At 63.6% G+C, this 53,614-nt stretch carries 43 protein-coding genes and 1 tRNA gene (1 of these 44 running past the window's edge); 38 read left to right on the top strand and 6 right to left on the bottom strand.

Annotation, left to right across the window (positions count from 1 at the left end; all coding sequences use genetic code 11):
- Positions 1-127: 127 nt before the first annotated feature.
- On the bottom strand, positions 128-763 hold the full coding sequence (locus HMPREF1316_RS13855) for a putative toxin-antitoxin system toxin component, PIN family (RefSeq protein WP_084620950.1): 636 nt from the start codon (positions 761-763) through the stop codon (positions 128-130).
- Positions 760-1,026, bottom strand: a complete 267-nt coding sequence (locus HMPREF1316_RS10160) for an AbrB/MazE/SpoVT family DNA-binding domain-containing protein (protein ID WP_040652132.1) — start codon at positions 1,024-1,026, stop codon at positions 760-762. The genes HMPREF1316_RS13855 and HMPREF1316_RS10160 overlap by 4 nt, the downstream gene beginning before the upstream one ends.
- 376 nt (positions 1,027-1,402) lie before the next feature.
- Between HMPREF1316_RS10160 and HMPREF1316_RS10155 the strand changes: the two genes are divergently transcribed.
- The 6 genes from HMPREF1316_RS10155 to HMPREF1316_RS10130 all read left to right on the top strand — a co-directional run bounded on the left by HMPREF1316_RS10155 (position 1,403) and on the right by HMPREF1316_RS10130 (position 11,343).
- The gene (locus HMPREF1316_RS10155) at positions 1,403-2,248 is read left to right on the top strand and encodes a hypothetical protein (RefSeq protein WP_156901054.1); all 846 of its coding nucleotides are present in this window, start codon (positions 1,403-1,405) and stop codon (positions 2,246-2,248) included.
- A gap of 500 nt (positions 2,249-2,748) precedes the next feature.
- Complete coding sequence (yidC, locus tag HMPREF1316_RS10150) at positions 2,749-4,680, top strand: membrane protein insertase YidC (RefSeq protein ID WP_021726909.1); 1,932 nt, start codon at positions 2,749-2,751, stop codon at positions 4,678-4,680.
- Positions 4,670-6,751, top strand: a complete 2,082-nt coding sequence (locus HMPREF1316_RS10145; RefSeq protein WP_040652127.1) for a sulfatase-like hydrolase/transferase — start codon at positions 4,670-4,672, stop codon at positions 6,749-6,751. The genes yidC and HMPREF1316_RS10145 overlap by 11 nt, the downstream gene beginning before the upstream one ends.
- Positions 6,752-6,915: 164 nt before the next feature.
- Positions 6,916-8,607: an NTP transferase domain-containing protein gene (locus HMPREF1316_RS10140; protein ID WP_021726843.1), complete on the top strand. Its 1,692-nt coding sequence runs from the start codon at positions 6,916-6,918 to the stop codon at positions 8,605-8,607.
- Positions 8,604-9,545 (top strand): DMT family transporter, encoded by a 942-nt coding sequence (locus HMPREF1316_RS10135; RefSeq protein ID WP_021726890.1) that lies wholly within the window; start codon positions 8,604-8,606, stop codon positions 9,543-9,545. The genes HMPREF1316_RS10140 and HMPREF1316_RS10135 overlap by 4 nt, the downstream gene beginning before the upstream one ends.
- Position 9,546: 1 nt before the next feature.
- Complete coding sequence (locus tag HMPREF1316_RS10130; RefSeq protein WP_021726884.1) at positions 9,547-11,343, top strand: phosphotransferase; 1,797 nt, start codon at positions 9,547-9,549, stop codon at positions 11,341-11,343.
- 28 nt (positions 11,344-11,371) lie between these two features.
- Here the strand turns inward: HMPREF1316_RS10130 and HMPREF1316_RS10125 are convergent, their stop codons facing one another.
- Positions 11,372-11,734 (bottom strand): DUF2304 domain-containing protein, encoded by a 363-nt coding sequence (locus tag HMPREF1316_RS10125; RefSeq protein WP_021726839.1) that lies wholly within the window; start codon positions 11,732-11,734, stop codon positions 11,372-11,374.
- Positions 11,735-11,744: 10 nt separating this feature from the next.
- On the bottom strand, positions 11,745-12,422 hold the full coding sequence (locus HMPREF1316_RS10120; RefSeq protein WP_021726832.1) for a glycosyltransferase family 2 protein: 678 nt from the start codon (positions 12,420-12,422) through the stop codon (positions 11,745-11,747).
- Positions 12,423-12,891: 469 nt separating this feature from the next.
- Here HMPREF1316_RS10120 and tyrS point away from each other — a divergent pair, with 469 nt between their 5' ends.
- From tyrS to HMPREF1316_RS14140, 29 genes are all read left to right on the top strand, one after another.
- Entirely contained in the window at positions 12,892-14,106 is a 1,215-nt protein-coding gene (gene tyrS / locus HMPREF1316_RS10115) for a tyrosine--tRNA ligase (RefSeq protein WP_021726805.1), read from the top strand.
- A 691-nt stretch (positions 14,107-14,797) separates the two neighbouring features.
- Entirely contained in the window at positions 14,798-15,925 is a 1,128-nt protein-coding gene (locus HMPREF1316_RS14145) for a hypothetical protein (protein ID WP_198009654.1), read from the top strand.
- Between the two features lie 324 nt (positions 15,926-16,249).
- The gene (locus tag HMPREF1316_RS10105; protein WP_021726792.1) at positions 16,250-17,596 is read left to right on the top strand and encodes an N-acetylmuramoyl-L-alanine amidase family protein; all 1,347 of its coding nucleotides are present in this window, start codon (positions 16,250-16,252) and stop codon (positions 17,594-17,596) included.
- Between the two features lie 61 nt (positions 17,597-17,657).
- On the top strand, positions 17,658-18,635 hold the full coding sequence (locus HMPREF1316_RS10100; RefSeq protein ID WP_051332994.1) for a glucosaminidase domain-containing protein: 978 nt from the start codon (positions 17,658-17,660) through the stop codon (positions 18,633-18,635).
- A gap of 167 nt (positions 18,636-18,802) precedes the next feature.
- Positions 18,803-21,337: a U32 family peptidase gene (locus tag HMPREF1316_RS10095; RefSeq protein WP_021726794.1), complete on the top strand. Its 2,535-nt coding sequence runs from the start codon at positions 18,803-18,805 to the stop codon at positions 21,335-21,337.
- 136 nt (positions 21,338-21,473) lie between these two features.
- The gene (locus HMPREF1316_RS10090) at positions 21,474-21,761 is read left to right on the top strand and encodes a NifU family protein (protein WP_021726919.1); all 288 of its coding nucleotides are present in this window, start codon (positions 21,474-21,476) and stop codon (positions 21,759-21,761) included.
- 96 nt (positions 21,762-21,857) lie between these two features.
- Positions 21,858-22,685 carry a prolipoprotein diacylglyceryl transferase gene (gene lgt, locus HMPREF1316_RS10085; RefSeq protein WP_040652233.1) on the top strand — a complete coding sequence of 276 codons (828 nt, stop codon included), beginning with the start codon at positions 21,858-21,860 and terminating at the stop codon, positions 22,683-22,685.
- A 141-nt stretch (positions 22,686-22,826) separates the two neighbouring features.
- Entirely contained in the window at positions 22,827-24,923 is a 2,097-nt protein-coding gene (locus HMPREF1316_RS10080; protein WP_021726872.1) for a hypothetical protein, read from the top strand.
- Between the two features lie 5 nt (positions 24,924-24,928).
- Complete coding sequence (locus HMPREF1316_RS10075) at positions 24,929-25,675, top strand: hypothetical protein (RefSeq protein WP_021726841.1); 747 nt, start codon at positions 24,929-24,931, stop codon at positions 25,673-25,675.
- Between the two features lie 96 nt (positions 25,676-25,771).
- Positions 25,772-26,638, top strand: coding sequence for an SGNH/GDSL hydrolase family protein (locus HMPREF1316_RS10070; RefSeq protein WP_021726800.1), 867 nt, complete (start codon positions 25,772-25,774; stop codon positions 26,636-26,638).
- A gap of 71 nt (positions 26,639-26,709) precedes the next feature.
- A complete protein-coding gene (rapZ, locus tag HMPREF1316_RS10065) occupies positions 26,710-27,630 on the top strand; it encodes an RNase adapter RapZ (protein WP_021726823.1) in 921 nt (306 codons plus the stop codon).
- 1 nt (position 27,631) lies between these two features.
- Entirely contained in the window at positions 27,632-28,573 is a 942-nt protein-coding gene (gene whiA, locus HMPREF1316_RS10060) for a DNA-binding protein WhiA (protein ID WP_021726870.1), read from the top strand.
- A 211-nt stretch (positions 28,574-28,784) separates the two neighbouring features.
- Positions 28,785-29,810, top strand: coding sequence for a type I glyceraldehyde-3-phosphate dehydrogenase (gene gap, locus HMPREF1316_RS10055; protein WP_021726801.1), 1,026 nt, complete (start codon positions 28,785-28,787; stop codon positions 29,808-29,810).
- A gap of 99 nt (positions 29,811-29,909) precedes the next feature.
- A complete protein-coding gene (locus HMPREF1316_RS10050) occupies positions 29,910-31,100 on the top strand; it encodes a phosphoglycerate kinase (RefSeq protein ID WP_021726824.1) in 1,191 nt (396 codons plus the stop codon).
- Entirely contained in the window at positions 31,093-31,857 is a 765-nt protein-coding gene (gene tpiA / locus HMPREF1316_RS10045; RefSeq protein ID WP_021726915.1) for a triose-phosphate isomerase, read from the top strand. Before HMPREF1316_RS10050 ends, tpiA begins: the two co-directional genes overlap by 8 nt.
- A 247-nt stretch (positions 31,858-32,104) precedes the next feature.
- Entirely contained in the window at positions 32,105-32,362 is a 258-nt protein-coding gene (gene secG, locus HMPREF1316_RS10040; protein WP_021726907.1) for a preprotein translocase subunit SecG, read from the top strand.
- Positions 32,363-32,463: 101 nt separating this feature from the next.
- Positions 32,464-33,456 (top strand): ABC transporter permease, encoded by a 993-nt coding sequence (locus HMPREF1316_RS10035; protein WP_021726810.1) that lies wholly within the window; start codon positions 32,464-32,466, stop codon positions 33,454-33,456.
- A gap of 75 nt (positions 33,457-33,531) precedes the next feature.
- Positions 33,532-34,533 carry an ABC transporter permease gene (locus tag HMPREF1316_RS10030; RefSeq protein ID WP_021726905.1) on the top strand — a complete coding sequence of 334 codons (1,002 nt, stop codon included), beginning with the start codon at positions 33,532-33,534 and terminating at the stop codon, positions 34,531-34,533.
- Between the two features lie 82 nt (positions 34,534-34,615).
- Positions 34,616-36,667 (top strand): dipeptide ABC transporter ATP-binding protein, encoded by a 2,052-nt coding sequence (locus HMPREF1316_RS10025; RefSeq protein WP_021726785.1) that lies wholly within the window; start codon positions 34,616-34,618, stop codon positions 36,665-36,667.
- 129 nt (positions 36,668-36,796) lie between these two features.
- On the top strand, positions 36,797-38,617 hold the full coding sequence (gene pepF, locus HMPREF1316_RS10020; protein WP_021726793.1) for an oligoendopeptidase F: 1,821 nt from the start codon (positions 36,797-36,799) through the stop codon (positions 38,615-38,617).
- Positions 38,618-38,693: 76 nt separating this feature from the next.
- Positions 38,694-40,466, top strand: a complete 1,773-nt coding sequence (locus HMPREF1316_RS10015; RefSeq protein WP_021726809.1) for an ABC transporter family substrate-binding protein — start codon at positions 38,694-38,696, stop codon at positions 40,464-40,466.
- 687 nt (positions 40,467-41,153) lie between these two features.
- The gene (locus HMPREF1316_RS10010; RefSeq protein WP_021726795.1) at positions 41,154-42,779 is read left to right on the top strand and encodes a peptide ABC transporter substrate-binding protein; all 1,626 of its coding nucleotides are present in this window, start codon (positions 41,154-41,156) and stop codon (positions 42,777-42,779) included.
- Positions 42,780-42,924: 145 nt separating this feature from the next.
- Entirely contained in the window at positions 42,925-43,965 is a 1,041-nt protein-coding gene (locus HMPREF1316_RS10005; protein WP_021726879.1) for an ABC transporter permease, read from the top strand.
- A gap of 9 nt (positions 43,966-43,974) precedes the next feature.
- The gene (locus tag HMPREF1316_RS10000; protein WP_040652218.1) at positions 43,975-44,940 is read left to right on the top strand and encodes an ABC transporter permease; all 966 of its coding nucleotides are present in this window, start codon (positions 43,975-43,977) and stop codon (positions 44,938-44,940) included.
- Complete coding sequence (locus tag HMPREF1316_RS09995; RefSeq protein ID WP_040652124.1) at positions 44,937-46,073, top strand: ABC transporter ATP-binding protein; 1,137 nt, start codon at positions 44,937-44,939, stop codon at positions 46,071-46,073. The genes HMPREF1316_RS10000 and HMPREF1316_RS09995 overlap by 4 nt, the downstream gene beginning before the upstream one ends.
- Position 46,074: 1 nt before the next feature.
- Positions 46,075-47,127 (top strand): ABC transporter ATP-binding protein, encoded by a 1,053-nt coding sequence (locus HMPREF1316_RS09990; RefSeq protein WP_021726844.1) that lies wholly within the window; start codon positions 46,075-46,077, stop codon positions 47,125-47,127.
- Between the two features lie 115 nt (positions 47,128-47,242).
- A tRNA-Leu gene (locus HMPREF1316_RS09985) sits at positions 47,243-47,333 on the top strand.
- Positions 47,334-47,478: 145 nt separating this feature from the next.
- The gene (locus HMPREF1316_RS09980; protein ID WP_021726913.1) at positions 47,479-49,293 is read left to right on the top strand and encodes an ABC transporter ATP-binding protein; all 1,815 of its coding nucleotides are present in this window, start codon (positions 47,479-47,481) and stop codon (positions 49,291-49,293) included.
- Positions 49,294-49,715: 422 nt separating this feature from the next.
- Positions 49,716-49,964, top strand: coding sequence for a hypothetical protein (locus HMPREF1316_RS14140; RefSeq protein WP_198009653.1), 249 nt, complete (start codon positions 49,716-49,718; stop codon positions 49,962-49,964).
- An 8-nt stretch (positions 49,965-49,972) separates the two neighbouring features.
- Here HMPREF1316_RS14140 and HMPREF1316_RS14135 read toward each other — a convergent pair whose 3' ends face one another.
- Positions 49,973-50,173: a hypothetical protein gene (locus tag HMPREF1316_RS14135; protein WP_156901051.1), complete on the bottom strand. Its 201-nt coding sequence runs from the start codon at positions 50,171-50,173 to the stop codon at positions 49,973-49,975.
- A gap of 399 nt (positions 50,174-50,572) precedes the next feature.
- Entirely contained in the window at positions 50,573-50,719 is a 147-nt protein-coding gene (locus tag HMPREF1316_RS14130) for a hypothetical protein (RefSeq protein ID WP_021726912.1), read from the bottom strand.
- Between the two features lie 180 nt (positions 50,720-50,899).
- Here HMPREF1316_RS14130 and HMPREF1316_RS09965 point away from each other — a divergent pair, with 180 nt between their 5' ends.
- The 3 genes from HMPREF1316_RS09965 to HMPREF1316_RS09955 all read left to right on the top strand — a co-directional run.
- Positions 50,900-51,604, top strand: coding sequence for an aspartate/glutamate racemase family protein (locus HMPREF1316_RS09965; protein WP_021726923.1), 705 nt, complete (start codon positions 50,900-50,902; stop codon positions 51,602-51,604).
- A gap of 343 nt (positions 51,605-51,947) precedes the next feature.
- A complete protein-coding gene (locus tag HMPREF1316_RS09960) occupies positions 51,948-53,438 on the top strand; it encodes an aminotransferase class I/II-fold pyridoxal phosphate-dependent enzyme (RefSeq protein ID WP_021726771.1) in 1,491 nt (496 codons plus the stop codon).
- Between the two features lie 21 nt (positions 53,439-53,459).
- Positions 53,460-53,614, top strand: partial view of a hypothetical protein gene (locus HMPREF1316_RS09955; protein ID WP_021726788.1) — the start only. 226 nt of this gene lie beyond the right edge of the window; 155 of the gene's 381 nt are visible here — the first part of the coding sequence; its start codon is at positions 53,460-53,462; its stop codon lies off the right edge, out of view.

The following is a 53,614-nucleotide window of genomic DNA, read 5'->3' as shown; positions in this document are numbered from 1 at the left end:
TTTGACTAAACACATGCGAGCGCGTCCACCCACCCGGCAGGCGTCGCGCTTGGCTTGGAACGCCCCAGGGCCCGTCTGGCCCTCGATGGGCCCCGGCCGCGTTCTAGGCAGTGGGCGACGGCCTCGCTCATCCGCCGGGCGATGGACGTAGGCGCCCCCTTCTCGTGGATGGGCAGCCGCCCCGTCCTCCCGCATTCTCTCCACCAGGCCCGTGGCGCCATGCGAGACGGATGCCCAAGCCCTGCGATCGTGTCGGCATAGCTGTGACCGAACCTGGTGAACGTCTCCATGGCGGCTCTCTTCTGCCTGTCACCGCACACGAGGACCCTCCTGAACCTATCTGGCCCAAGATCACCACCGCATGCCCAAGGTAGCGATCACAAAACTCTGCGGCAGTGATGATTTCCACGTCGTCGAATTGTTCTAGGTCAAGCAGATCCTTATCGCCGCTAACGATGTAGAGCGCACGAGATGAAACTGCGCATTCCAGGAACTTGTTGTCATCGGGATCCCTGCAGAGGTTAACTGTGCATTCAGGCTGCACCAAATGCAGGGCTGCTTCGAAGGGCGCCAGAACGTCTCTTTGCAGCTTGCCCTGCTTTCGAGCGATCATCTCGTCGACGATTCCTTGGTACTCATCCACAATGTCAGGAGTTGCAAACGCGGCGATTTTTCCCTCAACCACCGCTTCAAGGACTTTCCTCGGGTTACCGCCAAAGAAGGTTCCTGAGATGACCACGTTGGTGTCAATCACTATTCTCACGCGTGCCTCTTTGCTCTGACGGACTTGATGACGTCGTCTACGTCAGACTCCTGGTAGCCGACCGACTTGGCCCATGCCTGCGCCTCGTCCAGCCTGACGTGGAATTCCTCGGCGGTTGGCATCTGAATCCTCTTGAGCATGATGACATCACCAGAGGTGTATACGGCAAGTTTGTCGCCACTCTGAATCGAGAGCTCCTTGCGCAGCTTTGCGGGTAGCACAACCTGTCCTTTGGAAGAAACAGTAAGAACATTCGCGCTCATGATGACTCCTTAAGTAAGAAATTCTTACGTGTAGTATACCCATCGCAGGACTGTCCAGTTATGAACGTAGAATTGTGAGCAGAAATGAGCCGAGCACGTCCTGTTCTACGCCGCTGACGAGAGGTTGGACCAGACATGCCGATCGGCCGCTGACTTTAGGCCCCTGCCATCGCGGCGGTCGAGGCGGCGCTCAAGCAGGCGGCTGCTTGTTGATACCGCTACCATAATTTTCGACAGCCGAGCTACCGTGTCACGCCAATCGCGCCACTGCAGTTTCGATACCGGCGCCACCACCCTCTCGCCAATCAGACCACCGGCAACATGCCTGCTCCCGACTGGGCAGCCGTCGGGAGGGGCTCGATCGGGGAGGAGCGTGATGGGGGAGCCAAGCACGTGCCGGCAGCCCGGCGTGAGGCCCCACCTCGCGCAGATAGGAAGGAAGTGTGGGCCGCACGGGCGGACGGTGGCAGGGCGCCGGAGCCGGGGAGAGGGGACCGAGGACCGCAGGCGAGGCGAGGAGAGTGCGTTCGACGGGTTCAGGGGCGTGATGGAGCAGGAGGCGGCGCTCCCGGGGATCACGGAGAGGGCGATCCACGAGTTCCTGCCCGACCGTCACCCGGAGGCGAGCCTGCCGGAGTGCGGGCCGTTCACGAAGTGCTGCCGCTCGCACGGCATAGGGCGCGCTGGCGCGCCCGAGCCGGAAGCGCGCCCGAGGTTCGGGACGCCGCCGGAGCGCCAGATGCAGTTCGACTGGAAGGAGAGCCTGCGGATGGTCGACGTCAACGGCGAGGTCTTCGAGTTCAGCGTGTTCTCCGCCGCGCTCGGCCACTCGCGCGACCACCGCCTCATCTGCTCGCGCACGCGTACGGAAGATGACCTGCTGGCATGCCTCCTGGCGACGCTCGTGCGCTTCGGCGGCATGCCCGGGGAGGCCATCACCGACGACATGGGGGCGCTCGTCACCTTCGTCGGCGGCAGGCGCGTCAAGTCCGAGCGCGCGTGGCGGCTCGCCAGGGAGGCGGGGTTCGGGCTGGGGCCCTGCGAGGTGTCGACACCCCGGACGAAGGGCAAGGGCGAGAGCGCCAACCGCCTCGCGAGCAGGCCCGGGGCCTGCGATCACGGCCTCGAGGGCGAACGGGGGCCACCCGACGCCACCGCGCGCATCGAGGCGCGCCCGAACGCCGGGCCCAGCGAGACGACGGCGCGGGCGGCCGCCGTGTAGCCCATGCCCGCGAGCACGAGCTCGGCGTAGTGACGCCTCCTGGCGGCCAGCATCTCGCCCTGCCTCCCATGGGCGACTCCCGCGTATCCGTACCCCACCAAGGACTCCTTCCGAAATCCATGGTGTTGCGACGACCGTTAGAATCCGCCCGATGGGCTTTCCCGGTCTCGAATCCGTCCCTCTCATGTCGCCCAGAAGCTTCATGGTGCGAGCGAGCCGGGTGGCAAGCGGGCACCTGACCTCATGGACCTGCAAGTCATAGTCACCCATGCGGAGGTCGATAGGCTTCTGGCAAAGAAGACGTGCGAGAGACTGTTTGCCTACAGGCAGCTGCAGCCGTGGTCACCGACGACCAAGAAGGGGATCGATTGGTGAGCATTCATGGCTTTTCCATAAATCTGTTCCCTCCGTATATCAGTGACGTAACATAGCAACTTGAGTGCTTGCCTAGGGGCCACAACGACAGGGGCGCCCTCCGGACAAAAAGGGACATCTCGCATATGCTTCAACCGCTTACCGACCTCTTCCTGGTCATCGTGGACTGGGCCCATGGCCTCACGGGGAGCTACTGGGTGGCCATCTTCGTGTTCACCCTGGTGTCCAAGGTCGTCCTCATGCCGCTCTCACTGTGGTGCCAGAAGAACTCCATCGTCATGGTGCAGGTGATGCCCGACCTGTTCCGCCTCAAGGAGCGCTACTTTGGCGACCGCGAGGCCATCGACGAGAACCAGAACCGCCTCTACAAGGAGCACCACTACCACCCGCTGCTCTCCCTGGTGCCCCTGGCCATCCAGGTCATCATCCTGTTCGCGCTCGTGGACGTCATCCACGCCATCACCGACAGCGGCGCTCCCGGCACGGAGTTTTTGGGCCTGGTGCCCAGCCAGGACGGTGGCGCCTCCCTCGTGATGGTGCTTCTGGCCACGCTGTCCGCCGTGGCCATGGGCGTCGCCTCCAACCACATCAACCCGCTGCAGCGCGAGCAGTCGCGCGCGGAGAAGAACACTACCAACGGCCTCTCCATCGCGCTCTCCATGTTCCTCGCGTTCTTCGTGGCATGTGGCATGGCCTTCTACTGGGTGTGCTCCAACCTGCTCTCCATCCTGGTGCAGGTGGTGTGCAATCTCATCATCAGGCCATCCAGGTACATCGACTACGACGAGCTCAACGAGACGCGCGACTCCTACGATGCCATGGTCGAGGCCACCAGGAGCGAGCACAGGTGGTGGCAGCGCGACCCACACGCCCGCCGCGAGAAGGCCGACTACAAGCGCTTCTTCAAGGTGGATGGCAAGCACCTGGTGTTCTACTCGGAGGGGTCGGGCTTCTACAAGTACTTCCAGGGTGCCATCGAGTGGCTGCTCGCAAACTCCGACGTGCGCATCCACTACGTCACGAGCGACCCTAACGACCAGGTGTTCGAGCTGGCCCTCTCTGAGCCGCGCATCCAACCCTACTATCTGGGGCAGCGCCGGCTCATCACCCTCATGATGAAGATGGACGCCGACGTGGTGGTGACCTCCCTCGGCGACCTGGACAACTTCTACATCAAGCGCTCCTACGTGGACAAGGACACCGAGTATGTGTACGCGCCCCACCACATGACCTCGATGACCGTCACCTCCACGCGCGGCGAGTACGCCAACTACGACGCCGTGATGTGCGTGGGCCAGCACCAGGTGGATGACGCCCGCGCGGTTGAGGAGTTCTACGGCACGCGCCACAAGAAGCTGCCACTGGTGGGCTACGATCTCCTAGACCGCGAGATCGCGGACTACGCGGCCATGGAGAAGGTGCGCCACGAGCGCCCCGAGGTGCTCATCGCCCCCACGTGGAACTATGACAACATCCTGGACTCCTGCATCGACGGCATGCTGGCGCAGCTCCTGGGCCATGGCTACCACATCACGGTACGCCCGCATCCCGAGTACATCAAGCGCTACCGTGCCAAGCTCGATGCCCTCATGGCGCGCTACAGCGAGGTGGGTGAGGACGAGCTCACCTTCGAGTGCGACTTCTCGGGCCATTCCTCCATCTTGGAGGCCGACGTGCTGGCCACCGACTGGTCGTCCATCGCCGAGGAGTTCTCCCTCACCACGCTCAAGCCCTGCCTCTTCGTGGACACCACCATGAAGGAGCTCAACCCCGACTGGCCCAAGATCACGGGCTGGACGCCCCTGGACATCTCCATCCGCAGCGAGATCGGCGTCTCCGTGGACCCCAAGGACCTCTCCGGCCTGCGCGCTGCCGTGGACGACATGGTGGCCGATTCCGGGCGCTGGGCGGAGCGGATTCGCACCGTGCGCGAGCGCATGATCGCCAACCTGGGCCACGGCGGTGCGGCGGCGGGCGAGTTCCTGCTGGGCGAGGTCCTGGCCAAGCAGGTTGCCAAGGGTTCCCAGGACGAGGAGGAGGCCACCGATGAGGACTAGGATGCCGAGACGTGCCCTCGTGGCGTGCGACGTCGCCTTTGCCTGTGCGCTGGCCTGCGTGTGGGCAAACGCCCTGGCCACCCCAGCCCTTGCGTACGTGGACCCCTCGGTGATGACCTACACCATCCAGGCCCTCGCCGGCGTGGCCGTGGCCCTCTCGGCCGTGCTGGGCGTGGCATGGCGCCGTCTGCGTCGCGTGCTCCTGAGACTCCTGGGCGCGCACGAGGCACGCGTGCGGGAGGGTGAGGTGCATCGGGTCGACCCCTCGGACGCCGCCGCGCATGAGCGCGCCCGCGAGCAGGCGCATCACGCATCGCTTGTCGTGGACGCCCCGGCTCAGGAACGTCTGCCCTGGCATGTGCGCCTCGTCCTCGCGCTCGTCGTGTGCCTGGTGGCGGTGTTCACGATCTTCGTGGAGCCGGCGCTCGAGATGGTGGCGGCCAGCACGGACAGCCTCTTCTTCACCATCGTCACCATCTGGAAGCCGGTGGTCGTGGTGGGACTTGCGGTCGCCGTCGCACTGGCGCTCGTCATCTCCCTTGCCAGGGGCAAGGCGTTCAACGTCCTGCTGGCGCTGGTGAGCGCTCTGGCGCTTGCGGCCTTCCTGCAGGTGCTCCTGCTCAACGTCGGGCTGCCCGCGGCAGATGGCTCCCCGGTTCCGTGGGACTCGTTCCAGGGGATCACGGTGATCTCGGCGCTCGTGTGGGTTGTCGTCATCGCGGGTGCCGTGGCGTTCGCCCTCAGGCGGCCCCTGCCCTTCAAGGGCGTGGCCGTGCTCCTCGCCGTGCTCCTCGCCGTGTCGCAGGGCATCGGGCTGGGCCTCACCACGCGGCGCCCCACGGCCGACGGTACCCCCGTGAGTGCCGAGAAGCCGCAGGTGACCATGGAGGGCCTCATGGACGTCTCGGACAGGGGCAACGTGATCGTGTTCGTGCTGGACACCTTTGACGTGAGCTTCCTCGACCAGACGCTGGCGCAGTATCCCGACGCGCTGGACGAGATGACGGGCTTCACCAACTACCACAACACCGTGGGCAACATGATCCCCACGCGCTACGCGTTGGCCACGCTCACCACGGGGCGCACGCTCAGGCAGGACGACCCGGCCTTCTCCAACACGCTGGTGCGCGGCTGGTACGGCGGCGACAACCTGGTGGATGCCGTCAACCGCTCCGGCTACTCCACCAGCATCTACTCGGGGGACATCTACAACGGACTGTCGCAGCTCAACGGCAGGGTCACCAACCTGCACCCCATCCCACCCCAGCCGAACAGCTTCCTGTCCACGATCTCCATCCTGGCAAGGGCGGCCTTCTACCGCGACCTGCCATGGGCGCTCAAGCCGGGGATGTGGTTCAACACCGATGACCTCAACAACGCGGTGCTGCGGACCAACGACCCATCCGATCCCAGCGTCGACCTCGACAACGAGCCCTACGTCTACGACGACGTGTCCTACCACCACATGCTCCAGAGACGTGGCCTCTCGGTGGAGCCGGACTCCGGCAAGGGGTCGTATCGTCTCATCCACCTGCTGGGCTCGCACCCACCTTTCACCATGGACGAGCATGGCGAGTACGCCCAGGGCGAGGTGACGCAGGTCCAGCAGTCGCGCGGCTCGCTGGAGATCGTGAGCGAGTACCTGAGGCAGCTCAAGAGGCTGGGCAAGTACGATGATGCGACCATCATCATCACGGCCGACCATGGGCACTGGTACCTCACGGACGAGATCAGCGAACCCTCGTCGCCCATCTTCCTGGTGAAGCCCTCCGTGGAGTTCGGCGGCGACTCCAGCCAGCCGTGCAGGACGTCCAACGTGCCCACAGGCCACATGGACCTGCCGGCAACCATCCTCGCCGCCACGGGTGGGGAGCCATGGCCCACGGGCATGCCCGCGTGGGAGGTGCCCGACGTCCCCCGGCCACGCTACTATGGCGCGACGGCCGCCGTCAACGAGAATGGCACCTGGAGGCGCACCTACATCCGCCAGTGGCGCATCGACGGCGACTCATGCGACTTTGGAAACTGGACGGAGACGGGCACCATCTGGCCCATCGTCGAGTCCGACTAGGACAGTCCTCCCATCCATGGACATGGGCACGGGAAATGAGCACAGGAACGTTCAATCTATGGATTATTGCTCCATAGATTGAACGTTCATTTCTTTGCAAGTACACTAAAGCGGTTGAACATTACATCCCTCCACCGTGGGCAGGGGAGAAACACGAGACCTTCATGGCGATAGCGCAGGACGAATTCGAACGGCTCCGGCAGCGTGCCCTCGCAGGGGACGCCGCGGCCCAGGCGACGCTCGCACCCTACCAGGTGGACAATGCCATCATCATGGCGGCGGGCCTCTCGTCGCGCTTCGTGCCCATCTCGTACAAGACGCCCAAGGGCCTCATCACGGTGAGGGGGGAGGTACTCATCGAGCGCCAGATCCGCCAGCTCAGGGAGGCTGGCATCACCGACATCACCGTGGTGGTGGGCTACCGGAAGGAGCGCTTTGCCTACCTGGCGGATGCCTTCGGCGTGGACCTCGTGGTCAACGACCGCTATGCGGAGCGCAACAACAACTACACGCTCTGGCTCGTGCGCGACCGCCTGGCCAACACCTTCGTGTGCTCGTCGGACGACTACTTCGAGCGGAACCCCTTCGAGCGCTACGTGCGTGGTGCCTACTACGCGGCGGAGTACGTGGCTGGTCCCACCGACGAGTGGTGCCTGCGGACGGACGGCGACGGGCGCATCGTCGACGTCGAGGTGGGCGGCGCGGACGCCTGGGTCATGCTGGGCCACGCCTACTTCGACCGCCCCTTCTCCCGGCGGTTCGTGCGGCTCCTGGGCGCGGAGGTCGAGGATCCCACCACGGCGGACCGCCTGTGGGAGGCCATCTACGCCGACCACCTGGACGAGCTCGCCCTGATCATGCGTCGCTACGACGAGGGGGTCATCCGCGAGTTCGACAGCCTCGACGAGCTTGTCGCCTATGATCCTGCCTTCATCGAGTCCGTGGACTGTGCGGTGCTTGACAACATCACGACCACGTTGCGCTGCTCCCGCAGGGACCTCGGCGACTTCCGTCCCGTGGGGCAGGGCCTCACCAACCTCTCCTTCCACTTTTCCGTGGGGGAGGGCGAGCGCAGGTGGGAGTACGTATACCGCCATCCCGGCGTGGGGACCGACAAGTTCATCAACCGCCGGGCAGAGACGGACGCCGAGGCGGTCGCCGCGCGCATGGGCATCGACGGGACCTTCGTCCACGAGGACCCCACGAGCGGGTGGAAGATCTCCCACTTCGTGCGCAACGCCCGCACCATCGACCCCACGGATCCCGCCGACGTGCGTCGTGCCATGGAGTGCGCGCGACGCCTCCACGAGTCGGGGGCGCGCATCCCCGCCACGTTCGACTTCTTTGCCGATGGCGTAGGCTACGAGACCCTGCTCGAGGAGCATGGCGACATCACCGTGCCTGGCTACCGTGAGCTGCGCGACAAGGTGGTGCGCGTCAACGGGCATGCCCAGGCGGACGACTACGAGGCGGTCTTCAGCCACAACGACTACCTGCCACTCAACCTTCTCGTGGGCGAGGACGACGAGCTCTTTGTCATTGACTGGGAGTTTGCCGGCATGGGCGACCCCGGCAACGACACGGCCACCTTCATCATCTGCAGCGACGCCGACCGCGCACGAGGCGATGCCGCCATCGACGCCTACTTTGGTCGCCCGGCGACCTTCGAGGAGCGCAGGCACTTCTGGGCCCGTGTGGTCCTGGGCGGATGGTGCTGGTACGTCTGGGCGCTCGAGAAGGAGGCGGAGGGTGCCGGCGTGGGCTCGTGGCTGGACATCTACCGCAGCTACTGCGCCGACTACATCGACATGGTCCTCGCCTGGTATGAGGACGGGACGAAAGGGGCTCACTCATGATCTGGGGCTTTGGGGCGGCGCTCACCTGGGCGCTCGATACGGTCATCCTCTCGGTGGCGCTCGCGAAGGGCGTCTTCGTCTCCACGCCGCAGGCCATCGCGCTCGCGGCGTTCGTGAGCACGTTCCTGCATGACGCGGGCTCGGCCGTGACGGCGTTCGTCTACATGGCGCTGCGTCGCAAGCTCAAGGACACGCTGGCCATCCTCAAGACGCGGGCCGGCCTCGTGATCATGGGGGCAGCGCTCATCGGTGGCCCCCTCGGCATGACGGGCTACGTCATCTCGGTCAATAACATCGGGGCGTCCTATGCCGCCGCCATCTCCGCCTTCTTCCCGGCATGGGGGGCCTTCCTGGCGGCCATCGCGCTCAAGGAGCGCATGCACTGGTTTCAGTGGCTGGGTCTCATCGCGTGCCTTGCCGCGGTGGCCGTGCTGGGCTACACGCCTGCCGAGGGCATTCCCGGCAACTGGACCGTGGGTATCATCGGTGCGCTCGCCTGCGTGTTGGGCTGGGGCACCGAGGCGGTCGTCGTCGACTGGGGCCTCAGGAACACCGCCGTGGACAACGAGGTGGCCATGCAGATCAGGCAGACCACCTCGGCGCTTGCCTATGCCGCCATCATCCTGCCGGTGTTGGGCGGCTGGGGCTTTGCGACGGACGTGCTTGGCAGCGATGCCATGCCCTTCGTCGCGCTCGCGGGCGCCTCGGGCACGGTGTCCTACCTCTGCTACTACCGTGCCATCGACCTCATCGGCGCGTCACGCGCCATGGCGGTCAACATCACCTACTCGGCGTGGGCCATACCCATCTCACTCATCATTCTGGGGTCCATCCCCGACCTCAAGGGCGTCGTCTGCGCCATCGTGATCATCCTGGGCGCCATCTGCGCGGCGACGGACGTTCGTTCGATGCTTGGCGCCACGTCACAGGAGGCCTAGCATGACCCTCTCCAAGAGCGAGTTCAATCTGCTCAAGACCATCGCGGCCCAGGAGGGCCCCGTGAGCCAGCGCGAGCTTGCCGCCGAGAGTGGCCTCTCGCTGGGCACCGTCAACTCGTCGCTGCGCGTGTGCGAGGATGCGGGGTACGTGCAGGATGGGCGCATCACGCAGGCGGGCATGGAGGCGCTCGAGCCCTATGCGGTGGACAATGCCGTCATCATGGCGGCGGGCCTCTCGTCGCGCTTTGCCCCCATCTCGTATGAGCTGCCCAAGGGCCTGCTCAAGGCCCATGGCGAGGTGCTCATCGAGCGTCAGATCCGCCAGCTCATGGATGCCGGCGTCACCGACATCACCGTGGTCGTGGGCTACAAGAAGGAGTACTTCTTCTACCTGCGCAGCAAGTATGGCGTCACCATCGTGGTCAACCCCACCTACGCCACGCGCAACAACAACGGTACCCTGTGGCTCGTGCGCGACCGCCTGGCCAACACCTACGTGTGCTCGTCGGACGACTACTTCACGCAGAACCCCTTCGAACGCTACGTGTACGGCGCCTACTATGCCTGCGAGCGCGTGGAGGGCCACACGGACGAGTGGTGCGTCTCCACGGGCGCCGCCGGGCGCATCACGGGCATCAGCGTGGGTGGCACCAATGCGCTGGTCATGCTGGGACACGCCTACTTCGACCAGGCGTTCTCCGAGGGGTTCGTGAGGGCGCTGGAGCAGGACTACAACCGCCCCGAGACCGCTGACAAGCTCTGGGAGGGCATCTATGCCGATCACCTGCGCGAACTCTCGATGGTGGCGCGTGAGTACCCGGCGGGCGTGATCAACGAGTTTGACTCCCTGGATCAGCTGCGCAGCTTCGACCCACGCTTCATGGAGAACGTGGACTCCAGGATCTTTGACAACATCGTATCCATCCTGCACTGCGACAAGGATGACATTCACGAGTTCTGGCCGCTCAAGCAGGGGCTCACCAACCTCTCCTGCCACTTCTCCGTGGGGGAGGGCACGGACAAGCAGGAGTACGTCTACCGCCATCCTGGCGTGGGCACGGAGAAGCTCGTGAGCCGTGCGAGCGAGGCGGCCGGCCTGCGCCTTGCCAAGGAGCTGGGGCTGGACAGCACCTTCATCTACGAGGACGAGGAGCATGGCTGGAAGCTCTCACGCTTCGTGACGAACGCCAAGAACCTGGACTCCGGCAACGACGACCAGTTGCGTCGTGCCATGGAGATGGGCCGCAAGCTGCACGAGAGCGGCGCTAGGCTCGATCGCCGCTTTGACTTCGTGCTGCAGGGTCTGGAGTACGAGCGGCTCCTGCTGGAGGGCGGCCCCATCGAGGTGCCTGGCTATCAGGAGCTCAAGGACAAGGTCATGCGCCTCAAGGAGCATGCGGACGCGGATGGGTACCCCATCTGCGTCTCACACAACGACTTCTTCGAGCTCAACTTCCTGGTGGACGAGAACGACGCCATGAGCCTCATCGACTGGGAGTATGCGGGCATGTCGGACGTGGCCAGCGACTACGGCACGTTCGTGGTGTGCTGCCAGCTCTCCGACGAGCGTGCCGAGCGGGCGCTCGAGTACTACTTCGGTCGGCCCGCCACGGCGGCAGAGCACCGTCACTTCTGGAGCTATGTGGTGTTCGCCGGCTGGTGCTGGTACCTGTGGTCGCTCGAGAAGGAGTCCGAGGGCGACAACGTGGGCGAGTGGCTGTTCGTCTACTACCGCTACGCCGCGGACAACGTGGACAAGGTGCTCTCCTGGTACGAGGAGGCGACTCAGGCGGACTAGGCCTCATGTCGCGAGGCACATGGCGAGCCTATTGTTTTGAGGGCTTGGCGGCGTCGTGCCCCCGCTCGTGCCGGTCGAGCGCAAGCTCCTGCGAGAGCACCTCGACCTTGTGGGTGAGCACCGAGATGTCGCAGGCCTGGTCAAACAGCTTGAGCAGCATGAGGGCGATGAGCACCACGAACACGAAGTTGCTGGGCGAGAGGAAGCCGGTAAGCCGGGAGAAGAAGAACGCAATCTGCGGGAAGACGGCTAGGACGAGCAGCACGACGGCGGCCACCACCCAATAGACCGACTCCGAGACGCGAATCTTGCGCTTGCGGATGCGTCGCACCACCACGCCCAGGGCGATGATGGTGACGAGGATCAGAAGGACGCGAAGTACCGGGCTCATGGGGCACCCCTTACCTAAACCATTGGAAGAGCAGCAGCGACAGGCACGTGCGCAGCATGTAGCGGATGGAGCTCATGAAGCGGAGGTAGCTGGTGCCGCCCTGACGCTCGCGCATCCGGGCGGGCACCTCCACCACGCGGGCGCCCTTGCGGATGAGCAGGGCCACGGTGTCCGGCTCGGGCGTGATGTCGAAGCCGTTGGCGAAGACCTCCATCATGGCGCGATCGTACATGCGCATGCCCGAGGTGGGGTCTTGGATGGTCTGATGTGTGGTGTGGCGAATGAGCCAGGTGATGAGCTTGGCGCCGGCGCCGCGCACACCAACGGCCCCACTCCCGGCGGCCCCACGCGATGCGATGACGATGTCTGCGCCGTGTTCGATGGCCTGTGCCATCGACGCGAGGTAGATGGGCATGTGCTGCCCGTCCGCATCATACTGCACGGCAGCGTCGTAGCCGTTGCGCAGCGCATGCTTCATGCCCGCCTGCACGCCGGCGGAGAGTCCGCAGTTGACGGGAAGGTCGATGTGATTGAAGCCCCGCCGGTCGAGGATCTGTGGCGTGTCGTCTGCCGAGCCGTCGTTCACGACGAGGTAGTCCACCTGTGGGCAGGTGCGTACCAGCTCATCCACGGTGTCCTCGATGCATTCCTGCTCGTTGTAGGCGGGTATGATGGCAAGCACCCTCACGAGGCGGCTCCCTGTGCATAGCGGATTGACAAACCCTGACCAGTGTATGCGATTCTGTGGGGCGGCTGGGAACATTCATGGGATACGCCCGCACTGCGGGCACCGCGGCCGTGGCGCGTGGGCATGCTGGCCTTTCCTGACGAATCCACGTTGACGCTCTCAAGCCGGGCCATCATGGATGGCCCGCATCGAACACGCCCGGCTACCTGCGTGCGCTCTCACCCCAGATCGCGCCTCAGACGGGGAGGTTCTGTCGCCTGCCCGAGGATACCTATGAGACCCTCAACCAGCTGGAGCCCCGCTACCATCCCGCAGACGTCATGACCGCCTCGGGCCACGCCCTCGACGGAAGTGGCCGGTGACGCGCATAACGATGCGGGCCCTGACGCTGTCGCATGGAAGGGCGCCGGCAACGGGCCGTTGCGCTATGCTACTTGTCTGTGGCATCACTACCCTTGGAGGAAGCCCCGTGCTCTCTGTCGACGAACAGCTCAAGATCATTACATCGGGCACCATGCAGATCGTGCCCATGGGAGAGCTCAGGAGGAAGCTCGAGAAGGGCACGCCCCTCAACATCAAGCTGGGTGTGGATCCCACCTCGCCTGACCTGCACCTGGGCCATGCCGTCCCCCTGCGCAAGATGCGCCAGTTCCAGGACATCGGCCACGACGTGACCCTCATCATCGGCAATGGCACCGCGCTCATCGGCGACCCCTCCGGTCGTGACTCCACCCGTCCGCCTCTCACGGAGGGGCAGGTGGAGGCCAATGCGCAGACCTATGTTGCCCAGGCCATGAAGGTGCTTGACCCCCAGAGGACCAAGATCGTCCACAATGGCGACTGGCTCAAGCCCCTCGACCTGGCCAAGATGCTCGAACTCATGAGCAAGTTCAATGTGGCCCGCATCCTCGAGCGCGAGGACTTCCACACTCGCTATGCCAATGGGCAGTCCATCGCCCTGCATGAGTTCATCTATCCCGTGCTCCAAGCCTACGATTCCGTGGTCATCAAGGCGGATGTGGAGATGGGCGGCAACGACCAGATATTCAACCTGCTCGCGGGACGCGACCTCATGCGTGCCATGGGCATGGAGCCGCAGGTGGCCCTTACGATGCCGCTTTTGGTGGGGACCGATGGCATCAGGAAGATGTCCAAGAGCTACGGCAACTACGTGGGGCTCACCGACGAGCCGACCGACATGTTCGGCGAGGTCATGAGCATCACGGACGAGCTGGTGCCCATGTACTTCCGTCTGTGCTCCACCGTCCCCGTGGATGAGGTGGACGCCATCGATGCTGCCTATGCGAACAAGACGGCCGACCCCTACCATCTCAAGCGCCAGCTTGCCGCCAACATCGTGGATCTCTACCATGGCGCTGGCGCAGGGGCCCAGGCCGAGGCGGCCTTTGATGGCCTCTTCAAGAAGCACGAGATTCCCGAGGACGTGCCGGAGTTCAAGGCCGACCTCACCCTCAATGACGACGGAAGGGTCTACCTGGCAAAGGTACTGGCAGATGCTGGCCTGGTGAGGTCTGCCGGCGAGGCTCGCCGCATGATTGACCAGGGCTCTGTCAAGATTGATGGCAGGAGGCTGGCTGCCAAGAGCTACAACGTGGAGCCATCCCTGCTGTCTGCCAAAACGGTGCTGCAGGTTGGCAAGCGCAAGTTCGTGCGGCTGGCATAGACGAATGACGATGCAGGAGCGCATCCCGCTCGTCGCGCATGCCTGCATGCGGATTGACCGCTGGTTGCAAACCAGACGGCACGTGCTTGTGGTGTCATTCGCTCTCGCGGCGCTTGTCCTGGCGCCTGCTCTGGCAGTCTTTCATGATGACCCACGTGGAGTGGATGATGACTGGAGCATCTCCCTGATGCTTTCCGGTCGTGTTGGGGCAACTACTCCCTGTCTGTTCGTAAATGCCGTCGTGAGCTACATCTCCTTGGGGATCAATGCCCTCCTCCCGTCCGTCAACGGGTTCTATGCGCTCGAGTTCGTCCTGTCGCTGCTTTCGATGGCTTGCCTCCTGGCATGGGCACTTTTTTGGCGCCATCGCCTCGGACCATCCATCGTTGCCTCAGGGACGATCTTCCTGACACTCGCAGGGGTAACGATTGGATCAAACTTCACCTATGTTGCGGCACTCTGCTTTATCGCCGGTTGTGCGACGCTCATAAGCAATGCCGCCTCTGCTCGGAGTGTCGCGCCCTATCCTCTTGGAGTCATCCTTGTGATGATGGGGTGCGCCCTACGCTGGGAGATAGCTCTTCTTCTTGTGCCGGCGTGCGCCGTCGCCCTTGTGTTCGTGTCGAGGGGAGTGCTGAGTTCCAGCGACCATGAGACGCATGCCATGGGCTCTCGCCTCCGTCCGATTGCCATGGCGCTTATCGGCTGCCTTGCCCTTGCTGCGTTTGATCTCGCCATCTGGCAGCAGCCGGAAAACAGGGAGTGGTCTCTGTATAGTTCCGCCCGTAGCAGTGCTGTCGACTACACGCTGCGGCAGTATGACGACGTGCGCCATGAGCTGGAGCCACGGGGAATCTCGGAGACTGACTATGGGCTGGTGCAGTCATGGGTGTTTGCCGACCCAGAGGTGTTCGACCGTGATGTGCTGCAGGTGATAGGCGCTCAACGTGCCGTGCAGACTCCCAGTGTGGGGAGAACCATCCTGAACGCAGGTGCCCATCTTATCGAAAGCTGCCGCAAGCTTCTGATGGTGATGCTGGTCACCTGCGCTGCCTATGTGCTTGATGAGAGACGGCGTGGAAGGGCAACGAAGGCCATCCTACTTTCCATGCTCTGCTTTGCGGTGCTGTGCTGCGCCGAATATGCATACGTCTATTCGGATGGGAGGGTTCCCGACAGGGTAGTGACGCCCCTCTTCCTCTGTGCCGCGCTTGGCATGACCCTTTCGGGCCTGTGCGAGAGGGACGTTCGCCAGGATGCGAGGCATAGCAGGAACGATGGGGCTCCCCGCGCCGCGATGGGCATGGCGGCGCTATCCGTGACCTGCATTCTTGTGACATGCCTATGGGGAGGCACGCTTCTCCTGCCGCATGCCTCGTTGCAAAAGCTGGGCCATAACCTCAACCAGCGAAGCTACGTGCCACAGAGCGCCATTCTCTCATATGAGCGCAATCATCCAGATGAGGTGTTTGCCTGGGACGCTACCGGATATGCCTGGGGATTTGAGGGCGCCTATGGTCTCGACATCATCCCGGACGACGACATGCTATTGCGGAATTTCACCTTGGGCGGCTGGGCTGAGGGGTCCCCTGCACTCAAGGCGCGCAGAAGGCGATATGGCATCGACAACCTGCTAAAAGGTCTGGTTGACAATCCAAAGGTCCGACTCGTGACATATGACACCTCCACTGCGGACAAGCTCGTGGCCTACCTCGACGAGCACTATGCCGCAGATGCACGCTACGAGGTCGTCGATGCCATCGCTGGGCAGACGGATGACGCAACTGCCTACATCATTCGTTTCTACGAGAGCGGCTGACTATGGCTACCAGCTCTGGCTGCCCAGCGCAGGGGCCGATACATCTGGAATTGACTTCTTGCCCCACAGAGGTGATGCCTACCCGCTCGTAGGGGAAGCGACCATCGCATTCAGGTGGTGAGGCGCTCGGTTCGCATGAGGCGTATTGAGAACAGGAAAGGCGAGGCCATCCTTGTCAAGGAGCGCCATGGGTCCGTCACCGCACGGCCATCCATCCCTTGCCCTCCCCACACGCAGAATGTATGAGGAAAGGTGGGACAGGCGCTTCCTTTAGTATGCTGGACAGAGGGTTGGTGGCCCGTATCCGGCGGGGAGGAGCTCGCAGTGAGGCAGAAGAAGTCCATGCCCATCGTCCTCGTGACAGCCTTTGCGCTGATGCTCTCGGTGCTACTGACTACACCAGGCCGCGCATCTGCCACCGAGGCCACCGATGATGCCGAGACCGCACCCATCTCTGACGAGGACATGCAGAGGATCAACGACGCCCTCCCGCCGCAGACCACGACCACGAGGCGCATGCGCTCCACGGGCCTCGGCAGCTCGGGTAAGTTCGTGGTTGCGCTCGATGCGGGTCATGGCGGCAACGACGCCGGCGCCGTGGGCAACGGCCTCCAGGAGAAGGCCCTCAACCTGCGCATTGCGATGGCCGCTAAGGCGGAGCTCGAGAGCCATGGCATCACCGTGTGTATGATTCGCGATTCCGACACCTGCGTGTTCAGCACCAACGCCGCCCTTGAGCTGCAGGCTCGTGTGACCAAGGCCTACAAGGCCGGCGCAAGCGTGTATGTGAGCCTGCACGTCAACTCCGGTGGCAGCTCTGGTGCCGAGGTGTGGTATCCCCGCACGGACATCTCGTACTTTCCCGAATGCGGCACGCAGGGACAGGGCCTCGCAAGCGCCATCCTCGATGCGCTCACCAACGGCGAGCCCTACGGCATCGCGCGCCGCGGCATCTTCCAGCGCAAGAACGTCGAGGACACCTATCCCGACGGGTCGCTCTCCGACTACTACGCCGTCATCCGCCATGCCCGCGAATATGGCTTCACCGGCATCATCGTGGAGCACGGCTTCATCGACAACGCCTCCGATGCCTATAACCTCAATCGCCATGCCGAGGCCATGGGCAGGGCCGATGCGGATGCCATCATGCGTTACTATGGCCTGGCCGCCACCTGGGAGCGGTCATCCGATGGCCAGCATTGGATGGTCAGGGAGAGTGGCTCGTACGTTCGGAGTGCCTGGAGGTACCTGGGCAATGCCTGGTACTACTTGGATGGCCAGGGCTATATGGTCACGGGGTGGCAGACCATCGGTGGCGTTCACTACTGGTTTGATGCCTCAGGCGCCATGGCGACCGGCTGGCGTCGGCTGGATGGCTCCTGGTACTACTTCGATGGTTCCGGTGCCCGTATCACGGGCTGGCAGCGCATTGGCTCCACGTGGTACTACCTCGACCCCTCCTCGGGTGCCATGCATACGGGCTGGATATGGACGGATGGCGCATGGTATTACCTCTACGATTCTGGCGCCATGGCCACCGGTTGGGTGAAGGTCGGAGGTTCCTGGTACCTCCTCGGCGGCTCGGGCGCCATGCTCACGGGATGGCAACGCGAGGGCGCTCGGGAATGGGAGCTTGGCCCGTCCGGTGCCTGGACGGGTGCCAGCAGGTAGGGCATGGTGCCGGCCCACCCTGGGTGGCCGGCGCTCGCTCACGTTCACGGAGGGGGAGCGCATGAGGCGCGTCCTGAGACTTGTGGGACTCGTGGCAGCGGGCATCGCATGCGTCCTGACAGTGGGACAGACGCCTGCCCTCGCCCAGCCGAGTGACGGTTGGGTGCACGAGGGCCAGACGTGGCAGTACGTCGAGGCCGGTACGCGGGTGACGGGCTGGCATGCCATCGACGGCAGCTGGTACTACTTCGACGCGGCGGGCACGATGCGCACGGGCTGGCAGTATCTGGGTGGCTCCTGGTATTACCTGCGGGACTCCGGGGCGATGGCCACCGGCTGGCTGCGCGTGGATGACTCCTGGTACTACCTTTGCGCGTCCGGTGCCATGGCAACCGGCTGGCTGTGGGATGGGGCCACCTACTGGCAGCTGGCCTCGTCGGGCGCCTGGACGGGGGCCTCCCAGCGGCCGCAGGCCATCATGGGGCCCACGACGGTCACGGCGCAGCAGATGGCGCGCGCCTATCGGCAGGCGGTGGGGGAGTCCTCCTATCCCTCCTCCGTGTACGCATCCCAGGGGGCGGCCACCATAGACCAGTTCTGCCGGGTGCTCGTCGAGGAGGCGGACACCGAGGGCGTCAGCGGTGAGATCGTCTTTGCCCAGGTGATGCTGGAGACCAATTGGCTCAGGTTTGGCGGGGACGTCTCCGTCGAGCAGTGCAACTTTGCCGGCATCGGTGCCGTGGGCGGTGGCGCCAAGGGCAACGACCTGCGCATGGACCTAGATGGCGATGGCAGCTCGGATGGCGTGCGGGCGGGACTTCGGGTGCAGGTCCAGCATCTCAAGGCCTATGCCAGCACGGCGGACTTGGTGAGAGCCCGTCTGGACCCACGCTTTGGCTATGTGCGCCGGGGCAGTGTGACCATGGTGCAGGGGCTGGGCATCCCAGACTATCCCGCAGGCGTGGGCTGGGCCGCTGACGCTGGCTATGGCATGAGGATCGTCTCGCTCGAGGATCGCTACCTTGGCTTGGGCTACTAGGCGATCGTCGGTGTGACCTGCAGTGGCGTTTCGTGCGCGGATGCCAGGGGTTGGCCAGGGAGCCTCCTGGGCCATTCCCTTCGTGTACGGCTGCCTCCCCCGGACGTCCCGCTGCGCTATCATGGGCTGCTGCCCGCCTGACCCCCTGCACGAAGGGATCTGACCCCGTGCGCTTTCGCGATACCCATGCCGTTCCGGAGCTGCTCGCGCCCGCTGGTGGCCCCGAGCCGTTCAATGCCGCCCTCGCCGCCGGTGCGGATGCCATCTACTGCGCCCTGGGCAACGACTTCAATGCCCGTCGCAGCGCACACAACTTCACCTGTGAGACCTTCGAGGCCGCCTGCCGCGCGGCCCATCTTGCGGACGTGCGCGTGTACGTGACGGTCAACGTGGTCATCCGTACGTGCGAGATGCCCCGTGTGCTCGCCCTGGTGCGCAAGGCGTGGCTGCTGGGTGCGGACGCCTTCATCATCCAGGACTGGGGCCTGCTCTTTGAGATACGCCACCGCTTTCCCCAAATGGAATGCCACATCTCCACGCAGGCCAACATTCACGACGCCCGTGCCACGGCATGGTGTCGGGAGCTTGGGGTGGAGCGCGTGACCCTCTCGCGCGAGCTCTCCGTGCCCGAGATGGCGCGCATCGCCCAGGAGGGCGTCGAGCTCGAGAGCTTTGGGCATGGCGCACTCTGCTTCTGCTATTCCGGCATCTGCATGATGAGCTCGCTTGCCAAAGGGCGCTCCGCCAACCGTGGCATGTGCGCGCAGCCCTGTCGCCTGCCCTACCAGCTGGTGGACGAGGACGGCGCGAGCATCTCGGCGCCGGGACGTCGCCTGCCCCTGTGTCCCAAGGACTACTGCACCATCGAGGACCTGCCGCGCCTTGCCCAGGCGGGCCTGGGCTCGCTCAAGGTGGAGGGTCGCATGAAGGCCCCGGACTACGTGTGCTCCGTCGTCTCCGCCTATCGTGCGCAGCTGGATGACCTGGCGGCAGGCCGCCTTCCCACCGATGTGGAGGAGGCTGAGCGCCACCAGCGGCTGCGTCGCGCCTTCAACCGCGACTTCACGCACGCCTACCTGGACGGGACGTCCGACGACGACATGATGAGCTACGAGCGCTCCAACAATCGTGGCGAGCTGGTGGGGATCGTCGTGGCCACGCGTGACCTCGGTGGTGGCCGCGTACGTCGCGGCGGTGCCAACGGCGGACGCGAGCGGTTGAGGTTCAAGACCTTTGCCGAGGTGGACATCAGGCTGGACAGGTCGGTGGGGGAGGGTGACCTGCTCGAGGTGCGCCCGATGGACGACCCCACGCAGTTCCTGACGACCCATGTCCCGGCGGACGCCCGTGTGGGTGAGACCATCTGCTGCAAGACCGTGCGCCCCATGGCCGCAGGTTGCCCCGTGCGCGTCATCCGCTCACAGGCGGCCATGGACGAGGCGGCGCGCGTTGCCACAGGGGATGACCGGTACAAGAGGCCCGTGCGCGTACGCGTGGAGGCCCGCCTGGGCCAACCGTTCGTGGTGGAGCTTGCCTGCGTGGATGGCGGGGCCACGGCCCGTGCGGAGGGCTTTGTGGTGGAGGCGGCGCGCACCAGGGCCGTCACGCGCGAGGACCTCGTGGAGCATGTGGGCCGCATGGGCCAGAGCCCCTTTGTGCCGGTTGCCTTCGAGGTCGAGGTGGACGAGGGCTGCGGCATGGGCTTCTCGGCCGTGCATGGGGTGCGTGCCAAGGCCTGCCGCCTGCTCGAGGAGACGATCCTGGTGCCCAGCTCGGCCGCGGTGCGCGAGGAGGGCCTCGCCCGCGTGCCTGACGGGGAGGACCTTGCCACTCACCTGCGCTTCGTGCGCAGGGAGGCCGGCCTTGCCGCTCCCAGTGTTTCGCGTGCGGCAGAGGTGTGCGCGCTGGTGCCCACGCCCGTCCTGGCTCAAGCGGCCGTGACCGCAGGGGCGACGCGCCTCTATGCGACGCCGGATGCGTGCGAGGAAGCCCGACGGCAAGACGCTGCGTGGCCGGAGGGCATCACGGTTGTGCCCTGGCTCGACGAGGTGTGCCGCGAGCCCGACCACCAGCGGCTCGATCCGCTGGTGGAGCAGGGTGCGCCCTGCGCCGTGGGCAACATGAGCGAACTTGTGCTCGCGCTCGAGCGTGGCTCCCTGCCCGAGGTGCGCGAGTGCATTCCCGCACACAACGAGAGCACCCTCGTCGCTCTGGAGCAGGCGGGGGCCAAGGGCCTCTGGCTCTCTCCCGAGCTGACGCTGGAGGAGGCCTGTGCGCTGGGCAAGGCGTCATCCGTGCCGTGTGGCCTCATCGTGAGCGGCCGCCTGCGCGCCATGACCAGCGAGCATTGCGTGCTGCAGACGACGGGTCGCTGCATCCACGACTGCGCCAGCTGCGCGCTGCGCTCCAGGCGCCTCTCCCTGCGCGACCGTGCTGGCGCGCTCCTGCCCGTGCGCACGGACCTCGCGGGCAGGAGCCACATCTACGCGGCTCGTCCACTGGACGCCACGCCCGAGATCGGAGAGCTCATCGCGGCGGGCGTCTCTCGCCTGATGGTGGATTGCACGCTGCTCTCGGAGCGGGAGGCGGCCCTTGAGGTGGAGCGCGTGGGGCGTGCGGTGCGCGCTGCGGCGACTGGCAGGAAGCCTGCACGTCGGTTGGCGCGCGCCACGTCAGGGCACCTCCATGAGCCCATCGAATGAGGGCAACGCTAGAGGCGCCATGATCCTGTCGCAAACCCAACGTATCCAATCGTATGGGATGGGTAGACTGACGGCAATTGCAACCAACATGGTGGGGTAGTGAACCGACGTCCCACCTCGCGCGGAGAGGGTCACCATGGCAGAGAACGAGACGGGCGCGGATGCCCGGCAGGCCGAGCATCCCAAGGTCAACCGCGAGCTGTTGGAGGCGACCATTGGCGTGATTCGCCAGAGCCTCCAGGCGGACGGTGGGGACGTCGAGCTGGTGGCGCTTGACGAGGACACGGGTGTGGTCACGCTCGAGATGCAGGGGGCATGTGCCGGTTGCCCCATGTCTGCCTACGACATGAGCGAGGGCATCGAGCGTATTCTGCAGGAGCACGTCCCGGGCGTCACGCGTGTCGAGCCGGCCATGGCCTGGTAGGTCCACTCTTTGTGATAGGTGCGGCATACCTGGTAGCATGAAGGGCCCAGGATGGCGTCCTGGGCCATCCGTACGCTCAAGGCGAGAGGGCACCGCATGTGGCTTGACAAGCTCTATCACACGCTCAATCCCGTTGCCTTTCAGCTGGGGCCCCTCGCTGTCCGCTGGTACGGGATCGCCTACGTGGCGGGCTTCGTCGTCGCTGGCATCATCATCTGGCGCACGGCCCGCCGCTGGAAGCTCGACCTCTCCTCCGATGACGTCATGAGCGCCGTCATCGGCGTGGCCATCGGCATCATCGTCGGCGCACGCCTCGGTTACGTGCTCTTTTACGGGGCGGGATACTACCTTGCCAATCCCCTCAAGGCGCTTGCCTTCAACGAGGGTGGCATGAGCTTCCACGGTGGCCTGGCAGGAGGGCTTGTCGGGGGATCCATCGCATGCAGGGCCCTGCGCATCTCCATCCCCACCATGTGCGATCTCGCCGTCATTGGCGCGCCGTGGGGCCTCTTCTTCGGACGCTGCGCAAACTTCATCAACGGCGAGCTGTGGGGAAAGCCGACGGACCTGCCGTGGGGCGTCATGTTCTCTGACAGTGGCGGCGGCGCGGTGTATCGGCATCCGTCGCAGCTCTATGAGGCCATCCTCGAGGGCCTGGTGCTCTTTGCGGTGCTCTATGCGCTCTCGCGCAGGTACCCGCCACGTCCCCAGGGTACGTTCATGGGTGCCTTCCTCGTGCTGTATGGCTGCTTCAGGTTCCTCATCGAGTTCGTGCGCCTGCCGGACGCGCAGCTTGGGTACCTGCTGGGAACCAACTGGCTCACGATGGGGCAGTGCCTGTCCATGCCGCTTGTGCTGGTGGGCATGGGCATCTTGGCTGCCTCACGCAAACAGCGTCGGCCCCAGGAGGGCACGGTGGCATAGGCGCCTACGTATGTGATGAGTATATACAGTGACGATTCAGGTGCTATACTCTAGGCTGATAGCAAGATTGACCATGCATATGTGCATCCCTATGCCGTATGGGAAGCGGCCGCGTCGTTCCCGAGAGGAGGGGAGACGTCCATGATAAGGATGAGGCAGACACATCATGATGCCATGAGCGCAGGTCTTGTTACGGCCCTTTCCCTTGTTGTCACGCTCGAGGGCATGCCCACACCCGCCTTGGCCGCCACACCCACGGACGCCCCGAGCGCGCAGAGCGAGGCACCTTCCTCCCGGCAGTCCGGCACCGCCGACGCCGCGAGTGCCCCGGACGCGCGGGGCAGGGCCACCGCCCCAACAGAGAAGAAGGCTTCCGCCCCCACGGAGAAGAAGGCCTCCCCTACGTCTGGGCAGAAGGGCACGCCCTCCCCGCAGCCACAGCAGCCCCCTGCGACGAATGGGGCCGCTCAGATCAGTAAGAACGAGGAGACCGAGAAGGGCAACCAGGTACCGCAGACCAAGACCACGAGTGGCGACGCGACCGCTGCGGCCAATCGGGACGGCCAGGCCCAGGCCAAGCAACCCGTTTCGACGCAGACTAATCAGCATGCAGTCCCCACTCCTGCGGAAGCCGCCGCCCCCGGCGCGGTACGGCAGGATTCTCAGGCCCAGTCGGTGAGCGTTGGCGTCCGTACCGTGAACGAGCAGGGCAAGAGTGTCGAAGGTGCAGCCGTCTCGGTCAATGCCGGCGTGGAACACAGGCCTTCCAACGCAGCGGGAACGTATGACCTCACCCCGGGCGAGACCGTCACCGTTGTGGCGGACGCCCCGACCTATGCGCACGTCGAGCAGACCTTCGTCGTCAATGGGTCGCCCATTGCCATCACGATGCCAAAGAGCGAACAAGCCAGTGCGCCCCATACCTCCACCGGCGCACCTCGCCCTGGCGTGGGCGGCCAGAATCAGGCTGTGGTCGATCGCATGGCACAGGAGTTTGACACCTCCTATGATGACATCAATCTGTTGTCCTTTGCCCCCCAGTACAACGCTGGGGCCAGCGTGGTCGATGCCATCAAGCAGCGCCTTGCTGGTGATGCCCCCAAGGGGCTCACGGTCTCGGTGGCGTCCTCATCCGATGCGTCGGTCATTGCCGCCAACGGCACCCTTGGCAGAGACGCGACGTCCGAGGTCACGCCGTACGAGACCGCAGGTAGCTCTGAGTGCAGCTTCACGTTCTCCCTGGAGGGGGCACAGGCCACGACGAGCATGCATACCGTGCAGGTTGGCTATTGGAGCACGGCTGCCGACGGCAGGCGTGCCTCCCATGAGATGCAGGGGGACATCGCGCTGCCCAACAGCTTTCGAGCTGATGATGGGGTGCCGCTTGTCCCACCAACGACCGTACCCGACGACGCCTCGTTCACGTGGAGGCTCGTGAGTCCTGACTCCTCCTTCGCCCTCACGACGGATGCCGATGACGGCACTCAGATGTTGGTTGCCCATGGCCAGGACCATGCCACCTCTGCCCTGTTGGAGGCGGCGATGGTTCCCAGCAGGGTCGCAGACTATGACTTCTACTTCTATCCCATGAGGAGCTTTATGCTCAGGATGGGCGCAGACGCCCAGATTGCCGTGGTCGACGACCCGCTGCATCCCACCGCGGCCCCCCACCGCCTGCCTTCCAGGGCGCCTCGGCCCGGCAGGCCAATGGCACCCATGCTCGTGTCCGCGGTGGTGCCCGAACCAATCGTGCCCACAGTGACGCCGACATCGCCCACATCGGATGACGCCACCCCCGCATCCTCCGCCGCGACTCCCAGTGCCTCCACAGGCATCACGACGACCAAGGCGGCGTCCACGCCAGCGGCTGCCACGTGGGGTGCTGCGACTCCTGCCGGGGCCCGCGCCGCGGCGCACGCTTCTGGCACGAGTGCCCCAAGCGTACCCTCGTCTGCGTTCCCCTCCCTGTCCGCTCCATCGCCCGATGCCACGTCCGCCACCAATGTCGCTTCCCCCGCAAGCGATCCCGTGGTGCACGACCAGGGACTTTTGGGCGCCCTTCGAAGCACCGTCGTGACGGCTGCGTCTGCCTCGCAGAGGGGTGTGGGAGTATTGTCACCGGGCGCCCCTGCGGCGCCGCTGGTTCCCTTTGCGGGCGTCGCCATGGGTCTTGCCTGCATAACGGGGGCGATTGCCTCTCTCGCTCGCAGGGGCGCGAAGCCGAGGGCAAGGAAGTAACGGCGATGGCACGTGCGCTGTCCTCCGGCAAGCCCGCCCTCGCCAGGGGCGCGGGGCACATGACGCCCCTCTCCGTGGCGCTCACCGTGGCAGGCATCCTGATAATTGGTGTGAGCATGTGGTTTCTGCCTGCCTATCTCGAGGGTCAAGACCCCCTCTCGGCGCTGTTCGGGGGAGGGCCGTCTGGCCCCTCGGGATCGGCCGATGCCGAGGCGGTCGCGGCGGGCGCCAACCAGCGCCAGCGGTTCGCCTCCCTCTCGAAGGAGGACGTCATCCAGGCGCTGGCAGGCCTCTCCTACGGGGGAGAGGACCTTTCGCTTGTCATGGATGACGCGGGCGTGTACCTTGACGAGAACGGCATCTGGATCGAGCAGGTCTCGCTCGACTCCGCCCCCACCATGCTGGACGTTACGGCTCGTCGCACCGAGGCGCTTGCCGTCTGGGCCAAGGGGACGGGCCTCGACATCCCCCAGGTTACCTGGATCGTGGAGGATGGTGACGGCACCGTGCGCATGTCCGAGACCGTCTCGGCCCGCACCACGGCGGGGGAGCACACCACGGCGGGGCTGCTTGGCGCGACGTTGGGATACCAGATCTCTGGCGATGCCTACCAGAACCTGGGAGCGGTCTCGTTCTCGCAGGCGTATGGCGTCTCGCCCAAGCTGCCCGACGGGGCGAACGTCTCCGTCTCCAGCGAGACGACCTCGGCGGGCGAGCAGCTGCTTGAGGATCGTATGCATCACGGGCAGTAGGTGGTCTTCCCGCGCAGCGCCCATCCCACATGCCGAGCTGACCTTTGGCCCAAACTGCCGTATCCTTGTCCGCGTCGGACATGAGGGAGTGATGGCATGCGGCAGGATACCCATACCCATGCAAGCCAGAGGCCGCGGCGGGGCTCGTGGGTCTTCGTGCTCCCACTGGTCGCCCTTGCCGTGGTCGTGATCGTGGTGTCGCAATGGCTCGCCCCGCAGGAGATCCTGCCGTCCTCGCCCACCCCAGGGGAGGGCGAGGACGCCCCCGCCTCGGCACCGACTCAGGGCGATCCTCCCGATGCCGCCTCCCCCAAGAGTTCCCTTGCGCGCCTGTTTGATGCGGGGCAGATCAAGTCGGTACTGGTGGTGGGCGATTCCATCACGGCAGGCTACCTCTGTGAGGGGTATGACACAGCGCCCTCCACGGGTACGGTCGTGTACTCCGGCTCGCTGGGGACCTATACCGAAACGGGAGCCGACGTGCGCGTATGGACGAATGACTTTCGCGCCTGGGCCCTTGGCCATGGGGCGACGAGCTTTGTGAATGCGGGCGTCAATGGCTTCACGATGGCGGACCTTGCGCGTGAACCGGATGCCTGGCTGGGCAACGGTGCGGACGCCATCGTGGTGATGCTGGGTACCAACGACGCCTCCCTGCCGAGCGAGACGCCGGATGGCTTCGAGCGCGATGCGACCGCAGCCCTCTCGGCAACGGCAACGCGCTGCAAGCTCCTCGTGGTGGTCTCTCCTCCCGACAACGTCCTCGATGGGGGCATGAGCATGGGGGAGGTCGACCGCGTGCTCGACCGCGTGAGCGCACGGGCGGGATACGCGCACATATCGCTGCTTGATGCCCTCAGTCCGGGGACGGGCGACTTCAATGCGGATGGCGTGCACCCCACCAGTTTGGGATCCCAGAAGCTCTGGCTCGCCCTCAGCGAGCGCCTCGGCCTCTCGTCCTAGGCCCTCGTGTTGGGTAGAATGTCACTCACGTGGATGCGGACACGTCATGAGAGGGGAGCTGAACGGCACGTATGGGCACGTCAACCGTACGCATGAGACAGGCTGCCGCATCGGGTCGTGTGCCCGATGTGGTCATCATCACGGGCATGAGCGGCAGCGGCCGCACTCAGGCGCTCCACGTCTTCGAGGACATGGGCTACTACTGCATCGACAACCTCCCCCCGCGGCTCATCGTGGACCTTGCCAAGGTCGTGGGCATCAACTCGGGGGTCGGCCGCCACCTCGCCGTCACGTGTGACCTCAGGAGCCAGGGGCTCTTTGACGAGATGGGGGATGCCCTGCGCGCCCTCTCCGATCACGAGCTCACCTATCAGGTGGTCTTCCTGGACGCCTCCGACGACGTGCTCATGCGGCGCTATGACGAGACGCGTCGGCGCCACCCCCTCGCCATGGAGGGGGAGACCACCCTCTCGGCCATCCAGCGCGAGCGCAGACAGCTGGATGGTGTCCGCAGGCATGCGGATCTCGTCATCGACACCAGCCGCCTGCGCACGGCCGCACTGCGCAGCCGCATTCGTCGCGCCTATTCCGAGCTCACCGACCAGCAGCTGCTGGATGTGCACGTGTTCTCGTTTGGCTTCAAGCATGGCATGCCTGTGGAGGCCGATCTCATGGTTGACGTGCGCTTTCTGCCCAACCCGTTCTACGACCCCGAGATGCGCACGCTCACCGGCAATGATGCCAAGGTGCGTGACTTCGTGTTGGGCAACGATGTCACCAAGGCCTTCCTCAAGCAGTGGGAGGGTCTGCTCGACGTGGTGATGCCCGGTTACATCGCCGAGGGGAAGTCGCGGCTCTCCATTGCCGTGGGATGCACGGGGGGCCAGCATCGCTCCGTTGCCATCGCGAATGCGACGGGTGCCTACCTCAAGGGACAGGGCTATCACGTGACGGTCACGCATCGTGACCTCGACCTTGCGGTGCGGGCGTAGCGTGTCGTTCACGGCGCAGGTGAAGGACGAGCTCTCGCGCATCGACGGCGCATGCGACCAGTGTGCCTATGCCGAGCTGTCGGCCATCATGCGCGTGTGCGGCACGCTCTCGTTCCATGGTAACGGTCGCTACTCCATCCGCGTCTCCACCGAGACGGGTGCCGTCGCGCGTTCCATGATCAAGTTCGCCCACGAGCTCTTCGATCTCGAGACGCCGCTGACGGTGCGTCGGTCCAACCTGCACAAGTCGCGCAACTACCTCATCGAGATCCCCGAGCAGGCCCGGCTCGAGGAGGCGCTCGTGCGGCTGGGCATCATCGAGCCGGGATGCGGGCTTGCGCCGGGCATCCCCACCATGCTGCTGGAGAGGCCCTGCTGTCGCGCGGCGTTCCTGCGCGGTGCCTTCATGGCCGGTGGCTTCATCGCCGACCCCCGGGGGGACTTCCATCTGGAGGTCGCCCTCTCGGGCGAGGGGCTGGCGCATGGGGTCGCGCGGCTCATCGGCGAGCAGGGAATGGTCGCCCGCCTCAACCGCCGGCGCGGCTCGCTTGTGCTCTATCTCAAGAGCTTCGACGAGATCGTCCGCCTCCTGCGTGTGATGGGGGCGGAACGCTCCGCCACCGCCGTGGAGGGCGTGCGCCGCATGAAGTCGCTCAAGAACGACATCAACCGGCGGGTGAATGCCGAGATCGCCAACCAGGCGCGCTCGACGGGTGCCGCTGCCGACCAGCTCGCCCTCATCGACGAGGCGGAGCGACTGATCGGCATGCGCGCGCTGCCGCCGGCGCTTCGCGAGCTCTGCAGCATGCGGCGGGCGCATCCGGGCATATCCCTTGCCGCCCTGGGTGAGCTTTTCTCACCGCCCGTCTCAAAGCAGGCCCTCTATCATCGGGTGCTCCGCCTGCAGGCGCTCGTGGACGAGGCGCGCGCTCCGCGCCCATGAGGGCCTCGCCATCGCCTGGCACCATCCGGGACCCTACGCGCCCGTCCCCGCTGCCGGTGCGAGAGGATGGCGGTACTGATGGGCGCTCGCCTCGGGCACATGCCAAAGTCTGCACCGCACGGGTGGTCGAAACGCGTTATGATGGATGTGGGTTTTGTGACAGTGGTTCATCCGAGGATCGGCCCCGGAGGACTTTGCGAAAGGAGAAAGCATGGCAGTCAAGGTTGCTATCAATGGCTTCGGCCGCATCGGTCGCCTGGCGTTCCGTCAGATGTTCTCGCATGAGGGCACTGACATCGTTGCCATCAACGACCTCACCTCCCCCGAGATGCTCGCGTACCTTCTGAAGTACGACTCCACTCAGGGCAACTATGCGCGCGACCACAAGGTCGAGTTCGGCGAGGATAACATCGTCGTCGACGGCAAGAGGATCACCATCTATAAGGAGGCGGACGCCAGCAAGCTGCCCTGGGGCAAGCTCGGCGTGGACGTCGTCCTCGAGTGCACCGGCTTCTACACCTCCAAGGCCAAGTCCCAGGCACACATCGACGCCGGCGCCAAGAAGGTCGTCATCTCGGCCCCCGCGGGCAAGGATCTTCCCACCATCGTCTACAACGTCAACCACGAGACGCTGACCGCCGATGACAACATCATCTGCGCGGCCTCCTGCACCACCAACTGCCTCGCTCCCATGGCCAAGGGCCTCAACGACTTCGCTCCCATCGTCTCCGGCATCATGACCACCATCCACGCCTTCACCGGCGACCAGATGGTGCTCGATGGTCCCCAGCGCAAGGGCAACTTCCGTCGCTCCCGTGCCGCCTCCGAGAACATCGTTCCCAACACCACCGGTGCCGCCAAGGCCATCGGCCTCGTCCTTCCCGAGCTCAACGGCAAGCTGATCGGTGCCGCCCAGCGCGTTCCCACGCCCACCGGCTCCCTCACCAACCTCTATGCCGTCGTCGCCAAGACCGTCACCGTCGACGAGGTCAACGCGGCCATGAAGGCATACGCTCAGACCATCCCCGAGACCTTTGGCTACAACGAGGATCAGATCGTCTCCCGCGACATCGTCGGCGAGACCCATGGCTCCATCTTCGACGCCACCCAGACCCTGGTCCAGGACCTTGGGGGCGGCCAGAGCCTCGTGCAGGTCACCTCGTGGTACGACAATGAGAACTCCTACACCTCCCAGATGGTTCGTACCATCAAGTACTTCGAGAGGTTCGTTGCCTAGGCAGCGCAGTTCCTTTGCGTAACGAAGGGGTGCGGTCGCAGGTCCTTTGGCCGCGGCCGCGCCCCTTTCCCTGTTCTTGCCACAAGAGAAGGAGCGATCATGGCATTCACCAAGAAGACCGTTCGCGATGCCGACGTGGACGGCAGGCGCGTCCTCGTCCGCGTCGACTTCAATGTGCCGCTGAGGGATGGTGCCGTCGCCGATGACACGCGCATCCGTGCGGCCATCCCCACCATCACGTACCTCAAGGAGCACAACGCCCGGACCATCCTCATGAGCCATCTCGGCCGTCCCAAGGGCGATGGCCCCGAGCCCGAGCTCTCGCTCAGGCCCGCTGCCGACAAGCTCGCCGAGCTCACCGGCTTTGACGTCACGTTCGTCGATGACACCTATGGCGAGAAGGCCGCCGCGGCTGTCGCCGCCTTGCAGCCCGGTGGCATCCTCGTGCTCGAGAACGTCCGCTTCGACAAGCGCGAGAAGAAGAACGACCCCGAGATCGCGCAGCGTCTCGCCTCCTACGGTGACATCTTCGTGCTCGATGCCTTCGGCACCGCGCACCGCGCCCAGGGTTCCGTCGTTGGCCCCGCCGCCTACCTGCCCGCCTACGCCGGCTTCCTGCTCGAGAAGGAGGTCGACACCCTCACGTCGATCTTCGCCGATCCCGCACGTCCCTTCGTCGCCATCGTGGGCGGCTCCAAGGTCTCCAGCAAGATCGGCGTGCTCGACCACCTCATCGACTCCGCGGACACGCTGATCATCGGTGGCGGCATGGCCTACACGTTCTTCCTGGCCAAGGGCTACAGCGTGGGCAGCTCCCTCAAGGAGGAGGACTGGGTAGAGCGCGCAGGCGAGATGATCAGGAAGGCGGAGGCCAAGGGCTGCAAGATCCTGCTGCCCATCGACAACGTGGTCGCCGACCACTTCGGCGAGGACGCCACGGGCGAGGTCGTGGACTCCGATCAGATTCCCGATGACCGCATGGGCATGGACATCGGCCCCAAGACCGTCGAGCTGTACTGTGAGGCCGTCAAGGGCGCCAAGACCGTCTTCTGGAACGGTCCCATGGGCGTCTTCGAGATGGATCAGTTCGCCAAGGGCACCGAGGCCGTCGCCCGCGCGATAGCGGACTCCGACTGCACGTCCATCATCGGCGGCGGCGACTCCGTTGCCGCCATCAACAAGTTTGGCCTGGCCAACAAGATGAGCTGGATCTCCACCGGCGGCGGTGCGTCCATGGAGCTCGTCGAGGGCAAGGCCCTTCCCGGAGTGGAGGCGCTTCTCGATGCGTAACCGTATGATTGCCGGCAACTGGAAGATGAACGAGACCTTCTCCGAGGGCGTCGTCCTTGCCGAGGGGCTGGCCAAGGAGCTCGAGGGCGGTACGGGCAGCGTGGACGTGGTCGTGTGCCCGCCCGCCGTCGACCTCAAGGGCGTCTCCGAGGTCATCGATCAGAAGGGTGCCCCCTTCGCGCTGGGCGCCCAGAACGTGTACTGGGAGGAGAAGGGCGCCTACACCGGCGAGACCGCTCCCTCCATGCTCACGAGCGTTGGCGCCACCTACTGCATCATCGGCCACTCCGAGCGCCGTGGCTACTTCGGCGAGACGGACGAGGACGTCAACAGGAAGGCCAAGGCCCTGATGGCCCACGGCATCGTCCCCATCAGCTGCTGCGGCGAGTCCCTCGAGGTGCGTGAGGCCGGTAGGCAGGTCGAGTTCGTGGTCGACCAGATCAAGAAGGACACCGCGGGCCTCACGATCGACGACTCCGCCAAGTACGTCGTGGCCTACGAGCCCATCTGGGCCATCGGCACCGGCAAGACCGCCACGGCCGACGATGCCCAGGAGGTCTGTGGCGCCATCCGCAGGACCCTGGCCGAGGTGTTCGGTCAGGAGACGGCCGACGGCATCCGCATCCTGTACGGTGGCTCCGCCAAGCCCGACAACGTGGCCGGCTTCCTCGAGAGGGAGGACGTCGACGGCGCCCTCGTGGGCGGTGCGTCGCTCAAGGCTGACAGCTTTGCCGCCATGGTGAAGGCTGCCATGTAGCGGGGCTCCCCGCCTCCCTGGGGGCGCAGCGGCTCCGGTCGCTGCGCCTCTCTCATGCGCGGTGCGGGTCATCATGCGGTGCTCATGGGCGCCATGTCCTAGGCACCCGGCTGGGACGGGGAATCATGGTCTTACGGAGATATGCCCGCTCGGCAAGAGGACGCCCTGCGGGGTGTGATACTCTCATACACCATTATGTTCTCGTCCTTTGGGATGATTCCCAACGTGCTGGCAAGAAGGAGCTACGGTGAGCGTTCTCAACACGATGCTGGTTGTCGTCATGTTCGTGTCGGCATTCCTGTCCGTCATCCTCATCCTCATGCATTCGGGCAAGGGCACGGGCGTGTCCGACATGATCGCCGCCTCGCTGTACAACGCGAGCGCGGGCTCGGGCATCCTCGAGCACAACCTCAACCGCCTGACCATCATCACCACGGTCGTCTTCGTGGTGTGCGTGCTCACCCTGGCGATCACCTTCCCCAACGGAACCATCGCGGCCGCGTAGCTCCGACCCATCCCGCTTTGCTCGGGGCGGGTCCGTTGTGTCTGTCAGCCAAAGCACTACGCGGTCTGTGTGCCTGGCGCACAAGTTTGTGAGGAGTGTCTATGGCGCGGTTCCTTGCCTACATCGCCAAGAGGGTCTTCCTGTACATCATCATGGTCTTCGTGGCCACGTCGTTCACCTACTTCCTGGCCAACGCGTTCATGAGCCCGCGCTCCAACTACGAGTCCAAAACGCCGCGCCCTCCCCAGGAGTCCATCGAGCGATCGCTCGACCAGGCAAACCTCAATGATAAGACACCAATTATGGAGCGCTACCAGAAGTGGCTCACGAGTGTGGTCACCAGGTTCGACTGGGGGGAGGCGCCCAATGGTGATGCCGTCAATCGCGACATCTCCGCACGCATCATGGCCTCGGTCGAGCTGATGACGCTCTCCACCATCATCTCCATCGTCATTGGCGTGGGCTTGGGCGTCTACACGGCACAGCGACAATATCAGACGGCCGACCGGGCCTGGAGCGGCATCGCCTCCGTCTTCATGGTCATTCCCACGGTCGTGCTGGCAATCCTGATCGTCTTTTTCGCCATCGAAATCAACACGGCATCGGGGACCAGGATCTTCTATGTCACAGGCCTTTCGAGCTACACCGGCAACAACGTTCTCCTCTCCTTCGTCGACTTTCTCCAGCACATCCTATTGCCCACCGTTGTGCTCACCATCATCACGTCGGTTGGCTATCACCTGAGACAGCGCACGTACCTGCTTGACGAGATGCATACGGACTACGTGCGCACGGCCCGTGCCAAGGGGCTTACGCGCCGCCAGGCCATTCGCAAGCATGCCCTGCGCGCCTCGCTCATCCCCACGGCTGTCGACGTGGCCTTCTCCATCGCCGGCATCTTCACGGGCGCTGTCATGACCGAGAAGATCTTTGCCATCCACGGCATGGGCGAGTACTTCATCAACTGCATCAATGGCAACAACATCCATGGCGCCGTCGCCGTTGCCGCCTTCTCTGGCGCATGCACGCTCGTCGGTGCCCTCCTCGCGGATCTCTTTGCGGCCGCGCTCGATCCGCGCATCAAGATGAGCTAAGGAGAGATGATGGCAGACAGGGATCATATGCCCCGGGACGCAGAGGGGAATGGGCGGGGTAGGGGTGTCACCACTGTGGCCGATTCCACCCAGATGACCAATGCCGAGCTCGAACTGCTGGCAGATGCCCAGGGAGGCTCGGGTGTCGAGGTCAAGCGCATCGGCTACTTCCAGCTCATCGTCAGGCGCTTCGTGCGTCAGCGCAGCGCCATGATTGGCTTGGCCATCCTGGTCGTCCTCATCCTGATGGCCGTCTTTGGCCCCCTGATCTGCCGCTTCGACTACACGGATCCCGACTTTTCGGCACTCAACGTGCCACCCAATGCAACGCACTGGTTCGGCACCGATGGCGGTGGCTTTGACCTCTTTGCCTGCGTCACGCATGGCTTGGGACGCTCGCTCGTCATTGGCATCTCCTATGCCCTCATCACTACGGTGCTCTCTGCCATCATCGGCACGGCCATCGCGTACGCCCGAGGCGTGCCGGAGAAGATTGGCATGTGGTTTCTCGACATGCTGCTCGTCATCCCCAGCTTCCTGCTGGTCGCCATGATCGTGCGTGCCTCCAGCGGCACCACGGGCTGGCTGATACTCATCGTGGGTCTCTCGGCCTTTGGCTGGATTGGCTACGCCCGTACGCTGCGCACCGTGGCGCTCTCGCTGCGTGAGCGCGACTATGTGCGTGCCGCCAAGTATATGGGCGTCTCACCCATCACGACCATCATTCGCCACCTCATCCCCAACCTGGGATCCATCCTGATCATCGACATGGTTCTCTGCGTCATTGGTGGCATCAACTCCGAGACGGCCTATAGCTTCCTTGGCCTGGGCATCAAGGCGCCGGACACCTCGCTCGGCTATCTGCTGAGCCAGGGCTCCTCGGCCATGCTGTCCGCTCCGTGGGTCATCCTGATTCCGTCGGTCGTGCTGATCGTCCTCTGCGTGAGCATGCAGATGATCGGTGACGGCCTGCGCGACGCCCTCGATCCCTATTCGCGTGCGACGGGTAGCGTGAGCGATGACGACACCAAGTCGGTCGAGACTGTTGTGGACGTACAGGCAACGGCCAAGGCATAGGGCGACTCTCAGCGGGGGATGTTCGCGGCACATGCACCAGGCTGCACGGAACGGGTACGGCTACCACAGTAACGGAGTGACTATGGCCGAGAAGGCAACAGGTGAGGTCATGACGGACGATAGGGCATCGTGGCCCCCTCATGACGAGACGCTCGAGAACGAGCTGCTTGAGGGCAATGGACCCAAGGGCGCGCCCCAGGGCGAGCCCATCATGAGCGTGCGCGACCTCAGGGTCTCGTTCAATACCGAGGCGGGTAGGGTCGACGCTGTCCGCGGTGTCAACTTTGACCTCTGGCGCGGCCGCACGCTGGGCATCGTGGGCGAGTCCGGCTCAGGCAAGTCCGTCACGGCGCTCTCGCTCATTGGACTCCTGGACGACAACGCCCACGTCACGGGTTCCGTCAGGTTCGATGGCGAGGAGCTCATCGGTAAGAGCGACGAGGAGATGGCCGCCTTCCGGGGCAAGTCCATCTCCATGGTCTTCCAGGATCCCCTGTCCGCCCTGACGCCCATGTTCACGATCGGCGAGCAGCTGGCCGAGGCGTTGCTTGTCCATAACCCTGACATGAGTCGCGAGGATGTGCGCAACCGCTGCATCGCATTGCTGCGTACCGTGGGCATCACCACGCCCGAGGAGCGTCTTGAAGCCTATCCGCACGAGTTCTCGGGTGGCATGCGCCAGCGGGTGGTCATCGCCATCGCCATTGCCAACGATCCCGATGTCATCATCGCTGACGAGCCCACGACGGCCCTTGACGTCACCACCCAGGCGCAGATCCTCGACGTGCTGGCCGTCGCCCAGAGGGAGACGGGTGCCGCCGTCGTGCTCATCACGCATGACCTTGGCGTCATCGCCGGCACGGCCGATGATGTCGTGGTCATGTATGCCGGTCGTGCCGTGGAGCGCGCAAGCATCGACACGCTCTATGACAGACCCTCCCATCCCTACACGATGGGCCTGCTCGGTGCCGTGCCCAAGCCGCACATGGCCGCTGACCATCGTCTCGTCCCCATCAAGGGGAACCCTCCCTCGATGGCCGCGATCCCTCCCGGCTGCCCCTTCTCGCCGCGTTGCCCCATGGCACAGGAGAGGTGCTTCCAGGTCGAGCCGTCCCTTGGGCCTGCGGATGCCTCCGAGGGACATCTCTCCAGCTGCCATCGCCTTGCGGAGATCAAGGAGAGGCACCTCACGTTCCAGGAGGTGTATCCCGGGCTCGAGCCATTACCTGCCAAGTGGGCAGAGGTCCCGCGCGAGCGGCGACCCGTGGTGCTTGAGGTCAGGGATCTGGTGAAGACGTTTCCCATCCAGACCAAGGGCCTCATCAAGCGCAACAAGGGCACCATGACGGCCGTGGATCATGTCTCATTCGAGATTCACGAGGGTGAGACCTTGGCGCTCGTGGGCGAGTCTGGCTCTGGCAAGTCCACGACGCTCATGCAGATCATGGAACTCATGAGGCCCGAGAGCGGTACCATCTCCGTCATGGGCAGGGACATCTCCGCGCTCAAGGGCAAGCATGACCGCAACGCGATTCGCCGCGATCTGCAGATCATCTTCCAAGATCCCATGAGTTCGCTTGATCCGCGCATGCCGATCTACGACGTGCTGGCAGAGCCCCTGCGTGCCCAGCGCTGGTCCGAGAGGGACATCAACTCCCGCATCGGCGAGCTCATGCATCTCGTGGGCATCAATCCCGACTACGTGGATCGCTTCCCCACGCAGTTCTCCGGTGGCCAGCGCCAGCGCATCGCCATCGGTCGTGCCCTGGCGACGCGCCCCAAGGTGCTGCTGCTCGACGAGCCCATCGCCTCGCTTGACGTCTCCATCCAGGCGGGCATCATCAACCTTCTCGAGGATCTGCAGGTGCAGCTCAAGGTGTCGTATCTCTTCGTGGCGCACGACCTGGCGGTCATCCGCCACATCTCCGACTCTGTCGCCGTCATGCATCTGGGCAAGATCGTGGAGCAGGGTGACACGGAGGAGGTCTTCTCCAACCCGCAGGATCCCTACACCAAGGCGCTGCTCTCTGCCATTCCCATCCCCGATCCCAAGATCGAGCGCACGCGCGAGCGTCTCGTCTACCAGGACGGCAAGCTTGTGCCGGCAACGTCGCTGTTGCCTACGGGCAAGTGATGGAACGTCCAGGTGCTGTCACTCTGTGGAGTCCGCATCAGGTGGGCTCCACTTTTGTCTCGAACGGTACCATCTGGTTGTTGTTCGTGCACTTCATTCGCCTCTGTCGACCATCAGAAAGGAAGGCTCATGAAAAAGAGCGATTTTCCCACCTATCAGCATCGGGAGGACATCCCCGAGAGGTACACGTGGGACATTGCCTCCGTCTTTGCTAGCGTGGAGGACTGTGTCAAGGCCATCACGGACGCCCAGGGCTTGCCCGAGGCCTACGCCGCCTGGGAATCCAAGGCGCTCCATAGCGCCCAGGAACTCCTGGGGTATCTGCGCTTTGATGACGAGGCCGAGCTTACCTTGGATCGCATAGGCGAGTATGTGTTTCGTCGTGCCGACGAGGACCATACCATAAGTAGGTTCCAGGATCTCAAGAGCCAGGTGGTGGCCCTGTCCGCGCGTACCTCTGCGGCTGCCGCATGGTTCGAGCCCGCCCTGATGGCGCTTGATGACGCGACGCTTGAGGGCTGGTATCAGGAGCTTCCCGCACTTGCAAAGTACCGTCGCGCCCTCGACAAGGTCCGTGCCCTGCGTGACCACGTGCTGCCGCCTGCCGAGGAGGCCCTGCTGGCCAAGGCTCAGGAGATGGCCGCCGGTCCCGGCCAGGTGTTCTCCATGCTCAACGATGCCGACCTCACCTTCCCCGATGCCATCGACTCCCAGGGCAAGGCGCACCATGTGACGCATGGCAGCTATGGCGTGCTGCTGCAGGACAAGGATCGTACCCTGCGCGAGAGCGCCTATCACAGCGTGTACGGAACCTATGACAAGATCAAGAACACGAGCGCTGCCGTCTTGGGGTCGCAGATGAAGCAGCTGGCGTTCTTTGCCGATGCCCGCCACTACGGCTCCTCGCTTGAGGCATCCCTTGCCCCTACCGAGATTCCCCTGTCGGTCTACGATGGCCTCATCGATGCCGTTCACCAGAACGCCCCCACCATGCATCGCTACATGAGCCTGCGGGCTAGGGCGCTGGGCCTCTCACCCGCGCGCTATTGGGACGTCTATGTGCCCATCGTGGACACGCCGGAGCGCTGCTACAGCTTTGAGGAGGCGTGTGACCTCATGCTCGATGCGTTGGCGCCCTTGGGGGAGGACTATGTCGCCCAGGTACGCAAGGCCATCGACGAGCGTTGGTATGACGTCTACGAGACGCCTGGCAAGGCCAGTGGCGCCTACTCCTCGGGCGGTCGTGGCGTGAGGCCCCTCATCCTCCTCAACTTCCAGGGTGCGCTTGAGGACGTCTTCACCCTGGTGCACGAGACGGGCCACTCCATGCACACCTTCCTCACCAACAGGGCGCAGCCCACGCGCTATGCCGCATATGAGATGTTCGTGGCGGAGGTGGCCTCCACGACCAACGAGATGCTCCTCATGCACCACCTGTTCGATCACGCCACGGACGATGCCATGCGCGCCTTCCTGCTCGACCACCTGTGCAACCAGTTCAAGAGCACGCTGTATCGCCAGACGATGTTCGCCGAGTTCGAGCGCGATGCCAATGGGGCCTCCGCGAAGGGCGAGGGCACGGGTGCCGATGCCCTCTCCGAGCGCTATCGTGCGCTCAACGACCTCTATTACGGTCCAGCGAATGTCTCGGACGGGGAGATAGCGCTCGAATGGTCGCGCATCCCGCACTTCTACTACAACTACTACGTCTACGTATATGCGACGAGCTTTGCCGCGGCGGTTGCGCTCTCGGAACGCATCCTCAGGGAGGGGGAGCCCGCACGCAAGCGTTACCTCGAATTCCTTTCGAGCGGCAACTCCAGGCCTCCCATCGACCTCCTTGCCGGGGCTGGCGTGGACATGGCCTCGGGTGTTGCCGTCAGTGAGGCGCTTGCCTCCTTTGCCCAGACGGTCGAGCGGCTCGAACGGCTTCTTGCATTGACCGATTAGGCACTGTGTGTGCGTACGTGCATCAGATAATTCGTATACTTAACTCTGCATCAAAAAATCCAAAGGGAGGATAACCATGGCACATTCATTCACGCGTAGGACGTTCCTCGGTACCGCTGGTGTGGCCACCGCCACGGTTGCCGGCCTGGGGCTGGCTGGCTGTGGTGGCAGTGACGGTAACGGCGGCTCGTCGGATGCGGAGCCCCAGTCGGGATCTCCGGCTACGACCGATCTCGACAAGCTTCCGCTTCCCGAAAAGGGCAAGGTCTACAACAACCCCCAGGATCGTGACAAGCTCAAGGATGGCGGCACTGTGACGTTCCCTGTAGCTGAGGTGGGTCCCGACTTCAACTACTTCAGCGTCAACGGCAACTCTGTCTATATGAATTGGTTCTGGCGCTTCTATAATCCGGCAGCAATTCCCTTCCTCTGCAATGCCACGGCAAGCGAGTTCAAACCCGATCCTAACTTCATCGAGTCCTCTTCCGTCACGGAGGATAGTGACAAGGAGGTTGTGACCATTGATATTGCCGAAAAGGCAACATTTAATGACGGAACGCCCATCGACTGGCGTGCCGTCGAGGCCCTCTGGACGGTGATGAATGGTACGAACTCCGACTACACTCCCTCTTCGACCGATGGTTGGAATCAGGTCGAGAGCGTAAAAAGAGGTGAGAACGACAAGCAGGCCATCATCACCTTCTCCCAGCCCTACTATCCGTACGAGGCCCTTGTGGGCTTCCTGCATCCCAGTGCTGCCAGTCCCGAGGTCTTTAACGATGGTTGGAAGATGAATCCCCATAACGAGTGGGGTTGTGGTCCCTTCATCGTAGATTCCGTGGATGAGACCCAAATCACCTTCGTGCGTAACTCCGAATGGTGGGGCGACGCTGCCAAGCTTGAGTCGGTCACCTTCAAACAGATGGAGGCCCAGGCAGAGTTCAATGCCTTCAAGAACGGTGAACTCGACGCAACCGAACTTGGACAGAGTGGCACAGGCGAGATGCTCTCCAACTTCCAGGGCATGGACGATGTCGAGATCCGTCGTTCCGACAGCAAGTCCATTGCGTGCCTGGAGGTCAACACCGAGCGCGACTCCCTCTCAGATATCGAGGTGCGGAGAGCCTTCATGCAGTGCATCAACGCCGAGACCATCTTGGGCATCGTGTATCAGGGAGTGAACTGGAAGGAGGATCGCCTAGGTTCCCTTTGCATCCTTCCGTGGATGGATGGCTACGAGGACAATCTACCCGAAGACGTATCGGCCAATACCACCGCTGAGGCTCAGACTGCCGCGGCCAAGAAGACTTTTGAGGATGCCGGCTACGAACTGGATTCGGACGGCTATTATGTCAAGGAGGGCAAGCAGGTCGCCTTTAGCTTTACGGCCATTGGTGACTCCAACGTCGTCAAGAACCGTGCCGCCGCCATCCAGAAGATGGCTAAGGATGCGGGAATGAACGTCACCATTGTGAACAAGCCCAGCTCTGAGTTCTCAAAGACGCTTACGGGTGGCGAGTGGGACACTATCCTCTTTGCCTGGAGTTCCGGCAGCGCGACCTATAACAACGGTGGACAGCTCTTCGGCTCTACCTCAGAGTCGAACTACACCCATGCTGGCAGTGCGGAGCTCGATGCCAAGTTCCTCGCGGTGACGGGCATCGAGGATCATGGGGAGCAGATGAAGGCCTTCAACGAGGCAGAGAGGGAGGCTCTTGCATCCTATGCGTTCATCCCCCTGTATAGTGGCGCGGACACCATCGTCTGCAAGAAGGGGCTTGCCAACTGGGGACCGGCCCTGCTGTTGGACATCGTTGCCGAGAATGTCGGATGGGAGAAGGAACAGTAAGTCAACAGAGTCGCCGCGATGGCGTGATGGTTGTGTTATCGCTCCACCTGTGGCACATGAAGGTCAGAGTGAGTGAATCGGCAGACACACTAGCTGAGTTGCTAGTGGCTGACTGGAGGGTCAAGCGGATGCGAGTCCCGCCACTGGCGCCATGCATCGTCGGGGGCCTCCTGCGGGAGGCCCCCTTCCAATCGCCTCGCGGCCGTGGGGGTCCTGTCCCGTTTCGGACGCCTTTCGCCATGCGGTCAGTCACACCGAGCTGTTGGTGGCAATCGGCCCGCATCCGAAGGCGAAGAGGGGGTGGATGCGTCCTCCACGAGCACGGCCTCCCTGTGCCCCTCCAGTTTGTCCACTGCGGCCTTGGGCTCTCACCAACTGCAGGCGATCGAGCGGGTGGACGTACCCCGATTCGTAGGCGGCTCGATGGTGTAGAGCGACTCCAGCATCCCAGCTCGGCCTCGGCGGGGCGCATGCGGGTAGGTTTGGGAGCAAGACCCGAGTGTCCGGATGGGCCTGTGGATGAACCTAGTATACTCATGCGTTACAACCACGCAACAAGCGACCACCGCAAGGCGATACCATGCCCATTGTTCCTTAAAATAACCAGTATGTAAGGTGGCGGAGCGATTCATGTGGTGTCGTGGCGGTGTCAGGTTGGAGCGGTTCCCGTCAACAGAGGAGGAGAGCATGAAAAACGATCATGTGGTGAGTCGTCGCGGCTTCATTGGGGGAGGGCTTGCCGCTAGTGCCCTTGCCACCCTGGCCGCCTGCGGCAAGAGGGACGGCAGCACGGGCCAAGGCAAGAAGGGCGGCACGCTCAAGTACTACATCAACAATCCCGTTGCCATCGACCCCTACAACACGCAGGAGGATCAGGGCACACAGGTCGAGCACATCCTCTTCGACGCGCTGGTCGGCTACGACTGGAGCAAGCACGAGGTCGTGGGCAAGGCCGCCGAGTCCTGGGAGGTCAATGACGATGACACCGTCTTCACCTTCCATCTCGTCAAGGGGGCCACGTTCCACAACGGTGATGCCGTCGATGCGGCCTCCTTCAAGCGCGGTTGGGAGCGCATCGTCAACCCAAAGATGGCTACCCCATCTGAGATCAACTACCATCTTGCTCCCGTCAAGGGATACGACGAGTTTCTCAAGGGCACGGCAACCGAGATGGAGGGCCTCAAGGCCGTGGATGACACCACGTTCGAGGTGACCCTAAGCTCGTCCATGGCCGACTTCCTTACGGTGTGCACGCATTCCGCATTGGCGCCCGTGCCCCAGGCTGCCCTCGACGACCCCGAGTCCTTCCTGGTGGCCCCCATTGGCAATGGCCCCTTCAAGATGGATGGCCAGTGGGTGGCCGACCAATACATCAACGTCGTGCGCTTCGATGACTATTATGGCGAGAAGGCCAAGCTCGACGGTATCAACTTCTCCATCCAGAAGGATCCCGACACGGCCTTCCGCGAGTTCGAGGGCGGCAATATCGACATGGCGCAGATCCCCACCGGTCGCTTCAACGAGACCATCGAGAAGTACGGCAAGTCGGATGACGGCTACACCGTGACGCCGGGCCACCAGACCCTGACGGGCGCCGAGCTGTCCGTCTACTACCTCGCCATCAACATCGAGAAGATGCCTGACAAGAACCTGCGTCATGCCGTCTCGCTGGCCATCGATAGGCAGAGCATCTGTGACACGCTCTTCGAGGGCACACGCATCCCAGCCGACAGCGTCATCCCCACGGTGCTCGATCCCGACGGCAGCAACGCCTGGGCGGACTGCAGGTACGACAAGGATGCGGCCCAGAAGCTCATTGACGACAACGGCCTTGCCGGTACCGAGGTGACTCTCTCCTATAACTCGGGTGGTGGCCATGAGGACATCATGTCCATGGTGCAGAGCGATCTTGAGGCCGTGGGGCTGAAGGTTCAGCAAGAGTCCCAGGAGTGGGCCTCCTATCTGCAAAAGCTCAAGGGCGGCGACTTTACGATGGGACGTCTCGGCTGGATTGCCGACTATCCCACGATCGACAACATGCTCTACCCCAACTTCTACAGCACCGCTGACAACAACTACTCCAAGTATAAGGATGACGAGGTGGACCAGGGCATCGATGATGCCCGACAGATTGCTGACGAGGAGGAGCGCAAGGCCAAGCTCCGCGAGGTCAATCAGCTCATCGGCGAGGACATGCCCATCGTCCCCCTGATGTTCTACGCCCACAACTGGGTGGGTAGCGAGCGAGTCGAGAGCCTCTATCTCGACCCTCAGAACAAGGTGGACTTCGCCACGACGACGCTCAAGGCGTAGCCTCACGGCGCAGGCCATCCCAAGACAGCAGAGGTCGGGAGCGGGTATCAGGTTAGGTGCCCGCCCCCGTTCATATGGGTTCGTCCCAGGCAAGACGTGCCTTCGTCCCTGTCAGGGGCAGACCCAACCAAGGAGAGTCCCCTTCATGGGTAGATACATCGCAAAGCGCATCCTGCAGTTCATTCCCGTCTTTTTGGGTGTGACGCTCATCCTGTTCCTGATGCAGAACGTCGTTCCCGGCGATCCCATCAAGCTCATCGCGGGCGAAAAGCAGCTTGACCAGGTGACCGAGAACAACCTGCGTGCCACCTATCACCTCATCGAGACCGACGGAGATGGCAACATCGTCTATGACGAGACAGGGCATACCATCGAGACCCCTCTCTGGAAGCGTTATGTGCTGTATGTCGGTGGTCTGCTCCACGGCGATCTGGGCGTCTCCTATCAGCAGTCGGGTAGACCCGTTGCCGACATCCTTGCCGAGAAGTATCCCTATACCATCCGTTTGGCCATCGTGGCCATTCTGATAGAGGCGGTGATAGGCATCCTTGCCGGGATGGTCTCGGCCATCAAGAGATACTCGTTCTGGGACGTCCTGGTGACTCTCTCGACGTCCATCCTCGTGGCCATGCCGGCATTCTGGTTGGGCATGCTCCTGCAGCTCCTTTTCGGCATTGTGCTCAAGAATGCCACGGGAGGATCGGCCTATCTGCCCATCTCTGGGGCGGGTGGACCATATGCCGAGTTCAGCAGTGGCATGTACTACATCCTTCCAGCCATTACGCTCGCATCGGTCTCGACGGCGTATACGGCGCGTATCATGCGTTCCCAGTTGCTGGAGATCATGAACCAGGATTACATTCGCACGGCTCGCGCCAAGGGCCTCTCTCGTCATGCGGTCATTCTTCATCATGCCCTGAAGAACGCCCTCATTCCCGTCGTGACCTACATCGGCATTGACTTCGGCACCATGCTTGCCGGCGCCATCCTTACCGAGACGGTCTTCAACTGGCCCGGAGTGGGATACGAGACCTATCGTGCCATCACGCAGCGCGACTGGCCCATCGTGCTTGGGTCCGTGACGGTCATTGTCCTGGTGGTTATGGTCATCAACCTCGTCGTCGACATCAGCTATGCCTTCCTTGATCCACGTATCAGATATGGCAAGTCCAAGGACCAGGGGTAGGTGGGACGCATGAGGAAGACCTTTCAGACCATCAGGAAGGGCGAGCCCGTGGGCATTGAGACGCCGGAGGATCAGCGCAGTGCCGCACCTCCCGAGGGCACCCAAGCGGTCTCGGCGGCACCCTCCCGCACGCTCTGGGGTGACGCCTTCGCACGTCTCCGCAGGAATCGGCTTGCCATTGCCGCTGTCGTGTGGGTCGTCTTCATCGTCATCGTGGCCCTCACCGCCGACCTCTGGGTTCCCCAGGCACTTGGTAGTCCCACGGCCCAGCTCTATGACGCTCGCCTGCCTATGAGCGCCCAGCATCCCTTTGGCACCGACCAGGTTGGACGTGACGTGCTCTCGCGCGTCATCTATGGTGCGCGCATCTCCCTGGCCGTCGGCATCCTGGCAACGGCGATTTCCACGGCCATCGGCCTGGTGATGGGTGCGCTTGCGGCCTACCATGGTGGTATATGGGACACCATAATCATGCGCCTTGCCGACATCTTCCTGGCATTCCCCTATACGCTCTTCGTGATCGTGATGCTGGCGGTGTTGGGGTCCGGCATCCAAAACGTGTTCATTGCCATCGGCGTTCTGGGATGGCCCTCCATCGCTCGCGTGTTCCGCTCGGCGATTCTCTCGGTCAAGGAGAACGATTACGTGGATGCCGCACGTTCCATGGGCGCATCGGATGCGCGCATCATCGTGCGACACATCTTCCCCAACTCCGTCGCATCCATTGTGGTCTATGCCACGATGAACATCGGTGGCGCCATTCTCACCGAGGCGGCGCTCTCGTTTCTGGGCATGGGCGTCGTCCCACCCGACCCCTCCTGGGGAATCCTCATTGAGGATGGACAGAAGTTCCTTGCGACACAACCATGGCTCATGATCATGCCGGGCCTTGCGATCTTGCTGACCGTCCTTGCGTTCACGCTCCTTGGTGACGGTCTGCGCGATGCCCTCGACGTCAAGATGAAGGATGCATGATGCTATTCAGAAGGAAGAAGGACGTCACCTATAGGGATCTCAAGGAGCAGCCGGTTCCTGACGGACGGCATCTGCTTGAGGTTGACGATCTCAGGATGTACTTTCACACGCAGGATGGTGTCGTAAAGGCCGTCAATGGTGTCTCGTATACGCTTGACAGGGGGGAGACGCTGGGAGTTGTCGGGGAGTCTGGCTCGGGCAAGTCCGTCACATCCCTTACCATCATGGGCCTAGTTGACATGCCACCGGGGCGCATCGAGGGCGGAGATGTCCGCTATCACGGTGAGTCCCTGCTCAAGATGGGCGAGGAGCAGATGGAGCACATCCGTGGCAACGACATCGCGATGATCTTCCAGGATCCGATGACCTCCCTCAATCCGGTCTATACCATAGGGCGCCAGCTCAGCGAGGGCATGATCCTCCATCGTGGGTACAGCAAGAGGCAGGCGCTCCAGCGTTCCATCGAGCTTCTTGACATGGTGGGCATCCCCAATCCCGAGCAGCGCGTGAGGGACTACCCCCATGAGTTTTCTGGTGGCATGCGTCAGCGCGTCATGATTGCCATGGCGCTTGCCTGCGATCCCGACATCCTCATTGCCGACGAGCCCACCACCGCCCTTGACGTCACGATCCAGGCGCAGATCATCGAGCTCATGCAACAGATGCAGAGTCAGAACGGCAACGCCATCATCATGATCACGCACGACCTCGGTGTCGTCGCTGACGTGGCGGACAAGATCATGGTCATGTACGCGGGGCAGCCCGTCGAATTCGGCACGGCAGACGAGATCTTCTATGCATCGATGCACCCCTATACCTGGGGTCTCACACGCTCCATCCCTGATCCCATCATGGATGCCAAGCATGCGCTCACGCCCATCAAGGGCAATCCGCCCTCATTGGTGAGCGTACCTGCAGGCTGTGTGTTTGCGCCACGCTGCCCCTATGCGACCGATCTCTGTAGGGCGAAGGAGCCCGAGCTCTATGTAGGCGAGACAGGCCACTATTCCCGCTGCCACTACTCGCATGATGCCGCGTTCGTTGCGAGGAATGCGCCGCACACCTCGCGGTCGAAGGACGGTGACGGCGCCGCGTCTGTGGGCGCCTCGAACGGGGAAGGAGGCGAGGCATAGGATGTCACGTACCGAGCACAGGGAGGCTCGCACCGAGCGGAGGCCTCTGCTACGGGTCGAGCACCTCACCAAGGAGTTTCCCATCGAGTCCGGCGTGATCGCCTCCAAGCGTAGAGATGCGAAGAGGGTCCACGCCGTCGAGGACGTGAGCTTTGACATCTATCCAGGTGAGACCTTCGGTCTTGTTGGCGAATCCGGCTGTGGCAAGTCCACGACCGGGCGGTCCATCATGCGCCTGACGACCCCTACGTCCGGGAGGGTCCTCTTCGATGGCAAGGACATTGCCAAGATGAGCAGGTCCGAGTTCAAAGCGATGCATCGTGACATCCAGTATATCTTCCAGGACCCTTACGCATCGTTGAACCCACGCATGACCATCGGGGAGATCATCTCCGAACCACTGCTGATTCATGGGATCCTGCCCGATCGGGCGAAGCGCACGAAGTATGTGCGAGATCTTCTGGATATCGTTGGCCTGAATCCCGAGCACATCAACCGCTATCCCCATGAGTTCTCCGGTGGTCAGCGCCAGCGTGTGGGCATCGCTCGCGCCTTTGCCGTGCATCCGAAGCTCATCATCTGCGACGAGCCGGTCTCGGCGCTCGATGTCTCCATCCAAGCCCAGGTCCTGAACCTGCTTTCCGACCTGCAGAGGGAGTACGAGACGGCATACCTCTTCATTGCGCATGACCTTTCGGTGGTGCAGCATAGCTCCGATCGTGTGGCTGTCATGTACCTGGGACACCTCATGGAGTGCTCCGGTTGGAAGTCCCTCTATGTGGAACCCTGCCACCCCTACACGCAATCGCTGCTCTCTGCGGTGCCCGTCCCCGATCCTGACGTCCAGCACAAGCGTAAGCGCATCATCCTTGCCGGTGACGTGCCTTCGCCCATTGACCCGCCCTCAGGCTGTCCGTTTCATACGCGCTGTCCCATCGCACGGGAGCGTTGCTCCGAGGAGGTCCCTGCCTTGCGCGAGATCAGGCAGGGACACTTCTGCGCATGCCACTTTGCGGAGCCCCATCCCATCAAGGGGGCCTCTGTCAGGCTGTAGGCTGTCAGCTTGCTTTCTGCTGCGTGACCGGGATGTCGCATGGGTCGCAGGGTCCATCTTTTTCCATTGCCATGAGTCAAGGGCTGTGTTATCGTTCTTCCTGCACCATATGAATGTCGGAGTGGCGGAATTGGCAGACGCGCTAGCTTGAGGTGCTAGTGACTGACTAAAAGGTCGTGCGGGTTCAAGTCCCGCCTCCGACACCACGCATGATCAGGGGGCCTCCTTCGGGAGGCCCCCTCCTTGTGTGACCGGAGTCAGACCCAGGCCGAAACAGCGGCCGACAAATGGGTATCAACCTCGGGTATATCGCCTGCACCTTCTGCACACGGCACCTACTTGGGGGATCACATGGCACTTCGCAAGACGACCGACGCGAACGACCGCGCCACCATCGGGCGCACGCTCCATTACTTCTGGGGTGTCACCAGGCAGAAGCCTGGGGTCTTCGCCCTCTCCATCATCAGCTCGGTTGGCTACATCGCGCTGCTCACCTTTGCGAACACGTATGTGATGGGCCTCATCGTGGACCGCGTGCAGGCATCTCCCGTGGCGGCCGATCAGGTGTTTCAGGTCTTCGGCCCCTACATCCTGGCCCTCCTGCTGGTCAACGCCGTGGGACAGGTGCTCTCCAAGTTGCAGGACTACTCGGTCTACAAGCTCGAGATCAACGGGGACTACCAGCTCTCGCGCCTGTGCTTCGACACGCTCTCCAACCAGTCCATGACCTTCCATGACAGTCGCCTTGGCGGCAGCCTCGTGAGCCAGACCTCGCGCTTCGTGAGCGGCTACTCCGGCCTGGTGGACGTGCTCACCTACAGCCTGTGGCCCACCCTCGCCTCCGTGGTGCTCACCATCACGACCCTGGCTCCCTCCGCCCCGAGCTTCGTGCTCGTCCTCATGCTCATGCTGATGCTCTACGTGCTGTTGGCCTATCGCATGTACAAGCGCATCCTGGTGCTGGCCTCAGACGCCTCCAACGCGCAGAACCGCCTCTCGGGCGTGCTGTCCGACGCCGTCACCAACATCCTTGCCGTGAAGACCTACGGGCGCGAGGACTTCGAGCGCGACACGTTCACCCAGGCCGACCAGGATGCCATGCGTGCGGCCAACGTCAACATGCGCGCCGCCATGCGTCGCGGCTTCATCACGTCGTTCCTCATCACGGTGATCATGCTCATCGTGTCCATCTTCGTGTCGGGCGGCAACGCCTGGTTCGGTATCAGCGCCGGTACGCTCGTGATGATGTTCACCTATACCTATAACCTCACGATGCGCTTCAACTACTTCAACTCCATGATGGCGCGCATCAACCGTGCTCTGGGTGACGCCGCCGAGATGACGCGTGTGCTCGACGAGCCCACGCTCGTGGCGGACGACGAGGGAGCCAAGCCCCTCAAGGTGACGGAGGGTGCCATCGACTTCTCGCACATCGGCTTTCGCTATCCGGACGCGCCGGAGGACGACTACGTCTTCCAGGACCTCAACCTGCACATTCCCGCCGGGCAGCGCATGGGTCTGGTGGGCCGCTCCGGCTCGGGCAAGACCACCCTCACCAAGCTGCTGCTGCGTCTGGATGATGTCCAGCAGGGCCAGGTGCTCGTGGACGGACAGGACGTGAGTCACTGCACCCAGCAGTCCCTGCGCCAGCAGGTGGCCTACGTGCCCCAGGAGGCCCTGCTCTTCCACCGCACCATCCGCGAGAACATAGCCTATGGCAAGCCGGACGCCACGGAGGGGGAGATCCGCACGGCGGCCGCCGAAGCCAACGCGCTCGAGTTCATCGAGCGTCTGCCTGGGGGCTTCGACACCATGGTGGGCGAGCGGGGCGTCAGGCTCTCCGGCGGCCAGCGCCAGCGCGTGGCCATCGCCCGTGCCATCCTCGTGGACGCCCCCATCCTCGTGCTGGACGAGGCCACCAGCGCGCTCGACTCCGAGTCCGAGGCGCTCGTGCAGGGCGCGCTCGAGAACCTCATGCGCGGGCGCACGTCCATCGTGGTGGCGCACCGGCTCTCCACGGTGGCGTCGCTCGACCGCATCGTGGTGCTGAGCCATGGACAGGTGGTTGAGGATGGCACCCACCACGAGCTGGTGGAGGCGGGTGGCGAGTATGCTGGCCTGTGGGATCGCCAGACCGGTGGCTTCCTCGATGGAGAGGCCCGGTAGGCTACCGCTCATTTCTCGATAATTTCTGATGGTCTTGAGCAGTTGAGGCCACATATCGAGCTCGGCACAGACGTCACCCCTGTCGATGACGATGCCGCCGTTGCAGATGACCTCTTCGAGCGCTATGCGGCACAGGGGCTGGCATGAGCATCCCTGCGTTCGAGGGCTCTGTGGGCACACCCTCGTTGCTCGTGGACACAAATGTATGGCTGGACGCACTGCTACCTTGGCGCATGCAAACAGAGGGCGCAAGAACGCTTATCTGACGTGCCCGACAGCACGACTGCAAGCTACTCTACCCCGTCCATGCCGTAAAGGACGTCTTCTACCTGTGCGAGCGAAGTACCAAACAATGCCTCAGGGAGCATGGGGGGCTCACCGAAGACGAGGCGAGCCACGTCTACCGTTTGGCATGGTCCTGTGTGGACAGAATGCGTTCGGTGGCAACGGCGGTAGGCTGTGATGAGTCCGACCTCTGGCTCGCAGCGAAGTATCAGGATGTGATTGGTGACTTTGAGGATTCCCTGGTCGTGTGTGCTGCCGTTCGTGCGGGCGCCAGCTATCTGGTGACCAATGACACCCGTCTGCTCAAGGCGTCACCCGTGCGTGCGGTGAGCTCTGTCGAGGCAGTCAAGCTCATGGAGGTCGGGCTCCTGTTGGGGGAGGGGTAGCGTCACCGCTACAGCAGCTCCTCGCGCAGGGCGTCCAGGAGCGGGCCACCGGCGCCGCGGCGCCAGCGCATCCAGCCGTCCGCGCCCTCGCCCGAGGCTCCGAGCGTCTCCAGGTTGCCCAGTCCCCGTGGCCGGGGAGATGCGCTCCACGCTGTGCGTTGCGGCGTCGTGATGCTCGCCTGGGAGGGCGGACGCATAGGTGTTGGCATGGTCACGCAGGTCGAGACAGAAGAAGCGCATGCGCCCCTGCCCCTTGTAGCCCGTCTGCCAGGCATGGGCCTTGAGTGCCTGGCAGGCGTCGATGGCAGCAAAGCCCTGCCGTGCCTCCACCTCGGTGAGGTAGCAGCGCGTGAAGCCTGCGAACACGTCGCTCCCCTGACGGTGCCATGCTGCTTGACGCGCGCGAGGACGACCTCGAGCTGGCGCCAGTAGCTGTGGTGAACCTCCCGCTGCTCGGTGATGGGGAAGTCCATGAGCACGAAGTTGCGTACGAGGTCGGCGCAGCTCAGGCCCTTGCCCGTGGAGTTCATGGACTCGAAGATGAGCTGTGGCTGGTCGCGGTCCTACGTGAGCTCGATGGAGATCACCTCCAGGCGCCGGGGGACCCGTCAGAGCGCCCCAAGGTCCTGGAGCGTGGAGACACGGCGCTCGAAGAGCGCCAGGCTGCCCATGATGCGCGCGGACGTCTCCTGGACCGGCGTATCGGGGCGTTCCAGGTTGTCCACGAGCGAGCGCAGGCACGGGCCTCGTCCCACGAGTAGGGCCGCTGGTACGCCGGTACCAGGTACCGCACGTTCATCTCGGCCAAGAGCCCCAGCGCGGTCCGCGAGCCTGCGTCCATGGGTGCCCCTCTCAAAGTGTCACCGGTTGCATTCCACTATGATAGGCCGAACGGGAACGGGCCTCGTTCCCACGGCTGGCGACAGGAGGGGCATATGCACAAGCTTGGTCTCATCGGAGGCGTGGGTCCCGAATCCACGATTGACTACTACCTGGGTATCACCCAGGGTGTCCGCAGGCGTGTGGGCAGAGACTACTTTCCTCCTCTGACCATCGAGAGCATGAGTTGTTACGATGTCATGCCCCTGGCGGCCGAGAGGCGCCTGGACGAGCTGACGGACTACTTCATGGGCGGCATCGAACATCTGGCATCGGCGGGCTGTGACGTGGCTGCGCTTTGCTGCGTGACGGGACACATCGTGTTCGAGCAACTTGTGGATCGCTCGCCCATTCCGCTCGTGAGCATCGTGGACGTGATACGCGACGAGATCGTTCGTCGGGGCTATCGTGCGGTGCTCCTGCTGGGCACCAGGGCGACCATGGAGCAGCCCTTCCTCAAGCAGCCCATCATCCTCTCGCACGTGCCCGTGGTCTCTCCCAACGCCGGGGAGAGGACCTGGCTGTGGGACATCATCTCCAACGAGCTCGAGCATGGCGTCGTGCGCGACGAGAGCGTGGCACGCTTCCGCTCCATCGTGGAGCAGGGGGCTGGCGAGGGTGCACAGGCCGTCATCCTTGGCTGCACGGAGCTGCCCATGCTGGCGCATCGCTGCGAGCTGCCCATTCCCGCCATCGATGTCCTGCAGCTGCACATCGACGCCCTCGTTGATGTGGTGATGGGAGATGCGACCCACGGCTAGGCCCGCCCCTGGGTCGCATCGTGCCCCGGCGTTGCCCCCGATGCGCCTCGTGTGGGTGCCAATCTCCCGAGAGAGGCCAACGAATCTGCAGGTCGTGACTGTGTCATCCGGGAGAAAGGCACCCACACGGAGCATATGGCACCCACACGCCGGGAGGGCCCCGTACCATCGACGGCACGCAGATCCATGCGGGGTCGTCTCGATGCTGACAGCTGCGTCACCACGGCTTATCCATAAATTGAACCAAATATTGAACTCACTGTAGCCTGTAGGAAGTGAACTAGTATCATCATATCCAATTGATTGAACTCTGGTTTTGAACTTAACTTCCGAAGGAGGGCATATGGCAGCGGACACCTTCGCGGAACGTCTTGCCTCGGCGCTGAGAGAACGGGGTCTCAAGCAGTCCGACCTTGTCCGCCTGGCCCATGAGCAGGGCCGCAAGCTGGGAAAAAGTCAGCTCTCCCAGTATCTGAGCGGCAAGACCGTGCCCCGTGCGGGCATGCTTGCCATGCTGGCCACGCTTCTCGACGTTCCCGTGAGCCAGCTCGATGGCACACAGCCCACTCAAAAAAGTTCAATTTCAGCGTTGTCACCCCAGGAGGAACTGCCCATGACCGTCAGAAGGTTCAAGAAGTCCACCAAGCTTAACGATGTGCTCTACGACGTGCGTGGTCCGGTGCTCGACGAGGCCATGCGCATGGAGGACCAGGGCACGCACGTCCTCAAGCTCAACATCGGCAACCCCGCCCCCTTTGGCTTCCGTACGCCCGACGAGGTCGTGAAGGACATGCAGGATCAGCTCACCGAGTGCGAGGGCTACTCTGACAGCCGCGGCCTCTTCTCCGCACGCAAGGCCATCATGCAGTACGACCAGCTCAAGGACATCCCCAACGTGGACGTCGAGGACATCTACACCGGCAATGGCGCCTCCGAGCTCATCAACCTCGCCATGTCGGCCTTCCTGGACGATGGCGACGAGATCCTCATCCCCAGCCCCGACTACCCGCTGTGGACGGCCTGCGCCACGCTCGCCGGTGGCCATGTGGTGCACTACCTGTGCGACGAGCAGCAGGATTGGTGCCCCGACCTCGATGACATCCGTGCCAAGGTCACGCCGCGCACCAAGGGCATCGTCGTCATCAACCCCAACAACCCCACGGGCGCGCTCTATCCGCGTGAGCTGCTGGAGGGCATCGTCCAGATCGCACGCGAGCACCAGTTGGTCATCTTCGCGGACGAGATCTACGACCGCCTGGTGATGGATGGCCTGCGGCACACCTCCATCGCCAGCCTGGCGCCCGACCTGTTCTGCGTGACGTTCAACGGGCTCTCCAAAAGCCACATGATCGCGGGCTACCGCATCGGCTGGATGAGCCTCTCGGGCAACAAGCGCCTGGCCATGGACTACATCGAGGGCATCAACATGCTGTCCAACATGCGCCTGTGCTCCAACGTGCCCGCGCAGTCCGTGGTGCAGACCTGCCTGGGCGGCACGCAGGCCTCCCAGCGGCTCCTCGTGCCGGGCGGGCGCGTCTTTGAGCAGCGCAACTACGTCTACGAACGACTGTCGGCCATCGACGGGGTCTCGGTGATGAGGCCCAAGGCGGCATTCTACATCTTCCCCCGACTCGATCCCAAGAAGTTCAATATCAGCGATGACGACCAGTTTGCCCTTGACCTGCTCAAGGACCAGCACGTGCTCGTTGTGGGCGGCAAGGGGTTCAATTGGATGACCCAGGGCTACTTCCGTATCGTCTATCTGCCACGCAAGCACACCCTGCACGAGGCCATGGACAAGCTCGAGGAGTTTCTGGGGTACTATCGGCAGTAGTAGGCAACGAGGGGAGAGGGCATGCCAAACGAGGTACGGACGCTGGACGTGAGCCGGCCGGTGGGAGAGCTCGTGGGGGAGAACCCCGGCCTGAAGGGCATTCTTGATGAGCTCGGCTTTGAGGACCTCCCTGCCGACAGGGCGCTGCCCGAGATTGCGGAGGGGCTCGGCGTCGA

It is taken from the genome of Olsenella profusa F0195, from assembly GCF_000468755.1.
Classification (GTDB): Bacteria; Actinomycetota; Coriobacteriia; order Coriobacteriales; family Atopobiaceae; genus Olsenella_F; species Olsenella_F profusa.
This window is presented reverse-complemented; position numbering and strand designations above follow the sequence as displayed.

What these genes read in the sequence shown, in the direction of transcription:
- HMPREF1316_RS10160 (WP_040652132.1), bottom strand. Translation starts at nt 1,026, where the DNA reads ATGAGCGCGAATGTTCTTACTGTTTCTTCCAAAGGACAGGTTGTGCTA.
- HMPREF1316_RS10155 (WP_156901054.1), top strand. Translation starts at nt 1,403, where the DNA reads ATGGGGGAGCCAAGCACGTGCCGGCAGCCCGGCGTGAGGCCCCACCTC.
- yidC (WP_021726909.1), top strand. Translation starts at nt 2,749, where the DNA reads ATGCTTCAACCGCTTACCGACCTCTTCCTGGTCATCGTGGACTGGGCC.
- HMPREF1316_RS10145 (WP_040652127.1), top strand. Translation starts at nt 4,670, where the DNA reads ATGAGGACTAGGATGCCGAGACGTGCCCTCGTGGCGTGCGACGTCGCC.
- HMPREF1316_RS10140 (WP_021726843.1), top strand. Translation starts at nt 6,916, where the DNA reads ATGGCGATAGCGCAGGACGAATTCGAACGGCTCCGGCAGCGTGCCCTC.
- HMPREF1316_RS10135 (WP_021726890.1), top strand. Translation starts at nt 8,604, where the DNA reads ATGATCTGGGGCTTTGGGGCGGCGCTCACCTGGGCGCTCGATACGGTC.
- HMPREF1316_RS10130 (WP_021726884.1), top strand. Translation starts at nt 9,547, where the DNA reads ATGACCCTCTCCAAGAGCGAGTTCAATCTGCTCAAGACCATCGCGGCC.
- HMPREF1316_RS10125 (WP_021726839.1), bottom strand. Translation starts at nt 11,734, where the DNA reads ATGAGCCCGGTACTTCGCGTCCTTCTGATCCTCGTCACCATCATCGCC.
- HMPREF1316_RS14145 (WP_198009654.1), top strand. Translation starts at nt 14,798, where the DNA reads ATGGCGCTTATCGGCTGCCTTGCCCTTGCTGCGTTTGATCTCGCCATC.
- HMPREF1316_RS10100 (WP_051332994.1), top strand. Translation starts at nt 17,658, where the DNA reads ATGAGGCGCGTCCTGAGACTTGTGGGACTCGTGGCAGCGGGCATCGCA.
- HMPREF1316_RS10090 (WP_021726919.1), top strand. Translation starts at nt 21,474, where the DNA reads ATGGCAGAGAACGAGACGGGCGCGGATGCCCGGCAGGCCGAGCATCCC.
- lgt (WP_040652233.1), top strand. Translation starts at nt 21,858, where the DNA reads ATGTGGCTTGACAAGCTCTATCACACGCTCAATCCCGTTGCCTTTCAG.
- HMPREF1316_RS10080 (WP_021726872.1), top strand. Translation starts at nt 22,827, where the DNA reads ATGATAAGGATGAGGCAGACACATCATGATGCCATGAGCGCAGGTCTT.
- HMPREF1316_RS10075 (WP_021726841.1), top strand. Translation starts at nt 24,929, where the DNA reads ATGGCACGTGCGCTGTCCTCCGGCAAGCCCGCCCTCGCCAGGGGCGCG.
- HMPREF1316_RS10070 (WP_021726800.1), top strand. Translation starts at nt 25,772, where the DNA reads ATGCGGCAGGATACCCATACCCATGCAAGCCAGAGGCCGCGGCGGGGC.
- rapZ (WP_021726823.1), top strand. Translation starts at nt 26,710, where the DNA reads ATGGGCACGTCAACCGTACGCATGAGACAGGCTGCCGCATCGGGTCGT.
- gap (WP_021726801.1), top strand. Translation starts at nt 28,785, where the DNA reads ATGGCAGTCAAGGTTGCTATCAATGGCTTCGGCCGCATCGGTCGCCTG.
- HMPREF1316_RS10050 (WP_021726824.1), top strand. Translation starts at nt 29,910, where the DNA reads ATGGCATTCACCAAGAAGACCGTTCGCGATGCCGACGTGGACGGCAGG.
- tpiA (WP_021726915.1), top strand. Translation starts at nt 31,093, where the DNA reads ATGCGTAACCGTATGATTGCCGGCAACTGGAAGATGAACGAGACCTTC.
- HMPREF1316_RS10035 (WP_021726810.1), top strand. Translation starts at nt 32,464, where the DNA reads ATGGCGCGGTTCCTTGCCTACATCGCCAAGAGGGTCTTCCTGTACATC.
- HMPREF1316_RS10025 (WP_021726785.1), top strand. Translation starts at nt 34,616, where the DNA reads ATGGCCGAGAAGGCAACAGGTGAGGTCATGACGGACGATAGGGCATCG.
- pepF (WP_021726793.1), top strand. Translation starts at nt 36,797, where the DNA reads ATGAAAAAGAGCGATTTTCCCACCTATCAGCATCGGGAGGACATCCCC.
- HMPREF1316_RS10015 (WP_021726809.1), top strand. Translation starts at nt 38,694, where the DNA reads ATGGCACATTCATTCACGCGTAGGACGTTCCTCGGTACCGCTGGTGTG.
- HMPREF1316_RS10010 (WP_021726795.1), top strand. Translation starts at nt 41,154, where the DNA reads ATGAAAAACGATCATGTGGTGAGTCGTCGCGGCTTCATTGGGGGAGGG.
- HMPREF1316_RS10005 (WP_021726879.1), top strand. Translation starts at nt 42,925, where the DNA reads ATGGGTAGATACATCGCAAAGCGCATCCTGCAGTTCATTCCCGTCTTT.
- HMPREF1316_RS10000 (WP_040652218.1), top strand. Translation starts at nt 43,975, where the DNA reads ATGAGGAAGACCTTTCAGACCATCAGGAAGGGCGAGCCCGTGGGCATT.
- HMPREF1316_RS09995 (WP_040652124.1), top strand. Translation starts at nt 44,937, where the DNA reads ATGATGCTATTCAGAAGGAAGAAGGACGTCACCTATAGGGATCTCAAG.
- HMPREF1316_RS09990 (WP_021726844.1), top strand. Translation starts at nt 46,075, where the DNA reads ATGTCACGTACCGAGCACAGGGAGGCTCGCACCGAGCGGAGGCCTCTG.
- HMPREF1316_RS09980 (WP_021726913.1), top strand. Translation starts at nt 47,479, where the DNA reads ATGGCACTTCGCAAGACGACCGACGCGAACGACCGCGCCACCATCGGG.
- HMPREF1316_RS14135 (WP_156901051.1), bottom strand. Translation starts at nt 50,173, where the DNA reads ATGCCAACACCTATGCGTCCGCCCTCCCAGGCGAGCATCACGACGCCG.
- HMPREF1316_RS09965 (WP_021726923.1), top strand. Translation starts at nt 50,900, where the DNA reads ATGCACAAGCTTGGTCTCATCGGAGGCGTGGGTCCCGAATCCACGATT.
- HMPREF1316_RS09960 (WP_021726771.1), top strand. Translation starts at nt 51,948, where the DNA reads ATGGCAGCGGACACCTTCGCGGAACGTCTTGCCTCGGCGCTGAGAGAA.